Below are 57,671 nucleotides of genomic sequence, written 5' to 3'. Positions count from 1 at the left end.
TTGAAATTAAGACTCGGAGACCTAAACGTTTTTATAAATAATGTAAAAACATAGGACTGTTGCTTTCTTTTTAAATTTTTAAGTATGTTATTATATTCCACATGCGAACCATCCAGGCTTTTACTCATATGATCTATTTCTTGAATTGCAAAAACCAAATCATCAATGAATTTGAGGGCATGAGCCGACTCTTTGGTTGTTGTTATAGAGTTTTCAACAATAGCATATCTGTGGATATCTGTATCCACTTTGGAAATTCTGTTTGCTCGTAAAACCAAGCTTGTGGTGAAAATCGAATCTTCCATAAACCTGCCCTCCATAAATGTAATTTCAGTAGAGAGCAAAAAACTTCTTTCAATTAGATACAAACATGCTGAATTTCTTATTCCATGTTTGGATATGTATGTAAGACCATCTAAGATATCCGAGGATAAACCCTGAGGCCGAGATGTAGAAAAATTTGGCACTTCCGTTCCCTTCACGAATTTACTCTGAAATACTAATATTTCAAGTTTATTGATGTTACATAATTGAAGAAGACCATTTAAAACATTAGGAGCAATATAATCATCTGAATCTAGAAAATGGAGATACTTTCCTTTAGCCATTTCAATGCCTTTATTACGGGCAGCACTTACTCCTTGGTTTTGTTGACTGAATAAATGAATGTTCTCATGATTTTCGCAATAAGTTTGAACAATCGAATTACCGCTATCTGTTGAACCGTCATCAACTACAATAATTTCATATTCATTATACGGTATGTCTTGATCCAATAGGCTTTTCAGGCAACGTTCTATAAACTTTTCTTTGTTATACAATGGAACAATTATACTTAGCCTCATTATTTTTAGTTAAATTATTTGGTTCATTTTTGAGTGTTGGTTTTTTATTTTTCCTATTCCAAATAGGTCTAAAAAAAAGCGTGTTGATGATATTCTCTATTTGAAAACAATAATGTCATCATAACGGTCGAATCAAAATTATTGATATCATAGAATCGACAAATAAAATTGGTTTTGTTGCCGTTTTTATGGATAAAATACTAGGTGAAATACAATCTCTTATGGTTTTTCCTTGGTTCAAAATAAAGGTCATTTTATTTTTAATGAATGCATAAACGCAATAGAAAGTTATTAAGCCTATCCGATAGGAAATTAGTGGCCAACTAACCTCTTAATATTTAGGCATAGAAAAAGGAGATTTCTACTATTGAATACGGGTACAAAAGTCATGCTGTAAATAAAGCGGCTTTTTTTATTCCCAATTCCACCCGTTTCGAGATTTATGGGATAAACATTTAGGCCTTTGAGTTTCTTAAGTATTTTTCCAAGCTCTTTTAGGCTGAAGAAGGGATGTCTAAAAACCTTTATAAACAGCGTAAAAACAAAGGATTGCTGTTTTTTTCTAAAATCCCTCACAACTTTTTGATAATATTCGTGAGAGCTATCTAGGTTGTTAATCATACCATCAATTTCTTCAATCGCAAAAACCAAATCGTGGATGAACTTGTGAAGATGTTTAGTATTGGTGCTGGTTTGTATAGAATTTTGAACCTTTACAAATCGGTGAATGTCATAGTCTACTTTAGCTATCCTCTTAGATTTTAGAAACAGACTCGCAGTGAATATAGCGTCTTCCAATAATCTACCTTCTATGAACTTGATACCTGAATTCAATAAAAACTCTCTTTCAATCACATACCACCAAGCTTCATTTCTGTAGCTACTTTCTCCAATAAATCTAACACCATCTGCTACTTTCACTGAAAGGTTTTTAGGGTCTTCGGTAGATGATCGGGTTAAATTACCATTTTCGGTGTATGTAGTGTTGAAGCCTAAAATTTCTAGATTATTCGATTCACATATATTTAAGAGGTTCCCTAAGGTAGTTCGTGCTAGATAATCGTCTGCATCCATCAAATAAACGTATTTTCCCCGTGCTATTTCTATACCTCTATTTCTGGTGGCACTCACACCTCTATTTTCTTGTAAAAAAACATGTATATTAGAATATTGCTCAGAATAGTCTTGAGCAATGAGACCTCCACTATCCTTGGATCCATCATCTATAATTATGATTTCATATTCATTTGAAGATAAATCTTGAGCCAATAGACTTTTTAAGCAGCGATCAATATATTTTTCCTTGTTATACAAAGGAATGATTATGCTTAATTTCATTGCTTCTTATTGGTTTAGTGGTTTTTTCGATAGGGTATCGATTAAATTTTGTTTTTAGATGTTCCAAAAAAGACCCATTGATTGGTAATCCTTGCAACTGAAATTTAACTGTATCCCCACAATAGTTGAGAACAAAATTATTTGATGCCACCAAATCATCAAATAAAATAGTTTTGCTACAGTTTTTATAGATAAAGTACTACCTGCCAACCATGTATTGGAAAATCAAGGCGTTGTATTTCATAATAACAATAGTTTGGTTAACGGCCCAAATACCCTCCATCAACAGGTATTACAGTTCCGGTAACATAATCACTGGCGGAAGATGACAAAAAGACGGTCAGTCCTTTAAGATCTTCCCCTGTGCCCCATCTTTTCATTGGAACTCTATTAAATACTTCCTCTGTTCTCTTTTTATCATTGATTAAGGCAGTATTTAATTGGGTGTCCATATAACCTGGAGCAATAGCATTTACACAAATGCCCTTTGCCGCCCAATCATTTGAGAGTGCTTTTGTCAATTGTCCTACACCACCCTTTGAAGCGGCATATGCAGGTATGGTGATTCCGCCCAAAAAGCTCATCAAAGAAGCAATATTGATGATTTTTCCACCGCCATTTTCTATCATGGTATTACCAGCGTACTTGCAATAGTAAAAAGTGGCATCCAAGTTTATGGAAATGACCTTATTCCACTCTTCTTCTGGAAAATCCTCACTTGGATATCTTCTTTGAATTCCTGCGGAGTTTATCAAAATATCTACTGTACCTCCTAATATTTCCAAGGCTGTATTGTAAGAATCCTTAATTTCTGAGAGTTTACTGACATCAGTTTTTATCGGGCTTACATTCAAGCCGTTATTATTAAATTCTTCACAGATTTGGAATATTCTATTGTCTAAATCAATTACCACAGTTTGGGCCCCTGCTTGGGCAACAGCCTCCACCATAGCTTTTCCAAGATCACCTGCACCTCCAACTACAATCGCTTTTTTTCCTTCTAAACTGAATTTTTCTAAAATATGTTGCATTATGTTGTTTTTTATTGAAAAGTCTTAATCTTTTTTGGTATCAAAACTGGAACAACTTCTAAATTGGTCACAGTTGCCACACAATGGATTTTTAGGTTAATTGAATATGTAGTCTTCTGTATTCCATGGTTTTAACCATTCTATCACCATGTCGTTGCCTTCGGAGTCAAGTACCTTCAGACTATTTTTTATGTCTTGAATAGTTTCATTAATTCCAAAAATCGAATCTGCCGCAGTGTAAATCCTATATAGCACCTGTCTTTCCGTTCCTATCCATTCTTTCTGAACGGTATCTCCAACTTTGAACCGTTCAACAACGAAATTGACATTTTTATGGGATTTAATAGCTTCCAACCCTTCTATTGAGTCTATTTTTCCATCTTTTAAGAGCACCCAAACTGAACAAGCAGCCCCGCCTTTGAGCATATAATCATTTCTTTCTGCAAAGTCTTCATCCCCAAAAACACCTGTAAGCGCGTAGTTTATAAGCATTTTCCTATGGTCAAATCCGTTTATATGGGCAAGGTGAATATGTGGAGCTTCTCCTTGAAGGCGAAATCCTGGGTCATAACTATAAAAAACATTGTTTTCAACAAAAAACTGGATGTTTAGCACTCCAGTCTGTATATCCAACCCTTTGAACATTTCACATAATTTGGGATGAACTTCTTTAACGAACAAATCTGTATATGTTGATGGATATACCGTACCTATTGCAATAGGACTTGAGTCACCTTGCATTCTTGTAAGATATCTATCATAAGTAGCGGAAAGATAAGGCACACCATTTTTAAAAGTGTAGTATACAGCCATATCATCACAATTAGAATCCATATACTTTTCAACCAAAACCACTCCTTTTTTTGAGAATTTCAGTACGTTTTGTACAGTTGCGATATAGTCTTCTTGATCTCTGCAAATCTTCATTCCCACTCCGCCACCACTGTCAACGGGCTTAACCATTAGTGGAAATTCTACATTTTGAGGTTTGGCAATATCGGTATCACGAGTCAAATATATTCCTGGGATGTCCTGAACACCATATTCGGCACAATAACGTTTGTAACCATCTTTACTACAAAACGCTTCTATGGTTTTTTCATTGGCATAGCAATGTACGCCTAGCTTTTCACAAATCTCACGATAAGGTTTTACTAATATGTCTGCAACTCCAACCAAAACGCCGTCAACGTTTTTTTCCTTGGCCACAGCAACAATTTTGTCAATATCAAAGCCATCGATATCGTAAGTTTCAGCTGCATTTTTTTTGGCGGGCGCATTGGGATTAGGGTCAATGACAATGGTATAAACCCCCATGGAATTTGCAATATCTACCAAAACACCTGTTTCCGGATTGCCGCCTAAAATTATAAGTTTTTTAGTCATTTGATTAAAGGATTAGTGTATTTTAAATGAATTGTAAGCTAGGTTTGTGTTTTTAATTTAATTGGTAATTAAAATCATCATCAAAACCCAGATGGGTTAAGAGTTTGGTAATTTCTTGTTCGTCAGTATTGATTTGTACAATTTTACTTGCGTCAATACCCATCAGTCCGAGCTCAGCTTTGATGGATTCGTAAATTGATGGGTTAATTGTGGCAATAATCAAGAAATCAAACTCTTTGTTAACCACTGAACTTAGAGGTTTAACAAAGTTTCCGCCAACTTTAAGTTTATGAAAATCAACATCTATCCATCCAACAATCTTAAAAAAATTGGTTTTAGCATTGGTAGACAGGATATGTTGACCAAAAGAACCTGAACTATAGACGACTATCTTCGAATTTTGTTCAGCCCTTAGGAATGGATTAAAAAACACCTTTTCAGGGTGGTCACATACCAGACCTCCTGAACGAACCAAAATTTGTGAATACAGATAGAACATTATTTGTCTATCCAAGTTTTTCCCGTCAAGCACTTTACTAAGATTTACTTTCAAAAAGTTCATTAGCAAGCCAAGCCTGTAATATTCCATTTTCGGGTTTTCAATGGATTTTACAATGGAATCATGCCTTTGTCGGTAATAATAAAGCGGAATTTTACTTATAGTAAGTTTTTTTGAAAGCGCTAAATAGGCATAAGTTATTGCCGCATCTTCACCCATGATAATTTCGTTGGGGACATCATATAGAACTTCCTTGAGCAAGTCCCGTCTAAAAAGCTTGTTCCATACGTAGGTTGAAACCTCGTGTTCACAGAAACGTCCATTGTATATTGCTTTTGGAAGTATGGAAGATCGGATTTCATTTTCATCAAAAACCCCTGTGAATTCAGGCTTTATCGTTTCAATTTTACTATCAAATTCCCGGAAATGTCCTGTAACCACCAAATCTGAAGAATTAGCTTCAGCAAGTTTGAACAAAATGTCTAGATAATACTTGTCGACCCAATCATCGCCATCAACGTAAGAAACATACTTTGCCTTAGCAGCAGTCAAACCGGCCTTTCTTGCACTCAACAAGCCTCCATTTTCTTTGTGGATTACCTTTATTCTTGCATCTTTTTTGGCATAATCATCACAGATTTTAGGGCAGCTGTCTGGACTACCGTCATTTACCAATATCAGCTCAAAATTCTTAAACGATTGTTCTAACAGACTTTCGATGCATTTTGGTAGATATGCTTCAATTTTATATATAGGAACAATTACACTAATTTGGATAGTGTCCATAAGTTCAAATTTTATTTAGTTCAACATAAAATAAGCCTCCACCAAAGGTGTCTTTTGAGGACTCGGATTTAGCGGTAGTGACATACAAGTTATTATGATCATCAAAACAACAGGATGTTACATTTGGACATGGTAGTTTGTATTTATCCAACTGGAGTCCATTTATAGGGTTCCATTTGGAAACTTGGCTGCCTCCCCATTCTGCAATCCATAACATTCCATCATTGTCCATGCACATTCCATCTGGACTTCCTTCTCCTTTAAAAGTTATCACATAAGAATCAAATACAACTTCTCCGCTATTTATATCATAAGCGTACTTGGCTACTTTTTTTGTTGGAGTGTCAATGAAATATAGCACAGTGTCATCCTTTGAAAATGCCAAACCATTGGAAATAGTAGTGGCTTCAATAATGGTTTTGTATTGGCCATCAGCGCACGAAAAAACCTGCCCTACATTTTCCTCGACATTAGGATACCCCATGGTGCCAACAATTAACCTTCCTTTGGAATCTTGAATACCATCGTTGTATCGAACATGATCGGGAAGATCAATTTGAAAGGCAAACTCCTTTTGCATTGTACTAAAATCTATTTGGAAGAAGCCGTTTTTGGAAGCTGCCACTACTTTTTTCTTCTCCAATATAAATATACAGCCTACCGGAGAATCCAATTTTACACTTAGTATTTCTTTGGTTTCAGGATTGTAGCAATAAACCAAGCCATCTAAAATGGATACGAAATAGAGTAGTTTGTTTCCATGGTCAAACACTGGCCCTTCTAAAAGCTCAGAGTTGGAATGAAATGCCAAGGTAGTAATCATAGATAATTATATGTATTCTCCCCCTGTGATTCTTATGAGAGAACCTGTTGTCATTGCAGATTCATCTGATATAAAATGCATTACTGCAGGCACCGGATCAAGGCTATTGAGCATTCGACCCATAGGAATGTGGTTGGATACCTTAGTTTTTAGTTCTTCCTCACTAATTCCTTCTTTTGCCCGTAATTCAAGTTCTCCTTCCGTATTGGTCCAGCCCATGACCAGATAATTGGATCTAATTCCAAATTTTGCATAATGATGGGCAATATGATTGGATAATGTGTAAAGTGTTGCTTTTGTGAGCGCGTACGGAGCCCTGTTAATTTCTCCATAATCCATGTGGGCCGAGCCAAAAAAGATAATAGATCCAGTTTGGGCATCCATCATTGACTTCAACACATGTTTTAACAAAAAGTACGGGGCCTTGAGATTAACATTGAAAACGCTGTCATAAATGTCTTCCTCAGTATCTATGATAGAGGACACTGGTGTTATTCCAGCGTATAAAACCAAAGCATCTATACTTTTGAACCGTTTTATGGTTTGTTTATAAAAGTTTTCAATCTCTTGAATATTGTTTAAATCCAGTTGATGAAAATAGAGGTTATCTCCATTTTGATGGGATTGTACTATTTTATCACCCAATTCGGAATCTCGTCCACAAAAGGATACGTTGTAGCCTTTTCTTAGGCAGGATTTCAGAATTTCTTTTCCAACCCCTTTGGCACCTCCTAAAATCATTACTGTTTTCATAGATGTCTAAGCTAATCTCGTAATTGAATCAAACCGTTGATCAAATCTAGATATTATTTATTCCAATTGTATTTTTCATCTATATAGTTTGCACAAAACTCGTTTAACGAATAAACAGTTGGTAATGCATTCTATTCAGGAGTGCCTTTAAAAGCCTCCATAGTATCTTGTTCACTGGCGGACACGCCTTCACGTTGAAGCACTTTCATAACTGTTTTTATCAGAATTTTCATATCGGTTATGAAGCTAATATTATTGACATACCAAACATCCAAAACAAACTTCTCTTCCCAACTTATTGCATTTCGCCCATTCACTTGTGCCCATCCCGTTATCCCTGGCTTGACCAAATGTCGTTTGGCCTGCTCTTTATTGTATAGAGGAAGATACTTGATCAATAACGGCCTTGGCCCAACTATTGACATATCTCCTTTTACAACATTGAACAGTTGTAGGAGTTCATCCAGAGAAGCACCTCGAACAAAACCGCCAACTTTGGTTATTCGTTGCATATCCGGTAGTAGATTTCCTTCGCTATCTTTCTTGTCGTTCATTGTTTTGAACTTTATGATGGTAAAGATTTTTTCATTTTTACCTGGCCTTTTCTGAAAGAAAAATGGCTTTCCATTATTCGCGAATGCAAGAAGGCATATCAATATCAAAATGATAGGTGAGAGCAATATTATTGCTATGAGAGAAACGAAAAAATCGGCTAATCTCTTAATTACTTTTGCATACATTTTTATATCATTAAGGTTATTTTGAACAATATGTTATTTATTTAGGCCTCAACGTTTAATTAATAGGAAGAGAGGTTTTTTGTATTTATTTATACGTTCAAAGTAGCATTAATATGGGCTACCAAAAACTGATTAATAATGTTAACGTCAAATTTTTTCTCTGCCAAGTTTCTACTTTCTTGCCCCATGTTTTCAATTGAGGCAGGATTATCCAGAAAATAACGGCAAGTATCTATTAATGGGTCAAGACTTTTAGGAGGAATTAAAAAACCGTTTGTTTCGGGTATTATGGTCTCTTTACAACCCGGCGTATCTGTTGTTATAACAGGCATACCGATGGATAAGGCTTCCAAAATTGAGCGAGGGACACCTTCTCTATAAAAGGAGGGAAGTACAAAAACATGCATATCCTTTAAAAACTCAGGAACATTGTCCTTGAGTCCGTGAAAAACGATAATCTTTGCATCATGTAATTGTTTGACAATTTCCATGTTTACACCCGAAGGTGGGTCGGCCATACCACCGATAATGTGAAATTCGGCTTGTGGATAAGTCTTCTTCAATTCTTTTGCCGTATCCATGAATAGTTGAATACCTTTCTCCTTTATCAATCTGGCCACAATAACAAATTTCACATTTGACGTGGTTACCTTAACTTTTCGAAATGGATATTTTTCCAAATTGACTCCTGAGCCATTTACGACATCTGTATTTTGATTTTTTGAAACTATCCTGTTTTGTAAGAAGAGTTGGCGATCATCCTCATTCTGGAAAATAACAAGCTTGTTTTTGCGTAAAGAGTACCGATATAGCCTCTTTGTTATTTTTTGAAGGAATTTTGCTTTTTTTGAAGCACCACTAAATGTAAAACCCAAACCTGTAATTAAAGAAATTACAGGCTTTTTGGCCATATTGGCAGCAATGGAACCATATACCACAGGTTTAATTGTATATGGAAATACCAAGTCAATTTTGTACTCTTTGATTATTTTTTTTAGCTCTAATATGGATTTAAAATCTTTAATTGGGTTTAGGCCAGTTCTATCAAGTTGAAAGGAAACAGTGGTTACCCCCAATTTTTGTAAACGTTCAGAGACATCATTAGACATTTCTGGGGCAGCAGCAAAAACCTTGTATCCTTGTTTTACCAAAGCAGCCATAAAATCACCCCTGAAATGGGGCAATGAATTGGCCAGAGATGCAATAATAAGTATGTTCTTGTTCATTTGTCACTTAGATTTTAAGATAATTATGGGTATACCATTTCTGGAAACAATAGAATGCCCAGACTCGAAAGGTATTGTCTTGTTTTCTTGATAAATGGTTCTTGACCAAAGGTACTATGGTATCAATATTGAATAACTTTTGGGACTTCAAAAATTTTGTTTCAATATAAGACTCCAATTCCTTACGTAAACTGGATCGAAGCCAATCGCCTACAGGGGAACCAAATCCACTTTTACTTTTTTCTAAAAATTGATCAGGAAACTGATCCTTGAATGCTTCTTTGAGTATGTACTTTTTGTTCCATCCCTTCATCAGATAATCCTCAGGAAGCGTATTGGTCAACTCCCAAAGTTCCCTATTTAAGAATGGAGCTCTACATTCTAGAGAGTTTAACATGCTCGTACGATCTACTTTAGGTAACATGCCCCCTTCCAGACTTATTATTTTATCAATTTGTCTGAAGTCTGTAAGTGAAGTGGCTTTGTTCAAATGGAGTTTTTGCTTATACTCATCAAACAAATCCGAATGCATTACTTCTGGCAAGAGTATCTCGGAAAGTTGTTTTTCTGTATTTGCCAACGACACGATGTTCCAGAAAAACTGTCCGTCATAATCAATACTGTTAAGAAGTTTTCTGATTTGGAAGCGTCTACCTCTATTATCATCCTTTGTGGCAAAAATTGAATTAGCGAGATTACGTATTGTTTTATGCAATACTTTGGGTACTATATTGGTATACCTACTATTCATTTTTCCAACATAGTACTTGTTGTAACCTCCAAAAACCTCGTCACCGCCGTCTCCAGTAAGTGCTACAGTAACATGTTCCCTGGTCTTTTTAGACACTAGATAGGTGGGAAGTGCAGCCGTATCGGAAAAAGGCTCATCAAAGTTGACCAAAATTTCATGGATATTGTGCTTAAGATCGTCTTCATCTATTATAAACTCATGATGGTTGCTATTGATGAGTTTGGCGACTAACTGGGATTTATCCGTTTCATCAAATGAAGCTTTTTTAAACCCAATGGAAAACGTTTCTACCTTTTTGGACGATACCTGCGATAGGCATAACGAAACAATAGAAGAGTCTACCCCACCAGACAAAAAGGTTCCTAAAGGGACATCGGAAACAGAACGGCTTTCAACGCTCTTGGTTACAATGTCTTTCACTTGACGTTTGGCTTCCTCAAAGGGAATGTTCTGTGGCCTTGGTTTTGGTTCATCATTTATCGGGGCAATTTTGAAGGTGTGGCTAGACAGATCATATTCTAAAAATCGATTTGCTTCTAGCTTATGAATTCCCTCATAAATGGTATGGGGAGCAGGGACATAGGTAAGTCTGAGAAAAAGATTTAAACCTCGAGTAGAAATTCTAGGTTTTTGATCCAGTTCATTGACTATTGACTTTAACTCAGACGCCCATAAGAACCTATTGTTCAACATGGTATAATACAAAGGCTTCTCACCAAAAAAATCTCTAGCAATGAAGACTTTGTTCAATTGCTCATCATAGATAGAGAAAGCAAACATACCATCGAGTTTTGAAAAGGAAGTTGGACCTTCTTTCTCATATAGTTTAAGAATTACTTCCGTATCACTGGTGGTTTTAAAACTTATGTCTTGGGCCTCCAATTCGGCTCTTAGTTCTCTATAATTATAGATTTCTCCATTGAAAGTGATAACGATTTTTTTGTCATCCGAATAAATCGGTTGCTGCCCGGATGTTAGGTCGATAATGGAGAGTCTTCGCATGGCCATTCCCACTCCATAAACATCTTTGGCTTGGGCAAAGGTTCCGTCATCATCAGGACCTCTATGGACAATCAGATCATTCATCCTGTTGAGGGTCTTAGAGATGCCCTCGTTTGAAGTGTTTTGTTTTACTATTATGCCATTGATTCCACACATAATCTATTACTTATATGAATGAATAAAAGTTTTGAATTGGGAATAGATACTTCCCAGTTCGTATTCTTCAGCTCTCTTAAGGCTCATCTTGCTGTAATGCATTTGTATTTTTGGATTTTCATATAAATACTGCACAGCAGCAGATAAAGCAATATCGTCATCATTATTTATCAGCAAACCGTATTTGGCCTCAACAAATTTACCCTTGGCAATGGTGACCGGTTCATTTTCATTTAACATTTCTAACGGCCCAGACTTACAATTGGTTGAAATACAAGGGAGTCCATAACTCATTCCTTCTAGGAGAGCATTTGGAAACCCTTCAGTAAAGGATGAAAGAACAAAACAGTCATGGATGCTAAGGTATTTGCCAATATTTTTGACAATTCCCTCGAAAGCTACTCGATCAGTCAGTTCCAAAGTTTTGGCGCGTTCTTGCAGATTCTCCATTAAATGGCCATCTCCCAACAAGGTGAAAGAGATATTCTTATGGGGTAGATTTGCCATTGCTCGCAATATCATATCTTGGTTTTTGCGAGTGTCCACAGAGCCTACATTTATGAGTTTGAAGCTTTCTTTAGCTTTAGAAAAGGTTTCAGGGTTCCGATAATTTGAAGGAAGCTCAATTGGGTTGTAAACTACATCCATGGGAATATTAACGCCAAAATTTTCTTTCAAATCAGAATTGATATGCACAGAATTTGAAAATAAAGAATCGCATCTATTGTAAAATAGGGGATAGGCAATCTTAGAGATATAGAAAGAAAGCTTACTTGTAACATTGTCTGTGGGAAACCCCCTTTCACTTATTATCATTTTGCACTTTTTGTTAAACAAGGATACAATTCCACTTATTATATTCGGAGAGGCCAGAAAAGAAATGGAGAACTGAATGTCCCGGGCTTTAAGTAATTTTCTATATCTCCTACAACATACTACAAAATCAGTAAACTTCTGAAATACATTTCTTTGTTCTGAAGTATTGTTGCCTAATATAATAACCTCCACCTCCTCTGGAATTTCAAAATGTACTTGGTTGTGGTAAAGCACCAATGAAACGTTGTAATCCAATACCAACTTTTTTAAAAGTAGACTGATTACTTTTTGTGCGCCACCACTTCCCATGGTAACGGTAAGGATGCTTAGGTTTGGTTTACCCATTGTTTGACTGGTTCTGATTGATACGGTTTAACGATTGTTTAAGTACCAATAATTGCCAAATGAATCCTGACCGATTCCAGGACCCATCCATATGTTGTTGTATGTATTTTTGAACAGCTTCTATTTTGACCCCAGGAATTTGCTCTAAACCATTGGTGTTTAACTCATCAAGCACATAATCTTTTAGTTCATTTCGGAACCACTCTTTGAGTGGCATCGTAAACCCGGCCTTGGGGCGGTCAAAAAATTCTTTTGGAACATACTTATAAAGTACATCTTTCAATATTCTCTTTTGATTCTTCTTGTAAAACTTAAACTCTGTTGGAATGGAACGCCCGAACTCGATTACATTGTGATCTAAAAAGGGAGATCTGGTTTCCAATGAAAATGCCATTGCGGCTCTATCTACTTTGGTATTGATGTCATCATTCAAATAACTCTTAATATCAAAGTCTGAAACACGTTCGTAGATATTTTTGTTGTTATGGAATAAATAAGAATCACATTCAGAGGTTGTTGGCACTTTTCCAGAATACGTGATATCATCATCTTTTGAGCCCGATATCATGTTCATATAAGCATCGTCAATGTTTTTACTTGATAATACATCGGCCACAATTTTTGCTCGATAGTATGGGAAATTTTTGAGCGTTGCCAATATAGGAGACCTTAAAATGCCCGGAAGCCCGTAAAATCGCTCTGCAATTCGAACCCAATTGTACCTATGGTAACCTATAAAACTTTCATCACCTCCATCTCCAGAAAGGGCTACGGTCACATGCTTTCTGGTATACTTCGAGAGAAGCATGGTTGGAATGGCTGAAGAATCTGCGAATGGTTCATCATAAAAATATCCTATTTGTTTTATGAGATCAATACCTTCTGAATACTTGCACTCTATGGTGTTATGATCTGTTCCAAGATGGTTGGCTACTTTTTGGGCATATATACTTTCATCAACACTTTTAACATCGAATTTTACTGAAAACGTCTTTAGTTTTTTCGAGTAATCCTTACTTGCCAGTGCGGCAATCAACGATGAATCGACCCCACCGGACAGAAACACTCCTAAAGGAACATCAGCAATCATTCTTTTTTTAACCGCACTTTCCAAGATGCTTTCCAACGATGTTTTGGCCTCTTCATAGGAGCCTTCAAACTTGTTTTTGCCCTCAAAATCGATATCCCAATACTGTTTTTGGGTAAAGCTTTTGGTATTCAGATTAAAAACAAAGGAATGCCCCGCCTTAAGTTTTTTGACTTCGTTATAAATAGAGAATGGTTCTGGGATATACCCCCAATGCATATATTGCGAAATGGCATCTTGCGAAACTGTAAGCTTCCTGTTGAACAACTCTATGGCAGAAACTTGACTGGCAAATTCAAATTCCCCATCTTGGAGCATATAATAAAAGGGTTTCTGGCCTGTTCTATCCCGTGCTCCAAATAAGATTTGATTTTTGTGGTCATAAAGAACAAAGGCAAACATTCCATTGAAATGCTTTACGCAATCTTCGCCATATTCTAGGTAAGCAGCACAAATTACTTCGGTATCACTGGTTGTTTTAAACTGATGTCCTTTTTTGGATAAGGTTTCCTTGATTTCCAAAAAATTATATATCTCCCCATTAAAAACAACATGTATTTGGTCAGCGAAAGTAAAAGGTTGGTTTGATCGCGCATCCAAATCTAGAATTGCAAGCCTGTTATGGCCAAAAGTAAGCTGCCCAGAGCCTGTGTTATAGTTTTGAACTCCTGAAAAATCCGGCCCTCTAAAATCCGTTCGTTTTAATTTTGCCGCTACTTCTTCCTTCTTATAGCGAAGGGTTGTTCCATAAATACCACACATAACTAGTTTTCTTGATGGGAGATACAATAAAGTCTACCGATTAATCTTCCATGTTTATTAGGCGTAAAATCAAATGACCTATGATTTCTTTTCTTCTTAAATATCTATTACACCATTGTCCAATCGGACACATACCTTATTTTAATTATAGATTGGACAATAGATTCTCCCATTTTTTGCCAACATTTTCCAGTGAAAACTTGTCAAGGGATTTTACCGTATTTGCCCTTAATGATTCTCTTAACTTTTCATTATCAATCAATTCTCCTAATTTTTGAATCATCTCCTCTTTGTTTTGATCACTCACTAGAATACCGTTTTTTCCATCATCAATTATTTCCGATGGCCCCGAAACACAATCATAGGCGATGCATGCCATTCCTTGAGACATTGCTTCAATCAGAACCATTGGTAAACCTTCGTACCTTGAGGTTAATATATATATGTCCGATTTTGCCATGATTTCTTTAACGTCTTTTCTAAAGCCGGAAAATTCTACCTTATTTTCGAGGCCCAATTTTTTGGCTTTCTCTACTAATGGGGGCATACCTATTTCCCCACCACCAACTATTTTAAGGTTCCAATCTGGATGGGTTTTAAAGACTTCATGTACTATATCCAACAAATTGTCAAAACCTTTGTGTACATATCTATCCAAATTACCCGCCGCTACTATTGTTCTTTCCCTTGTTTTCGGCGCATTACTATTGATGACAAACGAACAAGGATTTTCCATTATTACGGTATTCTGATTGATTTTTTTGAAAAAAGGAAGGTCAAACTTTGTCAATACCGTTATTGCATTGGGAAGACGAAACAACACATGCCACAAAAACTTTATGGGTAAGGTTGATGGCTGGTGCAAATGGTTGAAATGCTCAGAAACGACCGATTTAATTCCATAAAGTTTGGTAGGTATGATAGTGGCATACCCGACCATTCCAATATGTGTACTCACATAATCTGGCCTATTTTTCTTTCTGAAATAAAAAGACAACAAGGAAAAAAAGCCACGAAAAGAAGCATAGTTAATGATGGCCTTTTTATGAAATCGTATTCGTTTTATATCGGGATGAAAATCGTAGGCATCGTCACCATAAAATGTAATAACCCGCACCCGATGCCCATTTTGCGCAAAATAGTTGGCCAACAGACTAACTACCCTTTCGGCACCTCCGCCGATCATGGAACCAATGATAAAATCTATTTTCATTGCATCTTGTTTTTTAAAACCAGTTTTTCACCCAGTTTTAAATCCCATTCCTTTGGTTCTATAGGTCTGTTTCCTCCGTCGTGATGAAATGTAAGTTCTCCAAAAAACAATTCACCATCAACATCGTACCAATCAACGCGAACATAAACAAAGGGTTCTGCCAAAACCTGAGATAATCTTATCATTTCTTTTAAAGTGGCCGGCTTTTCTATATCCCATGGACTGGGATCTGTACTTTTTCCGTTATCTTTTAAAGACGACCATTTGAATGGCTCTCTTTTCCAATCTGGGTCGTACCAATTTCTATAGTGGTTATCCGTTCCTCTTTCCATGTCTACTTGCACGGTAACCACCTCTCCATTAAAACAATGAAGTTTATAGTCAAAAGGTATTTTTCCAGCTTTTGTAACAAGCAATTTTTCTACTACTATTCTAGGTTTTATGTCTTTATATTGCCATTCTTTAGAATCCCAGTAGTAATTATGTTTTAATCGTCTTGCTAGTTTTTTCTGGATTTTGGCCCAATCAATTTCATTTTCATTCTTCACAAAAATACCTCCCCCGCTATCATGGTTGGTTTTTATAATATAAGGAGGCTTTGGAAGGTTGTTGGGGTTTACTTGTTTTGCATCAATTGTATGATAATATAAAGGAACTAGGTACTTTTCGCCTATTTTTTCACCAACGTATTCTCGAACGGCATATTTATCGGCACATTGGGTATGCAGTGGGGTGCGATCGTTTAGTTTTAACCAAATAATTTTTTCATTTAAGGTCTTGGGGTTTTTTAAGTTTGGGAAAACACCAAAGGTCTTTTTATACTCGTTCTTTATAAAGGTTTTTTGTGGAGTGATTCTTGTATTGACCCAATAATAAACAACTCCAATAACCTGCCCCAAATACGTATTATGGATAAATCTTTTTTTAAAATCTTTCATGGCTGAGGATAAAATGGAGCTGTTAGGAAGTTAATAACAAATGTTTTTTCATTTTAGTATTTGACGGCTATCCAAATAATATCATTTGGAAATTTTGAAAAATAGGTTGCGTTGCTTTAAATGATGGCAAGTTCTTTTTAAACAAAATGCATAGTCTTGGATTTAGGTGTTTAATGATTTTTCAGTTAAAAGATTTTTATCGTCTATGTTTTTCCTTTTAACGCTGTCCTTATTCCGGAGTAACTCGAAAAAAACGAACATGGAAAGAAATACAGTATGAAAATTAGAAAAGTAACCATGACCTGTCATCAAAGCAAGAAAGAGAACTAAACTTATATAGAAGAGTTCTGGCCTTGTTTTAAAAATGGCAAAACTTTTAGCCAGCAAATAAGAATAAATACCTAACATAAGAATAAAAGGGATTATACCAGCCTCTCCCCAAATCATTAAAAATGAATTGTGCACTCCAGGTAACCCCCTATATTTAGTTGAAAGTTTAAGGTATCCATTGCCTAATAAGGGCTTGTCCATAATCATATCAAAATATAATGCCCATGTTTTGTCCCTTGAATCTTCCTTTATGGTTTTGGTGTGTACTTGTTCGTCTCCAAAAACGCTCTTCAAAGCGGAGAAGCGCTTCGTATTTAATGTTAGATTATCTGAAAACGTAAAAACCAATATTAGTACCGATAGACCTACCAAAGGAAGAAGTATGTTCTTTTTATTTTGAAGTATGGCAAAAAAATTGATTAAAACCCATACCACAATGAATGTTCTTGAAAAGGTCAATATTCCGGCAAGTGTAAAAATGAATTGGCCAATTAGTCTTAGGTTACTTCGGGAAATTGAAAATGATATGGCAAATCCAATCAAGCAGATGCTGCCTGCTAAATTTGGATTTAAATAAAATCCGCTGAACCTGCCATAGTTTTCACCAAACGCTTCGACCTGAGCCGTGGGAAAAACGAAAGCATTAATTATAACAGTCAGTGCGCCAAAGGCAAGAATATAATAGATTTCTGTTCTTTTTGTGTTCCGTGCTACTTCTGCACCACAAGTTACTACTATCATGAATCGCAAGAGCTCTTTTACAAAGCGATTGTCTATATCTTCATGTGTATAATTTAAAGACCCTAAGCTGAAATAAAGCAACCCTAAAAAAATAAAAGGAAGCAATGGTTTATGTTTTTCTTTTATAAAGACAAAAAAAACTACTAAAAGAAGAGATGCAAAGTAACTACTCAGCGTTCCCAAGGTAGGGCTGAAATATGCAAGCATATAGCTTGGGATATTACATAATAACAGAAATACTGCTAGTAATTTTATAATCTTCATTAGCATACTTTCGAAATACCCCTTTTTATTATATTCGCACTAAATCACCTGAAAAAAAGATCAAAAATCTAACCATGCAACTACTCTCTATTCTAATTTTTTCATCCATAAGATTGTATAGGTATAGCCTTAGAATTCAACACAAAGCTAATTGGAAAAAGAAAATAAATAAACTATTAAAGACAAATGGTGTAAAAAAACTGACAAGCGATCAAAAAAAACAAGTAAAAAAATACTACAGGAAGTACGGTTTGTCAAATGTCTCCACCCAATGGCACCAATTTTATTCATTTTGTAGAGATTCATTTGATGTAGAATTTGTCCCGGAAGATTTGTTCTTTATGGATATAGAACCTACTCTTAATCGACACTTATTCGTGAAGACTTTAGCTGATAAAAACTTGTTGGAAACCTTGTTTCAAAATGTAAAGCAACCTGAAAGTCTTGTAAAGAATATTAATGGGTTTTACTATAACAATAACGAATTGATTACTGAAGATGAGGCTGTCAGAGTATGTTCGGTAGACCAAAAAATGATAATTAAGCCCACATTGGACACACAGGGGGGGGAAAATGTTGTATTGTTTAAATGTATAAATGGTATGTCCGATTACAATGACATGGGAATCAAACAACTATTTGGTTTATACGGTAAAGATTTTATTGTGCAAAAAGCTGTCAATCAGCACCCCCAAATGGCAATGTTAAACACCTCTTCCTTAAATACCTTCAGAATTATGAGTTATTTAAAAGATAATAGTGTGGATGTATTATCTATAGTGGTAAGAATGGGCAAAGAAGGATCTATCACCGATAACAACACGGGAGGTGGTTTTTGCTGTGGGGTAAAAGCGGATGGCTCTTTGAACGAAATTAGCCACCAAGGAAATACAGGAGAAAGATACGAAGCGACAGATCAAGGAATCCCATTTAAAGAATTGAAATTACCATTTGTGGATAAACTCGATGATATGGTAAGAAAGTTACATAAAAAGGCGCCCTATTTTAAGCTTATTTCTTGGGACTTGGCTATAGACTCCACAGAGGAAGTGGTTCTTATAGAGTATAATATTCATGGTCAAGATATTAATATACACCAACTTAATAATGGCGCTGTTCTAAGTCCTATTTTAAAGGAAGCTTTAAAAAACAATCGGGGATGAGGACGTACTATGCTTGTAGTGAAAGCTGATTTCGTATTTTAACAGTGAAATAGAACAGAAAGATATTTTTGATTACAACTACTATAGTTGTACAAAGTGCAATACCAAATACTCCAAAATACTTGTACAAAAAATAATCGCCAATAAAATTTAACACCACTGCGAGTAACGAAACATAGGCCATAACCGCATTTTTGTTCAAACTGGTCAGAAAACTTACGGTTACCATGCCACATATTGCAAAAGGTGTGTAAACTAGAAATATCTTTTGAATTTTAGAAACCACAACAGTGTCTTCTGCGGTAAATTCGTTTCGTTGAAAAAACAACTCTACCAAAAAATCCGAAAGAAAAATACCTGCAATCGCAAAAAAACTGGCTCCAATGAAGAGGAATTTCATTATTTTATAAAAGAACCTATAGGCGTTTTCTCTATCTTCCAACACCATTTTTGAAAATTGTGGTAGTAATACGCTGGTTAAGGCAATTACCAGCATCCCCATTAAAAATGAAGGCATTTTAAGGCCATAATTTATAGCTGCAATAGAGCCCACAACCAATTGTGCAGCAAAAAATTGGTCGACTACCCCATTCATTCCAGTTAGGAATCCCGAAGAGACCTTTGCAGGTATTTGTTTGAACATTACCTGTGCATTTTTGTTTTTGAAATCTGGCGGAGCTAATTTTATTATATTGTGTTGTAAGCATACAATCAATAAATAAGCGAACTCCAATATTGATCCGATCAGTGTACTGGTCGCTAACAACATTTCTCCCAAAGCTTCCCTGAAAAAAAGTATGGAAACAATGATTGTAAGTGCTATAAAGACCCCGCTAAAAGAGGAATAAGTAAACTCATTATTGATGTTCAAAAGAGCTCCAAGGATAGAAGAAAAACTCCAGAAATACATACATGGCAGCATTATATAAAACTGACTTTTGACCAAATCGTAAAATGCTTCTTCTTTTCCTGGGAAAAACGATTCGAGGTAAAAATCTGTTCCAAGAACGGCAACCAAGGAGAAAAGTGTAGCTGCTAAGATCGAGGTAACAAAACCAAGCCCTTGAAAAGAACCAATATTGCCATTTTCAGATTTAGTTTCGGAAATATAATTTGGGATAAAAACCGTATTGAAAGACTCTAAGAAAACATTTTGAATAAACCCTGGAATCAAAAATGCAATAAAAAAGGTGTCCAACACCACTGAAAGCCCAAAATTTGAAGCCACAAGGGTTTCTTTGTAAAACCCTAACCCCTTGATTAAAAGGGTTATAGATCCTACTATCAAAATGTTGTTGACAACGTTGTTCTTTAATAGTTCCCGAACTTTATTTAATAATATGGAATACACAATTTAATTGATGTTTAAACACTGGTTTATCTGAGTTGACCATTCCTTGGTAATATTTACTGCGTTAAAGTTCGAAACCGTTTGTTGCGCTTTTTCTCCCAAGGACATTCTTAACCCTTCGTCTTCCATTAACGTATTTAGTCTTTTAGTAAGAGCAACGATGTCATTGACCTCAACCAAATAACCATTTTTACCATTATCTATTAAATCTGATGGACCAGTTGGACAGTTTGTAGAAACACAGGCTAAACCAAAATACATTGCTTCAATTAGGGCGTTAGGAAAGCCTTCAAAGATAGAACTAAAAGCAAAGATTTTTGCTTTTTCATAAACTTCCTGCATTTTTTCAACCCTCCCTAGCAACAACACTTTTTGTTGAAGACCGTAAGAATCTATAAGGTTTTCTAAACGTTCACGTTCCTCTCCCTCTCCTACTAAATAGAGTTTCCAGCCTCCGTTTTTAGAACTTGCAAATGCCTTGATCAATACATCCTGAGCCTTTTGAGAGTTTAATCTTCCAACGGTTAGAACGATGTTTTCCTTGGATTTTTGAGTTGATGCGTTTACCACGGGAGGTGAAAAATCAGTCGAGATAGGGTTTGGGATTATCACAAGCTTTTTTTCGCCCATTTTTTTTGTATAAAAGTCTTTGATTGCTTCTGTTTGAACAACAATCAAACTAGCGAATGGAAAAAGGCCATTTCTCAACAGTTTCCACATCTTTGGGATATAATCCTTTTCAGGATTGTTTCTTTCGCTTACTATAACCTGTATGCCAGATAATTTAGCAGAAATGATGGAAAGTACATTGGCCGATGTGATAAAACTCAGAAGAATATCAATGTTACAGTTTTTAGCTATTCTAGTAATTTTTTTTACTAATAGGATGTTGTTTTTAACAGCAGTTAAAAGACCGCTACTATTGTTTTGGGTTTCTATGCAATAATGTACGCGTACTTGGTCATGAATCTTATAAAAGGGGATTGTTTTTATGAGACATATTATGTGTACTTCATAATCCTTACATAAGGAATTTGAAAGCGTGGAAACCACTCTTTCAGCACCACCTGAGCTTAATGAAGGTATTACAAAAGCGATTTTGGCTTTATTAGTCATTTGGGGATACACCAATTTTGTTGGCGCAAGATGGGAAAAAGATATTCTAAAATCCAAAAATTAATTTGAACGGCTTCGTTTTTCGGTATAATAGCCTTTTTGATTAATTTTTGGATTTCCCTGAGCAATATTTAAATAGTCCGTCTTTTGACAAATTGCAAAAAAAGAAGGGGAGCAAAATTTTGCTCCCCTTCTTTCAATAATTTTGTAAGTCATCTGATTATTACTCGTTGGCTCTGTAATGCAGATATTCCTCTAAATTGGTATAACCATCGCGGTCGTGATCCCCATTGTGATCTTGTGAACCCACTGTTCCGTTAATATTACTCTCCCAACTATCTTCAATTCCATCATTGTCCGAATCAATATAAGTATTTCCTCCTGACAAGAAAGGTAAACCTGTTGTCTGGGACTCATTGGAAACAAAACCGCCCGTGTTGCCATTGTCGTAATCATCAAGCATATGTTGGTCAAGGTCATCGACCCCACTAATACTAGCACGAGCGCCTACATTCGACATAACAGTGGATTCCACCCGAGAAGATGCAAGCAATGTATAATCGTTGTCCAAGATATGAGAGCTTGATAGATAATTTTTGAACCTTGTATGGACTGTGGCAGCTCCACCATTATAAACATTATCATTATGATACAGCAGAGTACCAGTGGCACTTGTAATGCCATTGGAGGGACAATTACCCGAATTGCAATCCTCCATTCTTATGGATTCCAAATACTGGTTTGCCCATCCATCATAGAAAAGGTTTCCGACAACATCCGCATGGTTCTGTACAACCATACGCATAGCGGCTGAATAGCCATAAACAACATTGTTCTCCATTTCAAAGGTCACGTTCTGGGCCACTGTTGATTCAATGCTCCGTTCGGCCGTATTTGCAAAGTAGTTCTGTATAACGGAAACATTGGTAATGTTCCGTCCCCAAAGAATCATATTCTTTCCGTTAAAACCTTCACTTATGATTGTATTTTGTACTGTTACATTACTTACGGACACATCTCCATTACGTCCGGTTTCGATGGATAAATTCTCATCTTTACTCCAGCTAATTGAACAATGGTCAATGATGTAGTTTTCCCAATTACCGACATTTGACTGGCTTTGAATTCTAAATGTATCGTTATCAGCAGTAAGGCTATCACCTCCTCTAAATCTTATATGCCGAATAATATAATTCTCTCCTAAAAGGTAAAAACCAGCGCCATGCAAAGCTATTCCATCTCCGGGAGCTGTTTCCCCAGCAATTGTAATGTTACTAGAGTGAACATTTATGTTGCTGTTTAGCTCGATTGTTCCCCCAACCCTAAAAATTATTGTACGGTTACCAGATGACAGACCTTCGCGAAGACTTCCGGAACCACTATCATTTAAGTTGGTCACAAAATAAATAGAACCACCTCGACCACCAGTGGCATATCTACCACCGCCCAAAGCTGAAGGGAATGCCTTGAGTTCAGTATCTGGCTCGTTGAGCTTATCCTCTTCTTCCTCTTCTGCGGAGGTATTATTGTTACTAATGGAAATGTTTATTTTGGCCGTTTCGTTGACCACTGTTCCTTCGTCAAATACTACTTCGGTAGTATAGGTAAATGAGTCATTACCTGTTTTGTTAGGATTAGGTGTGTATGTTAACGTATTATCCGTGTTGATTATTACGGTACCTAGTGTTGGGTTTGTTGTACTGGCAATGGTTACTTCTTCATTTTCAAAGTTATCATTGCTTAAAACACTCATCTGTATTGAGGTATTGACCTCAGTTTCGTAATTGTCGTCCCGGGCATCAAAGTTTGCGGCAATATCTTTACTTACGGTTTCATAAAATAAGTCCGAATCTTTATTGCACGATGAAGTGAGAAGGAATGCAATTACAAAAAATAGCATGTTTGATAGTTGTGGGGACTTTACTAACATAGCAAATTTATAGGTTTCGTTTTGGGGCATAAAAATATTCATTAAAAGGGGTAAAGCCGATGAAAAGACAATTTTTTCGATGAACTGCGCTTTTTTTTACTTTTCACATACGTTACCGATCAAATCATGGATTTACAAAAACAAATTAATCGATGAAATACATTAATTTTTAACATATTGTAAATGACCGCAGTACATTTTTTTGAAGAAGACATGAACTTTGGGATATGTCTTAGGGCCTTATGACAGATTTGTCTTCTTTAGATAAGTAAACTCCAATTTCTCTAGTAATAAGATGTTGGATTTTATCGATTCTTGAAAAACTTGCCAAAAAAATAATTTGAAAAAAAATTAAAGACACAATGGGCAATTTAATGATAGCCCAAATTAATGATGGTTATGATAATGCATGAGGCTGGTGTAAAAGATTTTTGATAACATGATGATAGGGGGGTGATAATCATCACCTTAAGGAATGTCTACAAACCTAAATTGAAGGAAAATACTTGAAGAATGGGATAAACAATTTGGAATGTCGTGTAGATATAATCGCTTTACCACTTACGCAAGAAGGATAATTATTTTAATCTTGAGTGAGTTGACCGGTAAATATGGAGATAAAAAAAGGCCAGGATTTACCTGGCCAAAAAAATTTTAAAATAAAATTTCAAATTGAAATACCTATGCTTTTTTTCCAATTTGATGATACTCGATCTCCATTTCCATCAAGCGATCATCATTATACTGGTTTCGGCCATCAAAAATGATGGGATGCTTCAATTTTGTCTTGATTTCGCCAAAATCTGGTGAACGAAACTCCTTCCACTCTGTTAGAAGCAGCATGGCATCGGCATTGTTCAATGCTTCATACTTGGAGGAAACATATTCCACATTGGCAATGTCCTTCAAATAGAATTCTTTGGCCTCATGTATTGCTTTTGGGTCATAAGCTTGGATTTTTGCTCCAAGGGAAACCAGCTTTTTGATAATGTATATTGCTGGAGCTTCGCGCATATCATCGGTTCCAGGCTTAAAGGAAAGCCCCCAGATAGCAAATGTCTTTCCTGATAAATCACTCCCAAAACGTTCAATGACCTTATTTGCGACTACCAATTTTTGTCGATCGTTTACATCTTCCACTGCGTTAAGAAGCTCTGCTTTATAGCCAGCTTTTTCGGCAGTTTTCTTTAAGGCTTTTACATCTTTAGGAAAGCAAGATCCACCATATCCACTTCCAGGGTAGATAAAACTATATCCTATACGACTGTCCGACCCTATTCCAACTCGAACTTTGTTTACGTCAGCTCCAACTAATTCACAAATGTTAGCAACTTCATTCATAAACGAAATTTTGGTTGCGAGCATGGCGTTTGCTACATACTTGGTCATTTCGGCCGAACGTATATCCATAACCAACATACGGTTCATACTGCTTCTAAAAAAAGGGGCATAGAGTTGGCGCATTTTCTCAGCTGTCTCATTATCGTCCGTACCTACGACCACTCTATCTGGTTTTAGGAAGTCGGCAATGGCATCCCCCTCCTTCAAAAACTCCGGATTGGAAACTACATGGAAAGGAATTTTTTCGTCACGCTTTTCCAGTTCCTTGGCAATTGTTTCTTTAACCTTATCGGCCGTACCCACGGGTACGGTAGATTTGTCTACCACAATCAGCGGTGAGGTCATGTGATGACCAATGGTTTCAGCAACTTTTAAAACATATTGCAAGTCAGCAGAACCATCTTCACCCATTGGAGTACCCACGGCAATGAAAGCCATATCAGTTCCTTCCAAACAGTTTTTAAGGCTTGTGCTAAAATGTAAGGTACCGTTGTTTACGTTACGCAATACCATGGATTCCAATCCTGGTTCGTAAATAGGGATTATTCCTTTTTTTAAATTTTCTATCTTTTGTTCATCAATATCCACACAAGTAACTGTGTTGCCCATTTCGGCAAAGCATGTACCAGTTACTAGACCAACATAGCCTGTTCCTACAATAGTAAGTTTCATTTATCTATATTATTTAAATTGATTTTCTATCAAGAATTATATATTTTCTTTTTTGAGCTTAATCTTCACTCTGGTTACTTTTTGGAATAGCCAAAAAAAGTAAATTAGCTGTGATAACTTTTATACCAATCAACAAAAGCCTGGATGCCATCTTGAATCGTTGTTGCCGGTTTGTATTTGTAATCTGACTCTAGGGCATTCACATTGGCCCAAGTTTTTTCCACATCACCAGGTTGTATCGCCATCATGTTTTTTTCTGCCTTTTTTCCAAGGTTTTTTTCAATTTCTTCAATAAAATCAAGCAACTTTTCGGATTTATTATTTCCAATATTGTATAGCTTACATGATTTATCCGCAGAAGTACCTGTTACTATTCGAACCACGCCTTCAACAATATCATCGATATAAGTGAAGTCACGTTCCATTTTTCCATGATTGAATACTTTTATTGGACGGTCATTGGCAATTGCATCGGTAAACAAGTAAATCGCCATATCGGGTCTTCCCCAAGGTCCATAAACTGTAAAAAATCTTAAGCCAGTCGTTTTAAAGCCGTATAAATGAGTATACGTATGTGCCATGAGTTCATTACTCTTTTTGGTGGCAGCATACAAACTGATTGGAGAATCCGTCCTGTCCGAGGTGGAAAAGGGAATTTTTGAATTTAACCCATAGACACTGGAGCTACTGGCATATACCAAATGCTTTATATTGTTATGGCGACAGCCTTCAAGGATATTTAAAAAGCCAACTACATTGCTATCTACATAAGCCTTAGGGTTTTCCAAGCTATATCGAACACCTGCTTGGGCAGCCAGATTACAAACTACATCGAATTTCTCATTTTGGAACAGATCAGATAAGTTCTTACTGTCAGCAAGATCCATTTTTATAAATTGAAATGATGGGTTTTTTGAGCTGCGCACAAGTATTCCGTCTTGTGAAGCCTCTTCTTTTCCAATTCCGAGCTCATGAAGCCGTCTATACTTCAAAGCAGGATCATAATAATCATTGATGTTGTCCAGCCCAATAATTTGATGTCCGAGATGGATTAATTTTTTAGATACATGGAATCCAATAAAACCAGCGGCACCTGTTACCAGAATTTTCATATTGTATTTTGGTATAATTGGTGATTGATTTTAACGAATGTTTCGAAAGTGTTAGATGAAGTCAACGTAGTATGATTTGTTTAATACAAAAATAGTCTCATTTTGGATGCAAAGATGTTCAAAAAAAAGAGGTAAATGCAAGGAGAAGTGTTTATCTGCCGAAAAAAATCGATTAAGTTCAAAATTGATCACTTTGAGGAAAAAGTCCACAGAAAATTTTCCCGTATAAATTACCAATGCAATTAAAAGTTTCGATAATCATGCTTTTCATTTTTTACGATTTTCAAAATTGAAGTTCCTTCATTGTGAAATTCTATAGAGATTGTTTTAAAAGACTATAGTAATTGCATTAAATATATCACTATGGTTTTATAAGAAAGCAACGATTATTCTACTTTTTTTGAGGCCAGCTTCTTGAATTTAAGGGGGTTCAGCAGCCTAATGTAAGAATTTGAAAGTTTGGTAAGAGATAGATATTTGTTCCATTATTTTTTCATTTAAACACTTAATCGATAATTCTTTCGTCTTTGGCGAATAGTAATTCAAAATCATTCGAGAGCTCAATTTTACCGTTACTTTTACCATTGAGGAACAAAATTCTCACCTGCTTTTATCAACCCAAAACTGAAATGGAAATCGCTGTATTAAAGAAAATTTGGTTATCACCTCCACATATGGGCGGGAATGAGGAGGTTTATGTAAAAGAAGCCTTCGATACCAATTGGATTGCTCCCTTGGGACCAAATGTTCAAAATTTTGAAAGGGCAATTGAAGACTACATTAAAAATGATATTCATACGGCTTGCTTGAGCTCAGGGACAGCTGCCATACATTTGGCACTTGAGCTCCTTGGGGTTAGTCAAGGTGACGAAGTAATTTGCCAAAGCTTTACGTTTGCTGCATCCGCTAACCCAATTACTTATTTGGGGGCCTCTCCCGTATTTGTTGATAGCGAAAGAGAAACATGGAATATTTCACCAGATCTTTTAGAAGAAGCTATAAAAGACAGGTTGGCAAAGGGGAAAAAACCCAAAGCCATTATAGCGGTGCATTTATATGGCATGCCGTATAAGGTAAACGAGATTAGAGCAATTTCTGAAAAATATGATATTCCTGTTATAGAAGATAGCGCAGAAGCCTTGGGAAGTATTTATAATGGTCAAAAATGTGGAAGTTTTGGAGAATTGGCAATTTTGTCCTTCAATGGAAATAAAATCATTACTACCTCTGGTGGTGGAGCTTTATTGACTAGGGATGAATCCTTGAAAGAACGGGCGATTTTTTTGGCAACCCAGGCCAGAGATAATGCGCCGCACTACCAGCACTCCAATATTGGCTATAATTATCGAATGAGTAATGTTCTTGCGGGAATAGGTAGGGGACAGATGGAAGTTCTTCCTAAGAGGGTCCTTGCACGCAGAAATAATTTTTCTTTCTACAAAGAAAATCTTGCTGGAATTTCTGAAATAGAATTTATCGATGAGCCGAAAGGCAGCTACTCCAATAGATGGCTTACTTGCATTTTGACACCATCTTTTGAATTCAGGGAAAGAATCAGAATAGCTTTGGAAGAAGAGAATATTGAGTCGAGACCATTATGGAAACCAATGCATTTACAACCAATATTTGAAGGTGGAACGCACTATGCCAATGGGGTAAGCGAAGACCTATTTAACAGAGGCTTGTGCTTGCCTAGCGGTTCTAGTATGATTCAAGAAGATTTAGAAAGAATTTGCGATATCATTAAAAACCTACATAAATGATAAAGAAGTACCTTTTTGACAACAATAGGCACTATGCTTCTAAATGGACGGTTTTACTCATTGATTTGGGTATTGTCTCTGTTTCTTTTGTTTTGGCATACTTCATTAGGTTTAACCTTAGCTTTGATTTCGATGTCCAAAGACTGTGGGTTCAACTTCCTGTTGTGACCTTATTGTTTTTAGGAGCATTTTTAGTTTCAGGGAGCTACAAAGGAGTTGTCAGGCATACTGGGATGAAGGATGTATATGCAATTTTCAATGCTGTTTGTTTGGCAAGTATTGGGGCAATTGTTCTGGTTATGTTAAACAGATACGGAGGGTATATAGATAATTTTACAATACCATTATCTATAATAATTTATAATAGCTTACTTACATTTCTAGCACTTACCGCATCTAGATACATATTTAAAATTGCATATGAAAGCTTAATAAATAGTAATGAAGCCCCAGCTAAAAACATAGTTGTTTACGGAGCGGGCGAGTCTGGAATAATTACTTATAACACATTAACCAATCATTCCAAGATGAAAGTAAAAGTGGTTGGGTTTGTTGATAATAATCTTCAAAAGGTTGGTAAACAGATTAATGGAGTTAAAGTATACGATAAAAAGGTCTTAACGGAGGAGTTTGTTAAATTCAATAACATTTCCGAGGTGATTTTTTCAATCCAGAGCATTCACCCCAAGCAGCTAAGAACCTTGGTAAATGAGATAGTGGATCTTCCGGTAAATGTAAAAATAGTACCGCCTGTTGAAGATTGGATCAATGGAGAGTTAAAGGTTTCTCAGATTAAGAGAGTACAAATCGAAGATTTGTTGGATAGGCCACCAATCCAGATAAAAAACAGCAAGATTACTAAAGACTTTGACGATAAGGTCATTATGGTAACTGGAGGCGCTGGTTCAATTGGAAGTGAATTGGTTCGTCAGATTTGTAAGTACAATTATAGATCCTTGGTAGTTATTGATCAGGCGGAATCGGCACTTTACGATTTACAACAAGAGCTAAAACAAGCTGGTTTTTACAACTTTATTCCTATTGTTGGTGATATCAGGGATAAAAATAAGATGCGAATCTTGTTTGAAGAATACAAACCCAATAGGATTTTTCACGCGGCGGCATATAAACATGTTCCACTCATGGAACAAAACCCCTATGAAGCGGTTAAAATAAATGTTGCTGGCACCAAAACCATTACTGATTTGGCTGTGGATTTCGATGTCGAAAAATTCGTGTTTGTTTCTACGGATAAGGCGGTTAACCCTACCAACATAATGGGGGCTTCCAAAAGAATTGCCGAGATGTACATTAGTTGTAGACAACAAGATGGGAGGACTAAATTTGTTACTACCCGATTTGGTAATGTATTGGGCTCAAATGGGTCGGTCATACCTTTGTTTAGAAAGCAGATTGAAAAAGGAGGACCACTTACCGTGACACACAAGGATATTACTAGGTATTTCATGACCATACCTGAAGCTTCCCAATTGGTGTTGGAAGCTGGAGCAATGGGTAAGGGAGGAGAGATATTTATTTTTGATATGGGCGAATCGGTTAAGATCATGGACCTGGCCAAGAATATGATAAGACTTTCTGGACTTCATTACCCAGATGAAATAGATATTAAGATTACAGGGCTTAGACCAGGAGAAAAGTTATATGAGGAACTATTGGCGAATGGTGAGAATACCTTGCCAACATATCATGATAAAATAATGATCAGCAAGGTTAAGGATATAGATTATACCAATACTAGAACAATGATCGATGAACTCTGTATTTCAAACCTCTTTTTAAAAGAAAATGTAGTACAATTAATGAAAAGTATTGTTCCTGAATACATCTCTAACAACTCCGATTTTTGTAAATTGGACGATAACAAAAAAGTTGGATCAAAAAGTCATTCAAAACCTGAAATACCACAACTCAACAGTTAATACACGTTTTCTTATGAAAAACAATTTGAAATTTGCATGTTTTGCAATCATAACATGCTTGATTACTTCATGCACTGCTACAAAAGATGTAGTTTATTTTCAAGACGCAAGTCAGTTTGAGACTTTAGTTAATGATAACACTGCGAACACAAAGTTCAAAGTTGATGATTTAATAAGTATTAACATATCTACTCTTGATCCCGAAGCCAGTGCACCCTTTAATCTGTATAGAGGAGCGGCTGAAGAAGGCGGAATACGTCCAGAGCAGGTAAACTATCTTGTGGATAAGAACGGAGAAATCGATTTTCCGGTAATTGGAAAAATAAAAATAGTAGGACTTTCACCTGGAGAGACACGAGAATTACTTCGGGAGAAACTAGCGGACTATTTAAAAAATCCGATAATAAACATAAGAATAAGAAATTTTACGGTCACCGTTTTAGGTGCGGTAAACCGTCCAGGAACATACCCTATTAATGGAGAGCAGATTACCATTATGGAAGCCTTGGGATTTGCGGGAGATATAAATATTAAGGGTAGAAGAGATAACGTTATGGTTATCCGTGATTTTGATGGTACCAAGGTCTATAATAGAATCAACCTAAACCACAAAGATGCTCTGAAATCCCCGGTTTATTACTTAACACAGAATGATGTGGTGTATGTAGAACCAAACAAATCAGGGAAAACAGAGTCTAGTTTGGATCAAAGAACCTCTATTGCGATATCCATTATTTCCCTTCTTGTAACATCTACTGTAGTCGTACTTACTAGGAATTAAGCATTAACCAAAATATTTATTAAACGTTTGTTCTTGATGGAAAAAAGGCAAAATTTACGAGAAATACTCGATGTTTATTTAAGGAATTGGTTATGGTTTGTGCTTGCTGCCGTTATCGCATTGGCCTTGGCATATGTTAAACTGCGCTACTCAACTCCCAAGTATCAGTTAAATGCTAAAATTCAAGTTGTTGAAGAGAAAAATTCTGTTTCAGAATTAAGTGTTTTACAAGATTTAAATGTATTCAGTGGAAAGGGAAACACAGAGATGTCAGATGAAATTGAACTTTTAAAATCACGAGACAATTTTATCAAGGTTGTACAAAAACTAAAATTGAATATTACGTACGAGGTATTGGGCAGTGTTAGAAATACCGAAATCTATCCGAATTACCCTATCGCAATAAACTTTTTGTCGGCAGACTCGATTCAAAATAAAGGACGATTCTCTTTTTACATTAAGATTCTCGATGAAAATGAATTTACCTATGCGGTCGAAGAGGATGTGGCCGAAAAGAAAATTACATTTGGAACCAATATAGATACAGATATCATTGGTGATATTATTATAACACCTGAGAAGAAATTTCTTAAGAACTATATTGGTAAAAACATTATGGTAACCATTGATCCGGTTCCTTTTGTAGCAGAAATCTACAGAAGTAATGTTGAGGTTGTGACCATAGATGAATTTTCCCGAATCATGGATATCTGGTTGAAGGATGCCATACCACAAAGAGGTATCGATGTCCTTAACTCTTTAGTAGCTCAAAACAATGATAATGAAGTGCTGGACAAGAAAACAATAGCAGATAGAACCAGTCAGTTCATAAATGAAAGAATTGCAGATATATATACCAACCTATCTTCTGTGGATGAAACAGCAGAAAGTTTTAAAGAAAGCAGAGGAATTGCCGATTTGGCAACTCAATCCAGCGTGAACTTTCAGCAGAGTGCAGCAAGCGAATCAGAACTGCAAAATGCTAATATTCAGCTTAATATAGCATCGTCTATGCAAAATATGCTGGCTGAGCAAGGCGGGTATGAGATTATCCCTAACGTAGGTCTTGCTGATGCGAGTATTGATAATGCCGCCGTCCGCTATAATGAGTTGGTGGCTCAGCGTAACAGATTGTTGGAAAGCTCAAATGAAAAAAACCCGGTTATTGTGAAATTGGACCAACAATTGGAGAGCTTAAAAAGGGGAATGCAATCTAGTTTAAACAATGTTACAAATAACTTGAATCTTAGGGTTAATAGTTTAAGTAAACAGTTGTCCCAAATAAATTCGAGAATATATGCTGCGCCGGGCGCTGAAAGAGCTTTAAGGGATATCTCAAGGAAACAACAGACAACGGAAGCGCTATATGTTTACCTGTTGCAGAAGAGAGAGGAGGCCCAAATTGCATTTGCCTCTGCGGCACCCAAGTCAAAAATTGTCGATAATGCGTATTTAGCAAGTCCTTTCCCAGTTGAACCCAAACGAAAAATAACATATCTGGCCGCATTGATACTTGGGTTGATGATTCCATTTTCCATCATTTATGTTGGTGATTTATTGGATAATAAGGTAGACAATATGGTCACCTTGCAGAAGTTAATTGGCGGGAATTTGGCAGTACTAGCCGAAATTCCAAAGGTAAAAAGCGCAAATAAACCATTATTGGTTAAAAAGGATGACAGGTCCGTGTTTGCGGAGTCTTTGAGGGTATTAAGAACTAATTTGGACTATATTCTTAAAACAGATAAAAAAAGGGGAGGGAGCAATGTTGTTATGGTTACCTCCAGCGTATCAGGTGAAGGAAAGACATTTTTGAGCTCTAATTTATCAATGATTCTGTCTTCCACTGGAAAACGTGTTCTATTACTGGGTGGTGATATAAGAAACCCTAAGGTTTTTGATTTTATTAAATCCAAAGGGATTGCGGACAAAAGTCAAATTAAATATGGACTTACCGACTATTTGTTTAAAAATGAGTTAAGAACCAAGGATTTAATTCATCGTTTTAATGTTAATGATGTTACGATGGACATTATATATTCAGGTAAAATTCCGCCAAATCCCTCTGAGCTTCTTTTAAGTGATAGATTGGAGGAATTGTTTACTGGCTTAAGGGAAAAGTATGACTACGTAATCGTGGATTCTGCCCCGCTTCTTTCTGTGACCGATTCGTTGATTTTGGAAAAGTATACGGATCATGTGATTTATGTAACCAAATCCAAGAATACGGAGCGAAAAGTTCTTGAGTTTCCTTTAAAGCTTAATAAAGAAGGAAAACTGAAAAATTTATCTTTTATAGTTAATGGTGTTAAAGAATCTAACCTAGGCTACGGAGGAAAATATGGATACGGCTATGGTAAAACCGTTAAAAAATGGTGGAGCTTTGGCTAACTAATAAAAGGTTTGGATAGTGTTTTCAATCACTTTGAGAACAGGATTCAGTAACGAGTTGGGTAACTGAACTTCCTTTATGGCTCTGAGCTGTCTAATGTTATGGACGTCAGAAGCAATAAAATCTATCATTTCTTTTTCTAAGAGCTTATAGGTGCATTTTTGTACAGATTTCCCATATACGTTAGGTGCTAGTGATAATAAATTAAGCTGAAAGTATATTCCTTGCCGTTTTAAAGATTCGTAAATACGGCTTCTGTTGTGGAAATAAGAGTATCTTTCTGGGTGGGCCAAGATAGGATAGTATTGCGCTTTGGAAATTATTTGCCGAATAGCATTTTCAAAGCTGATGGACGGTTGTAAGTAAGACATTTCCACTAACAAATATTCGGTTTTCAGGGGTATAACCTTACCATCGGATAAGATGGACTCAAAGTTCTCGTCAATCATATGTTCTGCAGAGAAGTTTACCCGCACATCATCTACATTTTGTCTTTCCAACTCAGACACCAGTTGAGCGTGCGATTCCGTTATTGTTTCGCGCGTATTTGGATAATAATTGTGCATGATATGAGGGGTGCATATAAAATTAGTAACCCCTAAATCTCTGAATTCACAAATCAATTCTAAAGACTCATCAACGGTTTTAGCTCCATCATCAATTCCGGGTAGTATATGATTATGGATATCTACCAAGCCGTGTAGATAGTCTGCAAGAAACGCTTTCTTTTGAAAAAAACTGAACATGATTAAAATTTGGAAGGCAAAGATAAGGTATTCGTGAAAGTGGCTTTAATCAAAATTGACCTTACATACATAGGAAAAGTCTTTATTTCCCGATGCAATATTTTACAATCCCCATAAATAGTGGGTTAGGGGTGTTTGAGGTGGAAAATAGGTGAAAACCTTTGTTTTCCTTTAGTAGTGTTTTGTTTTCCATGAAGCCTTTATTGCAATATAATATCGCTATCTATATTCAGTTTTTGGTGCAAAGCTTTAGCTACTTTTAAAGTGATTTCACGCTTTCCGTTTAAGTAATCACTAATTCTGGACGCGCTGGTATTTAAAAGTGCAGCTAAGTCCTTTCTTTTTAAACCCATTTCAAACATACGAAGTTCAATCATTTCCTGTAGGGTAGGTAATCCCATGGGGAAATGGATTTCTTCATATTGTTCGATAATATCACTGACTTCGATGAGTTCTATTGATAAAGGAGAATCTTCAGGAGTATTGTTATCAACCTCCTTAAGAAGTTCTTCCAAGCGAAGATTAGCTTCTACATATTGTTTGTGAGAAATTGTGTTCATAGCTTTTACAATTTATCGATGTTCTTTAATCTACTATAATCTTTGTGGTTACCCACCCACCGTATATACACTCTTTTAATTTTGAACAGCACGATGGCAACTATCCTGTAATGGTTCCCTTTAATATTGAATACATATCTGTTGTTCCCAACATTGTCTGCCGAATTGAAGGTGTTTTTTAAATCCGCAAAACTATCCCATTCCGCTTTTTTGGTTCTCTTGTACCAATCTTGCAAGGCAACTTTGGCATTCGTTTCCTTTGAGAAATAATCTCCTAGCTTTTTAAATGAAATAATATGCACCTAACAAAGATAAATAAAAATTACATATTTGGTTATTTTTTTACATAAATTAAAATATTTTGAATTTTTTACTTAAAATTTTGGATTGTTAAATAATTAAGAATAATCTTATAACCTTAAATGCTAAGGGGGCATAATCTAAATTACTGAACCAATAATTATGGGGGAACTTTCTAAAAAAATAGGAGAAAGAGGAGAGGAAATAGTTGAAACTTTGTTCAAGCAATATTTTGGTTTTCCAAATTACAGAGACGGACTTTCTATCGAATGTTTCGATTCTAAAAACCATGGAGAACTAAGAGGTAATAAATCTCAGACTCATGGAATCGATGGGCTGGTACACTACAAATCTCCTTTGGATGAGGAAACCTTAGAAATAGGGTATATTTCTGTAAAACACATGAAAAATCCCTATCCGAAGTATCCCCGTTCTAAATTTAAGGAACACTTCATTGATTTAGCAACTGGTTTAGAATGTTTCAAATTTTCAAACCATAAATCTGATATTGAAGCAAAAGCTCGGAATGTAAAAAAGACAAGGACTATTGGAGTATTATTTTGGTTATCAAATAGCAATGATTCTAAAGAAAAGAACATTCTAGAAATCTTATCGAAATCTCAATTAGAATCTTTACAAATCCAGTTTGATAAAATCATTGTTGTCGATAATGCTAGACTGCAGTTTATTGTTCAAACACTAGAAACGGTTAAAACTCTTGGCGACGGTGAATTTGATTATGTATATCCTTCTACGGGACTGAACTTAAAAGCTAATCACAATGAAAATATTGGTAAGATATTACCAATGGAGTTTTTAGCTTATGATATTTTACCATTGCGATATAAAGTCGGTAATTCGGTAATTTTTCATTTAGCTTGTAGAGAGGGCATTTCTGAAGAGTCTTTGGTTCAGGTGATGAGCTTATCTAAAACTTTTGATAAGGTTCAGGCAGCAAGAAAAATTGTGATTTCCTTTCCAGATTATAATTCCCAAAATCATGATGATATGGTTTCGACTGTCAAATCTTATTTTGAGGATCAGCAGTTTACCGAGCAAATATCAATTGAAGGACAATCGGTAGATTTTAGAAATATTTGATGATATGGATTTAGAAATAAATAATGAGGAAAAGGATTTTGATTTTCTCCTACCTAATGGAGAAATTCTTAGAACAATCTTGGTTAGACCTGAACTAACTGACGGTAATTTAAAGACTATTGTAAAGTCTAAAGGTATATTTCTATCGAAATATGAAAAGGAAGATACTGTGCCAGTATTGATGCGTACTTTACTAAGTCCTGAGGAATATGATACTATCCGTGAGATGCAAAAGTTCAAAATTGAGCGATTAAAGTATCGTACAACACAGCTACCCTGGCAAGGAAGTGATGATCTATTATCTCATATCCCAAATGAATTTAGTTTGCACAATATTTTAGAAGAGAAGTATACCTATGAACCTGGCTTTAAGCTTATCGGGGTACCTTCGTTTACTCCTGTGGATAACAGAAAAGACAAAATAGAGTTAAAGTTTACCGTTGAAGAACAATCAGATATTAAATCGATTCATAACAGAAAGAAAGAGTACGAGGGAAGTCTTATTATTGAGTTGAAATCAGATGGACATTTACATTTGCACAGCACAAAGAGCTATACATCACAAGGTACTCAGGATTTGGTTGATAGTGTTGCCAATAAACTGGAAAAGCACTTCAAAGCTGAAGGTTCTGTCAAAAAGGAAGATTCATATGAACGAATAATGTTTCAACATTTTGGCAATGTCAACCGTTTTACTTTTTTCATGAAGTTTTTAGACGACATAGGATTTTTAAAATTCAAGAAAATCGTGGACATATCAGTTTCTCCAGATCCTGATAAAGAAATACCAGAGGATGCAAAAGCGTTTATGAAAGACATTGAGAACTTGAATATTAGAGGTAAATCATTAAGGCGACATATTTTGATATCCGAACAGAAATATCGTGATTCCATATTGTTATTATACATAACTGCTCAATACGAGTTCGCACATAGCGAAGGAAAAGGTATATGTGAAGTTGAATATGCTTTTCCGGATTATAGGGTTGGCCAAAATGACAATCCAGAATTTCAGTTTTATTTAGGTAAAATTTTGGTGGATAGAAATTATAGAGCTTTTGCCAAGAAAAACAAAATTGAGAAATCAATATACGAAGACATTGATTCCCATAAAATGTATCATTATAACTCATTGAAACTATAATTGATTTTCAAATAAATCAGTCCCAAATCCTTACTAAAACCTTTGCGCGTGGTTCCTGTGGAATTTCTTTCGCGTTCGGGAAGATAAGCGAGAAGCCCGCAGGAGGAGGGTAAAAAGAAATTCCGTAGGGCGCAAACTACTTTTTGTCTTTGGGGTTGCGCCATTCTTCATAAAGGGCACCTGCCTCCGGGTTTTCCTCCATAAATTGTTCGAAGTGCCTAACTGCGTTATTTTCACCTCGCGAAAAAGCAGTTTGCTCCTTTTTTGTGATGCTCGAAATCTGGAATATGGCATATCCTAAAATTAGCAATACAATCACCAAAAACCCCAAAAACAACTTTACCGCCCATTTTGGAAAGGCAATGGACTTCTTGGTATGGTAGATAACCTTGGCCAAAAGTTTGTTCTGTTCTTCAACCACTTTCTTCTGGGTATCATTGTACCCTTTTAGAAGGTAGTCAATATCAGCGGTGTCCGCTGAAACCTTGTACCCCATAAGAAACTCTTTCAATTTTTCCATTCGATTGACGGAGTGTTCAAAATTCTTCAGTTCTTCTGTCAACAATTCCGCTATTTCATCCAGTTTTGCCATAATTCATTTCTTTTAAATCCCCATCCCAAGATCTATGCTCTTTTTGATGGTGTATTTAATCACTTTATTTGCAATTTTAGCTACGAGGTTAGGGGAGAGGTTAACCGTTTTACCCATCAGTTTCATTGCATTATCAACTTTAGCTTTCTCCACCACTTTTCTATTGAAACCAATTTGTTCGGCTATTTTGTTCATGGACATGGAACGGTGTACCTCGCTCCCTTTTAAATTCTGTCCCGCGAACTCAAACCGAAAGCCCTGCAATTGGTTCTGTTTGTTAATGGATGGGATGATCTTTACTGGATAGGCTTCCATTGCTTTGATGTATTGGTCAAAGTCCTTGGGCCTGACCTCCTTGATTACCTTCTCATGGATTCTTTTCAAAACCATTCGCATATCATTTGCCTTATCCAGTTTTTGTTGCTGGATATCCCGTACTGTGGTCAGTCCCATTTCCCTTGCCACCCGTTCCGCAGCTTGTTGGCTCCGTTTTCCTATGAAATTATCCTTATAGGCCTGTCCTTGAAAATTGATTCGGTTCACATAGAGATGGATGTGGACATGCTTTCTATTTCTGTGTACAAAGGCAATCGCCTGGTTCTCTTGTAGCTTCATTTGTTTTAAAAAGCGTTCTGTGATTTCTTGTAGCTGTTTGTTTTTCATTTCTTGCCCATCCTTGATGGTCGGACTCAGTACGAAACTCAAGGTATTCTTTTGGCATTGATGATTCTGTTGCTGAATAGTCCTGAACTCTTGGGTAACCTCTTTTGGCGTATACCCGGCCAAATATTGGCTATGGACGATCTCCGGTTTTTTTTCCTCCCGAAGTCCATAGGCCATGGATGCCGAAGTATGTGATATGGATTTTCCCATTCCGATCATACCTTAAAATTTAAAAGGTGTTCCCTGATTTCTTTTGCCAATTGCATGACCTCATCCGCCAGTTTAGGATTTCGCTTTCGGAACATATTACCAATCCGTTTAAAATTGTTCTGGTACTGCACTAATAGTTTATAGGCTTCAATCTGGTCTTCGGACAATCGTTCAATAATCCTATCATCAAAAGCTGAACGCCGGCAATATTCACTGATGGAAAGACCTGACTTCTTTGCCTTTATCTTAAGCAGTTTCTTCTCATATACCGAACACCTAAACTGGACAAATTCGCGTTTCATAATCCTTTTTTTCTTTTGCGACCTTCGGGAGCAAAAGCAAGATTTGTCATGACAATGACACATCTTGAAATTCTCACTCAATCATCAATTTCAAGCTGATTTCGTTCACCTGTTCCTCTCCCTATCCATTATCAATTCTTCTTATTTCTAAGACTAAATCTCAGTGCCTCTGCTTCAATCTCAGCTTTTGATTTTCTCTTGTTTTGTAATAGCCAAAGGTTGAGTTTCCTCTTTTCGAAGAATATCATTTTACCATTGGGCTTTGAGTGGGGTATTTGTCTTCTTGAAGTAAGTTTGTAGAGAAAACTTCGGGACACACCCATATATTCACAGGCTTCTTCGAATGTCAATACTTCTTTGTTACTGGACAATAAACGTTCTATTCGTTCAAGACGTTCCTCTAGTTTTAAATAATCCATTATTCTAGATTTTTTAGTGTGAAACAATGACAAAGGCCTTTGTACTTTTTAATCGAATTCTTTCCGAAAACTAGTATTTGAAACAAAAGGAAAGGCTTGCATTGCATGTGATGCAAGCAAAAAAGGGATCAGTGCAAGCGGATTTCTATGAAAATGGGGCAAATATGGATTCCAATTCGTCACTTCTCTTGGAGACCCCGTTTCTGGTCAGGGCATTTCTTACGGTATCATACTTATAGGGTTGCCCGTCCTCACGTCGAAGTACATCAGAATTTTTAATGAAATCAACGAGCTGTAGGTTGTTTTTGGGAAAATTCGTCTTGAACAGTTCGTAAAACTCCTTACAAGCTGGATTTTTTAGTTTCAGATGGATTTTGGAATCATGTGATTTCCAATCTTCTAAAAAGCAACGTACAAAATCATCTTTAGAAGTTTTATCAATGATGACCATATCGTAACGAATCATATTATCGTAAAGTTTCGCCAGTTGGGATTCGCTAATTGAAATGTTGAAATTTTTAGAAGATTTTAATCTTTCCTTGATTTTGGGAATGAACACTCTTTTGAACCTTTTTGTCCAAGTCAGTTGGGTCATGAAAATTCCACTAAGAAAAAGAAAACAGCCAGTTAAAAAGAAGAAGCCAACGAAATTATTGGAATAGTCCAGGACCTCATAATATCCTGTATGCATCAATAGTAACCCAATTCCGTAAAAGACCAATCTGGGCTTTTCCACATACTTGTCCCATTTGAAGGGTTCATTGAACATAAATCTCGCAAATAGGACGATGTAGGGCACCATCAATCTGATAATGACAAAGCAAAAACAAGCGAGCATGAAATACTTTAGAATGAGTACCATCTTATCAAGTTACTATTTTCTTGATATACATTTGTTCATTTTGGTTGTAAGTAAACCTTTTATGAAAGTTTTCTCTGGATGTTTTTGTGGCTTGTGATTGCAAGGTCAAGCAATTTTTTAACGCAAAGCATAGACTTGGATTTTGTGGTAGATGAAAATCTAGGTAATTCATTTTCATTTTAGTATGAATTAACATAATTAGCCTAATACAAGTAGGAATAGTATTATTAAAATTTATAACTTAGAGATAACAACATAGTTCCGAATAATATTTTTTCTAAGCTAAGATAGATTCGCATTCTATTTAGAGTAAAAAGTGAAAAAGTGAAAAAACTTAAAATTTCATTTTGTACGGTTTGTATGAACAGACTAGAATATCTTCGAAAGACTTTACCCAAAAATATTGAGGATAATCTTGGCTATAGAAACATAGAATTTTTACTCCTCAATTACAATTCAAAAGATAATCTTGATGATTGGGTGAATAGTGAAATGAAGGAATATCTTGATAGTGGAATTCTCAAGTATTATAAAACCGTTAAACCAAAATATTTTTTGATGAGCCATTCAAAAAATGTGATTGCTAAAAAAGCAAATGGAGATATTATTTGCAACGTCGATGCGGATAATTTTATTGGAGATGGATTTGCTTTTCACATTAACAAAGCTTTCCAAAACAATCCAAATATTGTTTTGGTTGTAGATAAAGAAAAAGGTTCCAAGGATTGTTTTGGAAGGATTTGTATCTGGCGTGACGATTTTTTGAAAATTAAGGGTTATGATGAATCAATGAAAGGATATGGTTTTGAAGATTTTGACTTAAGAAATCGATTGTCTTTTTTGGGGAGAAAAGAGGTGTTTATAAGGAATAAAAGGTTTTTAAATGCACTGGAACATGACGACTTTTCTAGATTAGAAAATGAACCAAACTTTGACTTAGTTAGGGGAATCTATTACCAACATATTAATCATTATAGTTCATACTTGTTATATCTATTTCAAGATTTTACATTTTACTTCGGGAAATTGGTAGCTTATGAATTGAAAAACACCCAATCTGTAGATAATATTTTTCAGGAATATTATAAAAATCATCAAAATAGTCTTTTAGAAAACCCAATATGGAATGTTGAAAAATCTAAGTGGGAAACAGGGGAATACATTTTTTTTTCGAATGGTATAAAGTTAATTTTCGAAGATAGGGAAGAACATTTATATCGTTTGAAAAATGATAAACTGACCTCACAAAAAAACAAAAATTCAAATTTTATTAAATGCAATGATTCTGGTGATTGGAATAAATTAATAATGTTTTTTTCTCAAATTAATAACTGTATTAAAATGATCAAAAATAAGAATGAAAATAAAATCATTGTAAACGATTCCTATGGTGAGGTTGAATTAGTTACATGATTAATGCAGAAAAACCAGTAAAATTTTGAACAAGAAGCTGTATATCAATATTTCAATTTTCCATCATGATTTTGGATGGCATGAGTTAATTTTAAAATCAATCGAACAATTTGTCAAAATTACTGGGATTTTCGATTCTTTTTTCATTATACTTTCAAGGACTAGAGGTGATCATGTTGTCCTTTTTATTGAAACTGATAAAAAAGAGGCCAAGGAACTTGCTCAGGAAGCTAATCATTATTTTAAAACATATTTGAGAAAATGGACAGAAAAAGATGAATTAAACTTTCCTAGACTCGAAAATAGAATTTTTAGGGATTTTGAAGATAATACTATACATTTTGGCATTCACAACGATTTTTTCGGTATTAAAGATGAGTTTACTCTGCGACTTTGCAAAGATATATCTCAACTAGTCATTTTAAGTTTCAAAAAATACGGAAGTAATCTAAAAGAAAATTTGCTGGATATGTTTCTAGAGTTGTATGCCTTGTTGGTACAATTCTCATATAAAAGTAAAGAGGAAATATTGCAAATATTTGAGTTTTTATTAAATCAAGAATATCAAAAATACAGTAACTCTACTGTGGATGATTTAAAAGTTGAATACGAAAAATGTTTCATCGAAAACCAACAAATAATAGCTTCTTTTTTTAACATAAAAAAGACCGAATCAATCAATCCAATCAAAACAATGTGGAAGAAAATGATTAACAAGTATTGGTCGAAACCTAAGTCCACGCATTTGAAGGATTTTGAAATTCTCATTATTTCTATCACAAATGATTCCTTTGCCTTTTCAAATAAGATTTTAGGGTATTATTTGTTTGCAAGAGGTTTAGAAGAGCACATGAAGGGCTTTTAAATTTTACTTTTTCAGAGAGTTTATCTTGTAAGTAAAACTAAACATAAGATATCTTTGAAGTATTAACGATTGGCGATCCTCAACATATATTTCTGAGGATGTTCGTTGAACATTGTTGTTTTGCTTGAGCAAATCGTAAGCCGTAATTTTAAAAGAACCTTTTTCTTTAAATAAACCAAATCTTAAGCTCATATTCCAAAAAATGGATGATTTATCAAAACCTGTTTGCACATTGTTATTGTAAATGTAGTTAAAATCGTTTCCAAAAATCACTTTGTTTGGCCAGTAGAGTGTTCCTCTGACCTTCAATGAATGTCGAGTAAAGTCTACATTATTTAAATTTTCGAGATTATATGAAGTCTTGTTTATAGTCATACTGTAGGATGGTTCGAAATCCAACAAGTCTCGATAATTTACTTGTAAACCCAATCTGGGAACAATTCGAAAAGTCTTACTTATAAAACTGGAATTGTTGTTAACACTAGCGTCTCTCCTTAGCACAAAACCACTTCCCGTAGAAAGTTTAACCCTAATAATACTATCACTTACAACTTGCTTGTTTATTCCAAAAGCCCCAAAAGTGTTGTAGTTTCCATTAAAATTTATAGGTGTAGTATTTCTTACAAAATTTTCATTGACCTGTACTGAATTCACTATTTTCTCATTGAATATGTTTGACTGTAGGAAAGTAAAAACACTGGTTTTTGATTTTGCATTGTAGCTAGAATAGTTTAATCTGGTCGTATGTTTGGTTTCTGGAATTATATCTGGATTTCCAGTATAAATTGCCTGCGGATTTGAAACATCTGATATTGATTGTCTTTGAAATGTCAGGGGCAGTCCATTGCTCACATTGTAATCAATAAATATCCTAGAACTTTTATTGAATTTGTATCTCATTCTAGCACCATAAAAAATAAAATTAAATCCATCATCCCTCCTTATATTTTGAATCTCATCACTGGTATTCAATTTTATTCTTTTATAACTTGAGTTAAAATTGAACATTAATTTATCACCTTCATAACTCAATCCTATTTGAGGTTTTAGTTCCTTAGTTTTGTAATCAAAATCTGAACTTAAATCAGGATTGAAATCGATATAGTCATTCTGTTCCTCATTAAAACTGTTAATAATTCTCTCATTTTTATTGTCTGATGATATATACTGCAAGTCATAATCAACAAAAAACTTCTTATTGGTAATAGGCATTCGATAAGAAAATGCTAAATCGAATACCTTTTCTACAGTTTCATCATCAGCTAACTGATTAATTCGAGAGGGTTCTGGACTTAAAAAGGAATTAAACTCAGAAATATAGTTTTCGGTGCCCTTAATATCTTTTATCGAACTTTCTAACTTAACACTTATAAAACCTCCTTTTGCTCCATACTTTCTAGTCAATTCTAATGTATTTCCGTAGTTCTTTTGACTTTTCTCTGAATTTTTAAAAATGATACTATTGTTGGATAAATCCTCGGTAGCTGAAAATGTTGATTCCTCAATACGGGCGATGGATTCTATGTTGTTAGTATTGAAGATAGGTTGAAAACTAACTCTAGTTTTAGAATCAAGGTTAAAATTGTATAGGGTATTCCACCTATGCGAGTTAGACGTACTTTGTAGGTTTGATGAATTGTTTGAGAAAAAGCGGTTGTCAGGTATAAAATTTTCACGAAATACGGTATTTTGCCTCAATGACTCTGAAAAGCCATAAAAGTAATCGGTTGAAATATCGGATTTGTTCAATAATTGGTTTGCATAACTAGCTCCAATATTGGAAGATTCCGTGATACCATCATTAAATCCAAACGAAATATTATCGAGCTCAAAAACCCCGCCGGAGCCCCTACTTTGGTTATTATTGTTCTTATTACCGACCATGTCATAAACTTCATCAAAAGAAAACCCTGAATTATTTATGTTGTTAGCTCCAGCAAGAAAACTAAATCTTTCTTTATCCAAAAAATAATTGGCTATTCCGTTTAATTGGTATCTATCATCTGTACCATAACCAACAGCAAATCTTGATATTAGACCTTTGTTTTTATCTCTTTTGATAGTAACATTGATGGTTTTTTCATCAGATTTCGCAGCCTTTCCCGTAAACCTTTCTTTTTCCGTTTTTGTGGAGGTTATCTGAACCTTATCAATTATTTCTTTGGGTATATTTTTAGTGGCAATTTTAAGGTCTTTACCAAAAAAACGTGTTCCGTTTATTAATATTTGGGAGATAGGTCTCCCATTATTTGAGATACTGCCATCCTGGCCGACTTCGATACCTGGTAATTGTTTAAGTAAATCTTCTAGATTGGCATCTGGTCGGGTCTTAAATGAATCTGCATTAAACTCCAATGTATCTTTTTTAATAATTATAGGAATTCTCTCGGCAATCAAATCAATACCTTTAAGTTGTTCCACTTCGGGTGTCATTCCAACATTTCCTAGGTCTATATCAAATTCATTTAACTCAATCTTTTTTGTGAACTTTTTGAAACCTATATAAGAAATAAATAGCACTATATTTTCGTTTGACGGTTTTAAATCCAAGAGAAACGAGCCATCAATTCCAGTAATAGTGTAGGAAAGTAAAGTTTTATCTAAAGCTTCGGCATAGACGGTAGCTGCTTCGAGAGGTTCCATAGTAGTGCTGTCAACAATCTTGCCTGTAATTTCATATGTTTGTGCACAAATTTCAAAAATGGAAAAATATACAACCAAAAGGGAAATCGAATAAGCAACTTTCCCCGAGTTTTTAATTTTATTAATAGAGAATAAACTAATCATACAGAAGTTCAATTATTTTGGTTTTCAATGAAATTCACTGACTAACTATAAACTAACTCTTAAAAGAATAAAATGATTGGATGATATTAAGTCTAATTCCATTTTGAATCCTCTACTTTTCATCTAAAATCTTTTAAGGGTTGCAATACTTTCTAAAAATTGAATTGTTACTCTCAAAATCTAAATTTATAGCTGTTAGACTTTCATCTTGAAAACACTAAAATCAATAAGAGTTGAGAATAGAACATCTATTTTTTTTTCCATATAAAACCCTGGCTCCATGTCAGGTAAAATTGAGATTATCCTATAGGACTCTTCTTCGAGTATCCTACTAGAACCACGTACTTTTATGTTTTTAACCATCCCATTTTTGTCAATTGTACATAGAACCCTAACGATACTTTGTCCAATAACACTTTTGTCATTTGTTAAAGCATAATTTACATTCCTTTCAATATGTTCATTCATTTTCATATTGAAGCACTCGACCGGATTCGACGAATTTTTACAACCAGGAAAAATCGGAACTTGATTTGCCAACAGAAATGGAATTTCTTTCGTTTGATTCTTTTGATTACTTAGATTGGTTTTTATAAAAGCCTCATCAAAATCTGTTGAGGTATAGGATAACATTCCAAACATTAAGGGAATTACAACGAGATAAATCAATTTTTTACTTTTGGAAGATTTGGTTTTAGACAACATCAGAAGCCTTTTTTTGATTATTGAATCCTTAGAAAAGTGATTAATAAGTGATAAATTATCAGTATGAAACGCCTGAGATAGAAGAAATAATAAATGTTCCTTTTTATTGGTCCGTCCTAATTTGGAATCTACTATAAATTCATGTACTTCAAGAATCTTAGATTGGTATACATAGGTTAATGGGCTTAAACAAAACACAATTTTCATCAATTCAAAAAACAATAAATCGAATGTGTGTTTTTGGTTTATGTGAATCAATTCATGCTCAACTATTTTTTTTCGTACTTCTCTTGGAATTTTATCGCCAATATAGATTGAATTTAAAAAAGAGAAAGCTGTTGTTGACTCGGGGAGAATATATAGGGTATAATCATCAAAAACTTCTGGTTTACATTTTTTTCTAATGTTTGATATTCGTTTAAGTTTTAGTAACAGTAAAATAGAAGTGAAAGATATTCCGCCGATTATTACAAAATGCTCAAACCTAATTAATGTATAAGAATCTTTCGGTAAGATTAGTATTTCATTTGAAACACTAGTTAGTTCTATAAAAATATTGGAGTATGGGAAGTTGGATTTTGAAATGGATAGATTAAATATTTCAAACTCAAATAGTGGTAATATAATCGAAAAAATGTACGTTAAAAGCAAATAAAACCTATTAAGATTAAAAAAAGTTTCTTTTTTAAAAAAAAGGAAATATGGTATAAGAAAAAGGAATTGAAAGAATATCACTTCAATAAAATAATGTATCATAATTCCTTAATTTTTTTAATTATTTCCTCCAGTTCATTGATATCGATGTCATTGTTTTTCATAAAAAAAGATATCATACTGCTAAAAGAGCCTTGAAAGTACCCTTTAACAAATTTTTTGATTGTGAGTTGGCTATAATCTGATTTCAATATAACGGGATAATATTGATGATTTCTTCCTTTTTTATAATGACTTACAAATCCTTTACTCTCTAATATTCTTACAATAGTTGATACTGTATTATAAGCTGGTTTTGGATCTGGAAAAAAATCAATAATCTCAGCAACGTTGCACTTATTTTCTTTCCAAAGTATTTGCATTATTCTTTCTTCTGCAGTAGTTAAAGTTTTCATATTTAATATGATAATATTGATATAAAATTACAACTAAATAATTAGTTTAACTAATTATTTAGTTGTAATTAGCAAATCTCCTAAGGTTTGCTTTTAAACATTACAAATCTCAAGTACTCAATTAAGCTCTTTTTTGGTGTTTGATACGAGCTAGTTTAGATGAATAAAACCTATATAGAAAATCGTAACAGACCATTTCATGTTGCCTATTTTTCGAATGGAATACTCGATTCATAGTCATGTGCAAGTAACTTTCTACCACCTGATCCTGATTATCTTTACCGTTGGCAAAAAGACCTTTTTCAATCAATTTTTTTATTTGTGATTTGTTTTCAATGAACAACCCATTTATAAGCTGTACCTCTTTTTTATTATTAGCAATTAAAAAGGACTCTATTTTTTTGTAATTCTCCCTGTATTTTTTGTCCAATTGTTTTTTTAAGGATCTTGACATATTAAATTCAAACCCATAATTTGTTTTTAATCTATTGAATAGTTTTATTTTTCTTTTCAAATCAAATCCAAAACTATTGATATAAAAATCTAACAATTTCAACGAAAAAAGCCATCTTAGTTCATCAGGATTTTCCAAATTTCGCCAACTAAGAAAGGTTAAAATCAACTTGCTGTCCAAAAAGAATAACTCTTCACTCAGTTCAATGCTCTTTTGACCATATCGATTTAATTCTCTAGCATAGGTATCTGTTTGAATACCCCAAATAAGCTCGTTTTCAAAATATCCTTTCAATTCATGATGCAACAGATCTATTACAGTTCCCAAATTTTCCGTTTTTGCAATTTCAAATCGAATTCTAATATGGAATTCAGGAGTTCCGTATCTAACAAAAAACCATTTTTTGATTAAGGCTTGATTAATCATTTTTTGAGCAAGGGGTCCAAACAGATTTACAAGAATATCATCAGCAGTTTTCCTACCAGTAAAAATTTTGTAATACAGCCATTTATCGCCAAGAATAAAAGTCCTTTGCATTATTCTAATCTATCTTTGATTTTCATCGTTTTTGTAAAATGAAACTATAATTTCATTGGGGAAGTCCACTATATTTGGATTTGTTTTACCTAGTTCCATATCGTTAAATAAAAATTCTTTGAATGTAAATTTGTCTCGATTTTTTACGGTTTCCAAAAGCATAATTATGGAGTCAATGTTTTTTAAGTTAATAAGCAATCTGTTATCTCCATCAGCCAATAAAATTAAATCGGGAATCTGCCACTTGGACTGTAAACTTTTTACTTTATTCAACAAAACGTCGCCTTTTTTTATTCCATACAAATTAGCAACCTTAGCAAAATCGAAATTCCAGGTAGCTTCATGGAAAATTAAATCTTTGTATTCGATTCTTGGGATGAAGGTATATTCTTCGGATATAGGCCCAAAATCTAGCCCGATTCCTCTTCTTTCACTCTTGGTTTGAATATCGCATAGAAATTGATATATAGGAAGTTGGGCTGCAGAATAGTTGTGTGCCGTAGTATTTCTTGGTAATATTTCCTTGTTGAGTCTTTTTGATTTAAGAATAACTTTTTCTTGCTTAATAGAAATAAACAAATCGTTTAAAGGAATTTGTTTATTTTTTCTCAAAATCGACTTTCCTAAATAGGGTATTTCATATTCTCTTAATACTGGTCTGGATAGGATATTGCCAACTCTTGATTCTGGCAAATGAACAATTTCAGCTAAAACTTGTTTTGAAGTAGCTTCATTTTCCTTTGAAATTATATGATTAACAAATTCTTTTATTTCGTTATTACCATGACAAAATCTACCCATTAAATTTGCACCGCTTGAACCGGCGAAACCACCAAATTTAATTTTGTTAGTGCCATTAATATTCAAAACCTGAATCATTGCGGAAATTGTTTCTGGCAAATCTGACCAATCTTCATCTTGAAAGTCAAAATCTTTGTCTTTTATTTCTATCTTATATTTCTTTTCGAAAAGAGCGTCGACAATTAGTCTATGGAAAATTCTATTTACTGAAGTCCAGATTTTCGTTTGGCCTGACTCATCTTCAAGAAACACAATGTCATCTATCAAAGGGCTTATGGTACCTTTATTCAAACCCTGCTTATAGCCAATGCCTAATTCAACATCCAATGCTTTGGATAAGGCAATTTCCTCGTTTTCGTATCTATGTCTAAACGCTTCGCGGAATTTTTCAATGTTTGAATTTTGAGGTTTCAAAGTGATCCTATTTAGAAAGACTAGTCCTTTTTTTATGGATTGCACAATTTTTTCATCTAATGTGTTCTTGAATGGTTTTAAAAACAGCTCACTTTGAAACAAAAACTTTTTATCAAAATCAATGTTTAAATCTTTCAAAAGATTAATTATTTCTGAATACCTTTCAATAGGCTGACCCAATGAAGTATCTAAAGAACTAATCTTTTCCCTTATATTCATTAGAATTTGCAAAGTAGGCTCAATACCACTCATTTTACCTAGGGTTTCTATGATTTGCTCTAAAAACTCAGGGCCAGAAACGGAAGGTTCGAGTTCGCTTACTAATATTTGAGAATCAATCATTTCGTTTATAAAATTTTCAGCTTCTTTAAACTCAATATCTTCATTGACAAGAAGCAATGTCAATTCTTTTATTGTTTTCCCGTTCTTTGCTGAACATAGAATTTGTTTTGTATAATCCATATTATCTACAGCCATAATATGATGGAATCTTTTGCCTCCTCTATAGAAATATTCTACATATCTTAACTTATTCCCTATTTCATAAATAGTGGTGTTGGGAAAAAACATGATTTGTTTTCGGATTTCCGGATTTTTAACCAGAGCATGAGATAAAGCGACTAGATAGGTCATGTCCAGTCTAGTGTGTCTTTTGTTAAAAATAGGCTCTCTCATATGGATTCTATTTTTGTTGGTAAAACTACCGAGGCTACATCCGGCAAATAGCCCAAATGGTGTACTTCTAGTTGACATCCTGGTGAGATATTTTAAAAAGGAAGTCTTCAATTTATCTACCTTCTTGGAATCCAGTAATTCCTGATTTCTCCACTGCTTCAAGCTATTATAAAGTGCTGGGGATGCTAAATAAATAGCCTCTGCTATAAGAGGATTCTCAAAGCACTCTAGGTACTGATGGTCAGTCACCTGTGATTTGGAGGTCAATTTTTTGTAAAAATCAAAAGGTAATATAGGTTTTCTTAGAATATAAGTTTTAAAATTCTGATAAGGGTTTTTTTTATTCATTTCAATGTCCAAACTGAAAATTTCAACTAATCATTAACGAGGAATCCCAAGTTGGTTCTAGATTATCCAAGCGGCTAATTATTGTGAGACCTATTCCAGATGTACCGTTCAAGACAAATCTTGAACCGACCCATTTTTTTTCAGTCCCTTTCCATTCTCTATATCCAGCAAACTCTTGACCATGACAACCGTAGTTTACACCCTCTTGAAACCAGAAATTTGAAGCTTTAAGAAATATGTTTTTTGGTTGATCTAAGAATTTCGAGATTTCATAATGCATTCTATAATAAATGTGAGAAATTCCAAATGCTCCATGACATAATCCGGCATCATAAACTGATGTTTCACTAAACTTTTGACGTTTAGTGGAGTATTCAAGTATGTTCAAAGCGAATCGCCCCAATTCTTTGTCTTCTATACATTTATGTGCATTCCATATTGATATTGCTATTCCTAAATCACCATAGCACCATCCTAGACGGCATGGTGTCTCATAAGGATGCCCATTTTCATTTACCCAATCCGGAAAAATAGATGATTCGTTTGGAGAATTATCTTTATTGGACCTTAAATAATCTATTGAACTGATGAGTAAATTTTTGGATGATTCCTCAAAATATTCGTATCTGCAAAGTCGAGATAATAGACTAATTATACTAGAAATACCGTGGGAAAGACTTAGATTGTATCCAATAAGATTACCACTATGGTCTAGCTTGGATTTCCAACAAGTTTTTGAACCTTTAATTTCAGCCTGACTTGTTAGGATTTCTAAGAAATTTAAGAGAATATTTTTATATGTTAACCTTAAGCTGTCTGAGTGTGTATTCCTATACCTCGACAAAAAATAATATGCGTAACCTACAGAGCCATGGAGGAAATCATAATTCCCTGTTTTGATGTCTGAAAGCATTTTTTTCTGGAGAAATTTATCAAAGTTCGAAAGGAGCGAGTCATTATCATTTTCAATAAAGCCATGCTCAACTAAGTGATCTAACGCCCACCCCATGCCCGCGATTCCGGCACAGTAAGTGGGATAGTTAAAACCAGCATTGATTAAATTTACACAAGAAGAAAGAATTTGAAATCCTATCTGACGGTGTGAATCGTCTTGTGTTAGGCGTCCATAATAGAACTTAAATAAAGCCAAGCCTGAGAGACCAGATAAGCAACCTACATGTTTGTATTCTTTGAATGTATTAACGATATCTCTATTAATTTCTTCAAGCTTATTCAATAAGAATGTGTTGTCAGGAAAATTCATTCTAGAAGAAAAAAGGAAGCACCTAGTAGTATCTAATTAAAATAAACAGTAAAGCCAATCCCTGACTTTACTGTTTACCCTTGAACAAAAAAAGGAAGATTAACAGGAACAGGAGTAGTTGCAACAAGTACAAGTGTCCTTTTCATAGGTATCAAAACCTAATCCGCCCTTTACACTTTCCAAATTAGCCAAATTGGAAATGGCTTCTTTGTTTAAGCTCAACGATTTTAATGAATTTTCTTTCATAATATTACGTTTTAATATTAATATTACTAAATTATAAAGAAAAATCTTACAGCCTAAATAATTAACATTTATTGCACTAAACAAGAAAATATGTTCTAATGAAATAGAAAAAAATGAAACTACGATTTAGAAATTTTCCTTTTTTTAAGCAGCGTGACAGAATGGATTGCGGTCCTACTTGCATAAAAATGATTGCAATGTTCTATGGAAAATCATTTACTCTTGAGGATCTAAAAAAGAAGTCATGGCTTACAAGTGAAGGAGCAACATTTGGAGGATTATCCGAGGCTGCTGAAAACATTGGTTTTAACTCAATTGCTGCAAGCATAGATTTAGTATCATTAAAAAAAGAAGTTAGACTTCCTTGCATCGTTCATTGGAGGCAAAGGCATTTTGTTGTTCTCTATAAAATTAGAAAAAAAGTCTTTCACCTTGCTGACCCCGCTTATGGCCTAATTAAATACTCTGAAAAAGAGTTTTTGGAAAGTTGGATTGGAAAATATGAAAAACGAGACAATGATTGTGGAAACATTTTAATGTTGGAGCCAACTCCAAAGTTTTTCGAAAATGAACGTAAATCAAGAAACAAATCCGTTTTCAATTTTTTATTGCTTTACTTCAAACCGTACTACATCTATATTATTCAATTATTTTTTGGACTAATCATAGGATCGTTAATTCAATTAATTTTTCCATTTCTAACTCAGGTTATTGTTGATTACGGAATAAGCAATCAAAATTTAAACTTTGTTTACATAATACTATTGGCTCAATTAGTGCTTTATACTTCAAAGTCTGCAGTTGAATTAATTAGAAGTTGGATTTTATTGCACATAACCTCAAGAGTAAATATCAATTTGATATCTGATTTTTTGGTGAAACTAATGAGATTACCAATTTCATTCTTCGATTCTAGAAGAGTAGGGGATATTATTCAACGTATATATGACCATAACAGAATTAGACATTTTTTATCTACGAGCACACTTGACACCCTTTTTTCTATAATCAGCATTGTAATATTTGGGGCTGTTTTAGCTTTTTATGACTTAAGAATATTTTTGGTTTTTTTAGTTGGATCAGTAATTTATGTTGGATGGACATTGTTATTTATGAAGAAAAGAGCCGAATTAGATTATAAGCGTTTTGATGAATCTTCCGATAATCAAAGTCATCTATTTCAATTGATTTCTGCAATGCCGGAAATAAAATTAAACGGCTCGGAAAGGAAGCGCCGCTGGGAGTGGGAAGAAATCCAGGTGAAATTATTTAAGAACTCCATAAAGGGACTTGGTTTATCACAACTACAGAATACCGGTGGTCAATTTTTAAATGAATCAAAGAATATTCTTATCACATTTATTTCCGCAAAACTGGTAATTGAGGGTGAATTAACACTTGGAATGATGTTATCTATTCAATATATTATAGGACAACTCAATTTCCCAATAAACAATTTCATAACATTTATTCAAAGTGGTCAGGATGCAAAACTGAGTCTCGAAAGACTTTCTGAAATTCATCTTAGAAATGATGAAGAAGATTTAAATAAAAACACAATTGATGTTCTTCCAAACGAAAAAACCGTTTACTTCAAAAACGTAAGTTTCCAATATGGAAGTAAATCATCTTCATACATCTTAAAAGATTTAAACTTTTCCATTCCAGAAGGTAAAATAACAGCCATTGTAGGGGCAAGCGGAAGTGGAAAAACAACCTTATTAAAGTTGCTTCTAAAATTCTACGAACCGACTGATGGATGTATTTATGTGGGAAAGGTCAACTTACGTAATATAAGAGCCAAAATTTGGAGAAATATATGTGGTGTGGTCATGCAGAAGGGCTTTTTATTTGATGATACAATTGTAGGTAACATAACAGAGTCAAATTCTGAAATTGCATTTAACAAAGAGAGCTTCGATAGTGCTGTGCATATTGCAAATTTGAAGGAGTTCATTTGTCAACAGCCTCAAGGACTTGATGAATTGATTGGTTCGCGAGGTGTAAATGTTAGTGGAGGGGAGAAACAACGTATTTTAATTGCCCGCGCTGTTTACAAAAATCCTTCTTATATCTTTTTTGATGAAGCTACAAGTGCTCTCGACACTAATAATGAAAGAGTGATCATGAATAATTTAAATGAATTTTATAAAGGGAAAACTGTTCTTGTGATTGCTCATAGATTAAGTACAGTTAAAAAAGCAGACCAAATAATTGTGTTGGAGAAAGGAAGAATAGTTGAAATAGGAACGCACGATGAATTAGTGAAAAACAAGAAGAAATATCACGATTTAGTTAAAAATCAACTTGAGCTCGAAAATTTGTAGTGGCAAACAAAATAGGATCTGACAATTTGTTAAAAGATAGGAAAAATGATGAGTGTAAAATTTGAAAGAGGGAATGATGGTTTTATTAACGAAGCATCCCAAAAAGTCAAAGAAGTCATGGGCAAGCCTCCAAACTGGATTATTAAGTGGGGTACAACAATAATATTTATAATCATCCTCGTAGTAGTAACTGGAGGTTCACTGATAAAACTTGAGGACTCTATTAAGGTTAAAGTTTTATTGTATAACAATATACCACTAACTAACAGAGGGGTGAAAAAAGGAAAAAAGATTGAGAAATTATATGTAAAGCCTGGAGAGTCAGTGAAAAAGGGGGATATTTTGATAGAACTAGAAAATAACGCTAATCTATCAGATATTTCAAGGTTGAAGAAGCAACTGCTATATCTGAAAAATAACGGAATTGAATTGGATACGATAAATATAAACTATCCTTTTAACTTGAAATTGGGAAGGTTGAATGATTCATTTATTGATTTCCATCTGGAATATAGAAATTCGATGGATTCTAGTTTAAAAATAAATTTAGATCAAAACAAACTTTCTTTAAGTAAAAAACTTCAAAAGTTAAATGATGAAATTATCCAATGGGAAAAGGACTTTATTATTACTAGTCCAATCGATGGTACTTTTGAAATGATTTTTAATATTAATGAATCTGAAAATAGGTTGGAAAATAATTTTTTGATTTTTCCCAAAAATGAAAAAGTAATTGTCGGCCATTCTTTTGTTCATTCCAAAATTGCATCCGAAATGAGATATGGGCAATCTGTTGAAATTAACTTGAACAATTATCCATTTCACGAATGGGGCAGTCTTCGAGGCACTATTAATGAAATCTCTGCTGTTACAGAAAACGACAATACATTTTATGATGTTACCTTTTCTATAGAAGATGTGAAAACTTCTTTTGGAAAGAGGATTGAGGTAAAAAATGGTATGCAAGGTTATATTATAGTCTCAAGCAAAAAAGTTAACATTCTGAAGCGGATATTTTTTGAACTTTCAAAAAAAGATGTGTAAAAGACATTAGTTCATGTCTTCCTTCTAATTTAACAATCTTCTGATTAGTTCATTTGAATAATTCAAAAAAAATTTAAATGAATAAATCTGAAATTTTTTAATTTATAATAAATAGCTTTTGGGCACTAAACTTTTTTTATTAAAAAATAACCTTACTTGTTATAAGATAATTCTTACATTTAAATTATGTAATTAATTTAATTATAGAAGCTACATTAATTAAATAAAAAATGGACAATATTAAAAAGAAGCTTCTTGACTTAATGATAGATAAATTCGATGATGTTTTTGAATTGATATATCTCGATGTAGGATCGGCAGGTGGATTGAATGAGGTTTGGGATTATTTGATAAAAACTAATTTCATGAAGGCTGTTCTTATTGATATTCAGGATGATGGTTTGGGGCAATTATATCCTAAAGAACGGGTTAAGCGAGTGCAAGTGGCCCTGGGAGGTCATACAACGCAACAAAAGGTTTATCTAACCAAAGGAAGATGGTGCAGCTCTTGTTTGATTCCTGATATGGAGGTTCTTAACGAATACCCTGTGAAAGAATGGTTTGAAGTTAATGAGGAGAAAACCATAAACATGACAAGGTATGATCATGTTTCTATGGAAAAAGGTTTACCTCATCCACATTTTGTGAAAATAGATGTTAAGGGCTATGAAATTCAAGTGCTTGAAGGTATGGGGAAAGTTTTGGACAGTGTATTATGTCTGGAACATGAAACACACTTACGACCTATTTACAAAGGGCAAGCTGATTTTAATAAAATATATAAATTTTTATTCGATAAAGGCTTCAGATTATATGATTTAAAACCTACGGGAGTTTTTGAAGGTGAAGCACTTGAGTTTGATGCATTCTGGATTAGAAAAACTGATGACCCTCAAGAAATAGCATTAATTGAAATTTGGAAAGTTGCCAATGATATATGGACAGGTATGTACTTCAACGATTTATCATTCTTGAAAACATCTTGATAACTAGGTATGGGTAAAAAGTTTATTATCATTACTTCAATATTTTTGCCGACAAAAGCAGTAAGAACATTTGCACAAAAAAAAGATTGTGAATTAATCGTGGTCGGAGACAAAAGAACGCCCAAACATTGGAATGTGGATGAGGCCATATTTTTATCTATTAGAAGTCAGAACAAAATGGCTCCTACGTTAGATAAACTTTTACCATATAACCACTATTCTAGAAAAAACATGGGATACCTTTATGCAATTCAGCAGGGAGCGATAAGTATTATTGATACAGATGATGACAATATACCTTATGAAGATTGGTCATTTCCCAATTTCACAGGCACTTTTCCACTATTAAAACAAAGGAATGGTTTTGTAAATATATATTCTTACTACTCTGATCAAAAGATATGGCCTCGCGGTTTGCCATTGCATTTGATTAATTCTAAAGATTCTAAAATATCTTGTGATGAACCGTCCGTTGCGGAGGTAGAAGTTGGAGTTTGGCAAGGTTTGGCAGACCAAGATCCGGACGTAGATGCTATCTATCGTTTGGTTGATAATTCTCCTTGCATTTTTAACAAAAAAGGTAATTTGGTGCTACCTAAAGGTACAATATCTCCATTTAATTCTCAAAATACAGCATTTCGCAAGGAACTATTCCCACTACTCTATGTCCCATCAACCGTAACGATGCGTTTCTGTGATATTTTACGAGGATTAGTTGCTCAACCCATATTGTGGAACCATGGATATCATTTGGGCGTAACGCAGGCAACGGTATTTCAAGAACGAAATGAACATGATTTTATGAAAGATTTTGAACAGGAAATTCCTTGTTATCTGAATGGTGAAAAAGTGGTGGAAATCGTCTCAAAGACTATTTGTCAAAATGATAGCATTATCTCCAACCTCTTTAATACTTATGATGCACTGGAAAAAAATAAAATAGTTTTACCCAAAGAACTTCGAATCTTAGAGGCTTGGATTGACTCATCATTTTGAAATTATGGCGAAGGTAGCGTTAGTAATTATATATAATCATCGTTATGATGACAATATTAAAATTCTGGAAAGAATTTATAAAGGTCGTTTCTCTCATATTTATCATTTAATTCCGTTTTACGATGGTGACAAATCGAATGTAATACCTGTTTATGAAAACTCTTATTACTTTCAAGGATACTTGTCTCAAGGTTTGAAAGCATATTTAAAAGAAGATTATGATCATTATTTTTTTGTTGCTGATGATATGATGATTAACCCTATAATCAATGAAGAAAACTACAAAGAACATCTAAATTTAGAATTAGATAGTAACTTTTTTCCAGAATTGATTTCTTTCCATAAACGAAAAGAGTGCTGGCATTGGGCTAGAGATGCATTTAGATATAATGTTAAGCAAAAAGGAAT

Annotated in this window: 49 protein-coding genes (2 of these 49 only partly in view); 14 read left to right on the top strand and 35 right to left on the bottom strand. The window is 34.6% G+C overall.

What is annotated here, in order from left to right; translation table 11 throughout:
• From E4661_RS03605 to E4661_RS03535, 15 genes are all read right to left on the bottom strand, one after another.
• On the bottom strand, window positions 1-845 hold the 5' portion of the coding sequence (locus E4661_RS03605; RefSeq protein ID WP_136465450.1) for a glycosyltransferase. It extends 184 nt beyond the left edge of the window; the window shows 845 of its 1,029 coding nt (coding positions 1-845); it begins with the start codon at window positions 843-845; its stop codon lies off the left edge, out of view.
• Between the two features lie 312 nt (window positions 846-1,157).
• Complete coding sequence (locus tag E4661_RS03600) at window positions 1,158-2,183, bottom strand: glycosyltransferase (protein ID WP_136465449.1); 1,026 nt, start codon at window positions 2,181-2,183, stop codon at window positions 1,158-1,160.
• A 260-nt stretch (window positions 2,184-2,443) separates the two neighbouring features.
• Window positions 2,444-3,214 (bottom strand): SDR family oxidoreductase, encoded by a 771-nt coding sequence (locus tag E4661_RS03595; RefSeq protein WP_136465448.1) that lies wholly within the window; start codon window positions 3,212-3,214, stop codon window positions 2,444-2,446.
• A gap of 96 nt (window positions 3,215-3,310) precedes the next feature.
• Entirely contained in the window at window positions 3,311-4,600 is a 1,290-nt protein-coding gene (locus E4661_RS03590) for an ATP-grasp domain-containing protein (RefSeq protein ID WP_136465447.1), read from the bottom strand.
• 52 nt (window positions 4,601-4,652) lie between these two features.
• A complete protein-coding gene (locus E4661_RS03585) occupies window positions 4,653-5,885 on the bottom strand; it encodes a glycosyltransferase family 2 protein (protein WP_136465446.1) in 1,233 nt (410 codons plus the stop codon).
• 4 nt (window positions 5,886-5,889) lie between these two features.
• Complete coding sequence (locus E4661_RS03580) at window positions 5,890-6,708, bottom strand: SMP-30/gluconolactonase/LRE family protein (protein ID WP_136465445.1); 819 nt, start codon at window positions 6,706-6,708, stop codon at window positions 5,890-5,892.
• Window positions 6,709-6,714: 6 nt separating this feature from the next.
• Window positions 6,715-7,461, bottom strand: coding sequence for an SDR family NAD(P)-dependent oxidoreductase (locus E4661_RS03575; RefSeq protein ID WP_136465444.1), 747 nt, complete (start codon window positions 7,459-7,461; stop codon window positions 6,715-6,717).
• Between the two features lie 131 nt (window positions 7,462-7,592).
• Window positions 7,593-8,201 (bottom strand): sugar transferase, encoded by a 609-nt coding sequence (locus E4661_RS03570; RefSeq protein ID WP_136465443.1) that lies wholly within the window; start codon window positions 8,199-8,201, stop codon window positions 7,593-7,595.
• Between the two features lie 89 nt (window positions 8,202-8,290).
• Window positions 8,291-9,427, bottom strand: coding sequence for a glycosyltransferase family 4 protein (locus E4661_RS03565; protein ID WP_136465442.1), 1,137 nt, complete (start codon window positions 9,425-9,427; stop codon window positions 8,291-8,293).
• A gap of 7 nt (window positions 9,428-9,434) precedes the next feature.
• The gene (asnB, locus tag E4661_RS03560; protein ID WP_136465441.1) at window positions 9,435-11,336 is read right to left on the bottom strand and encodes an asparagine synthase (glutamine-hydrolyzing); all 1,902 of its coding nucleotides are present in this window, start codon (window positions 11,334-11,336) and stop codon (window positions 9,435-9,437) included.
• Window positions 11,337-11,342: 6 nt separating this feature from the next.
• Window positions 11,343-12,497 (bottom strand): glycosyltransferase, encoded by a 1,155-nt coding sequence (locus E4661_RS03555; protein ID WP_136465440.1) that lies wholly within the window; start codon window positions 12,495-12,497, stop codon window positions 11,343-11,345.
• A complete protein-coding gene (asnB, locus tag E4661_RS03550; RefSeq protein WP_136465439.1) occupies window positions 12,490-14,346 on the bottom strand; it encodes an asparagine synthase (glutamine-hydrolyzing) in 1,857 nt (618 codons plus the stop codon). The genes E4661_RS03555 and asnB (E4661_RS03550) overlap by 8 nt, the downstream gene beginning before the upstream one ends.
• 145 nt (window positions 14,347-14,491) lie before the next feature.
• Window positions 14,492-15,559, bottom strand: a complete 1,068-nt coding sequence (locus tag E4661_RS03545) for a glycosyltransferase family 4 protein (protein WP_136465438.1) — start codon at window positions 15,557-15,559, stop codon at window positions 14,492-14,494.
• Window positions 15,556-16,497: an ATP-grasp fold amidoligase family protein gene (locus E4661_RS03540; RefSeq protein WP_136465437.1), complete on the bottom strand. Its 942-nt coding sequence runs from the start codon at window positions 16,495-16,497 to the stop codon at window positions 15,556-15,558. The genes E4661_RS03545 and E4661_RS03540 overlap by 4 nt, the downstream gene beginning before the upstream one ends.
• Window positions 16,498-16,659: 162 nt before the next feature.
• Window positions 16,660-17,568: an O-antigen ligase family protein gene (locus E4661_RS03535; RefSeq protein WP_168796321.1), complete on the bottom strand. Its 909-nt coding sequence runs from the start codon at window positions 17,566-17,568 to the stop codon at window positions 16,660-16,662.
• 338 nt (window positions 17,569-17,906) lie between these two features.
• On the opposite strand from E4661_RS03535, the gene E4661_RS03530 reads away from it, so the two are divergent.
• Entirely contained in the window at window positions 17,907-18,995 is a 1,089-nt protein-coding gene (locus E4661_RS03530) for a sugar-transfer associated ATP-grasp domain-containing protein (protein WP_136465435.1), read from the top strand.
• A 7-nt stretch (window positions 18,996-19,002) separates the two neighbouring features.
• On the opposite strand, the gene murJ is transcribed toward E4661_RS03530, so the two are convergent.
• From murJ to E4661_RS03505, 5 genes are all read right to left on the bottom strand, one after another.
• Window positions 19,003-20,346 (bottom strand): murein biosynthesis integral membrane protein MurJ, encoded by a 1,344-nt coding sequence (gene murJ / locus E4661_RS03525; protein WP_136465434.1) that lies wholly within the window; start codon window positions 20,344-20,346, stop codon window positions 19,003-19,005.
• 3 nt (window positions 20,347-20,349) lie between these two features.
• The gene (locus E4661_RS03520; RefSeq protein WP_136465433.1) at window positions 20,350-21,462 is read right to left on the bottom strand and encodes a glycosyltransferase family 4 protein; all 1,113 of its coding nucleotides are present in this window, start codon (window positions 21,460-21,462) and stop codon (window positions 20,350-20,352) included.
• Window positions 21,463-21,685: 223 nt separating this feature from the next.
• On the bottom strand, window positions 21,686-23,362 hold the full coding sequence (locus E4661_RS03515) for an Ig-like domain-containing protein (RefSeq protein ID WP_136465432.1): 1,677 nt from the start codon (window positions 23,360-23,362) through the stop codon (window positions 21,686-21,688).
• 711 nt (window positions 23,363-24,073) lie between these two features.
• A complete protein-coding gene (locus E4661_RS03510; protein WP_136465431.1) occupies window positions 24,074-25,405 on the bottom strand; it encodes a UDP-glucose dehydrogenase family protein in 1,332 nt (443 codons plus the stop codon).
• Window positions 25,406-25,509: 104 nt separating this feature from the next.
• Complete coding sequence (locus tag E4661_RS03505) at window positions 25,510-26,517, bottom strand: NAD-dependent epimerase (protein ID WP_136465430.1); 1,008 nt, start codon at window positions 26,515-26,517, stop codon at window positions 25,510-25,512.
• 629 nt (window positions 26,518-27,146) lie between these two features.
• Between E4661_RS03505 and E4661_RS03500 the strand changes: the two genes are divergently transcribed.
• Genes E4661_RS03500 through E4661_RS03485 form a run of 4 tightly spaced genes read left to right on the top strand, consistent with a single transcriptional unit; the run spans window position 27,147 to window position 33,392 of the window.
• Window positions 27,147-28,280 carry a DegT/DnrJ/EryC1/StrS family aminotransferase gene (locus E4661_RS03500; protein ID WP_136465429.1) on the top strand — a complete coding sequence of 378 codons (1,134 nt, stop codon included), beginning with the start codon at window positions 27,147-27,149 and terminating at the stop codon, window positions 28,278-28,280.
• Window positions 28,277-30,220 (top strand): polysaccharide biosynthesis protein, encoded by a 1,944-nt coding sequence (locus E4661_RS03495; RefSeq protein ID WP_136465428.1) that lies wholly within the window; start codon window positions 28,277-28,279, stop codon window positions 30,218-30,220. Before E4661_RS03500 ends, E4661_RS03495 begins: the two co-directional genes overlap by 4 nt.
• A 13-nt stretch (window positions 30,221-30,233) precedes the next feature.
• Window positions 30,234-31,001 (top strand): polysaccharide biosynthesis/export family protein, encoded by a 768-nt coding sequence (locus E4661_RS03490; RefSeq protein ID WP_136465427.1) that lies wholly within the window; start codon window positions 30,234-30,236, stop codon window positions 30,999-31,001.
• A 36-nt stretch (window positions 31,002-31,037) separates the two neighbouring features.
• Window positions 31,038-33,392 (top strand): GumC family protein, encoded by a 2,355-nt coding sequence (locus tag E4661_RS03485; protein ID WP_136465426.1) that lies wholly within the window; start codon window positions 31,038-31,040, stop codon window positions 33,390-33,392.
• Here E4661_RS03485 and E4661_RS03480 read toward each other — a convergent pair whose 3' ends face one another.
• The 3 genes from E4661_RS03480 to E4661_RS03470 all read right to left on the bottom strand — a co-directional run bounded on the left by E4661_RS03480 (window position 33,393) and on the right by E4661_RS03470 (window position 35,001).
• The gene (locus E4661_RS03480) at window positions 33,393-34,139 is read right to left on the bottom strand and encodes a tyrosine-protein phosphatase (protein ID WP_136465425.1); all 747 of its coding nucleotides are present in this window, start codon (window positions 34,137-34,139) and stop codon (window positions 33,393-33,395) included. It abuts the gene before it with no gap.
• A 200-nt stretch (window positions 34,140-34,339) separates the two neighbouring features.
• Window positions 34,340-34,699: a helix-turn-helix domain-containing protein gene (locus E4661_RS03475; RefSeq protein WP_136465424.1), complete on the bottom strand. Its 360-nt coding sequence runs from the start codon at window positions 34,697-34,699 to the stop codon at window positions 34,340-34,342.
• Window positions 34,700-34,704: 5 nt separating this feature from the next.
• Complete coding sequence (locus E4661_RS03470; protein ID WP_136465423.1) at window positions 34,705-35,001, bottom strand: type II toxin-antitoxin system HigB family toxin; 297 nt, start codon at window positions 34,999-35,001, stop codon at window positions 34,705-34,707.
• 160 nt (window positions 35,002-35,161) lie between these two features.
• On the opposite strand from E4661_RS03470, the gene gapS4a reads away from it, so the two are divergent.
• Together gapS4a and gapS4b are read left to right on the top strand one after the other, a co-directional pair.
• Window positions 35,162-36,100, top strand: coding sequence for a GapS4a family protein (gapS4a, locus tag E4661_RS03465; RefSeq protein ID WP_136465422.1), 939 nt, complete (start codon window positions 35,162-35,164; stop codon window positions 36,098-36,100).
• A 4-nt stretch (window positions 36,101-36,104) separates the two neighbouring features.
• Window positions 36,105-37,244 carry a GapS4b family protein gene (gene gapS4b, locus E4661_RS03460; RefSeq protein ID WP_136465421.1) on the top strand — a complete coding sequence of 380 codons (1,140 nt, stop codon included), beginning with the start codon at window positions 36,105-36,107 and terminating at the stop codon, window positions 37,242-37,244.
• Window positions 37,245-37,380: 136 nt separating this feature from the next.
• Here the strand turns inward: gapS4b and E4661_RS03455 are convergent, their stop codons facing one another.
• From E4661_RS03455 to E4661_RS03435, 5 genes are all read right to left on the bottom strand, one after another.
• On the bottom strand, window positions 37,381-37,836 hold the full coding sequence (locus E4661_RS03455; protein ID WP_136465420.1) for a DUF6730 family protein: 456 nt from the start codon (window positions 37,834-37,836) through the stop codon (window positions 37,381-37,383).
• 12 nt (window positions 37,837-37,848) lie between these two features.
• Window positions 37,849-38,709: a relaxase/mobilization nuclease domain-containing protein gene (locus E4661_RS03450; protein WP_240751401.1), complete on the bottom strand. Its 861-nt coding sequence runs from the start codon at window positions 38,707-38,709 to the stop codon at window positions 37,849-37,851.
• Window positions 38,710-38,714: 5 nt separating this feature from the next.
• Window positions 38,715-39,011, bottom strand: a complete 297-nt coding sequence (gene mbpA / locus E4661_RS03445) for a mobilization protein MbpA (protein WP_136465418.1) — start codon at window positions 39,009-39,011, stop codon at window positions 38,715-38,717.
• A 131-nt stretch (window positions 39,012-39,142) separates the two neighbouring features.
• Window positions 39,143-39,430 carry a helix-turn-helix domain-containing protein gene (locus E4661_RS03440; RefSeq protein WP_136465417.1) on the bottom strand — a complete coding sequence of 96 codons (288 nt, stop codon included), beginning with the start codon at window positions 39,428-39,430 and terminating at the stop codon, window positions 39,143-39,145.
• Window positions 39,431-39,575: 145 nt separating this feature from the next.
• A complete protein-coding gene (locus E4661_RS03435; RefSeq protein ID WP_136465416.1) occupies window positions 39,576-40,199 on the bottom strand; it encodes a hypothetical protein in 624 nt (207 codons plus the stop codon).
• Between the two features lie 417 nt (window positions 40,200-40,616).
• On the opposite strand from E4661_RS03435, the gene E4661_RS03430 reads away from it, so the two are divergent.
• Together E4661_RS03430 and E4661_RS03425 are read left to right on the top strand one after the other, a co-directional pair.
• Complete coding sequence (locus E4661_RS03430; RefSeq protein WP_136465415.1) at window positions 40,617-41,705, top strand: glycosyltransferase family A protein; 1,089 nt, start codon at window positions 40,617-40,619, stop codon at window positions 41,703-41,705.
• A 25-nt stretch (window positions 41,706-41,730) separates the two neighbouring features.
• Window positions 41,731-42,570, top strand: a complete 840-nt coding sequence (locus E4661_RS03425; protein ID WP_136465414.1) for a hypothetical protein — start codon at window positions 41,731-41,733, stop codon at window positions 42,568-42,570.
• Between the two features lie 3 nt (window positions 42,571-42,573).
• Here the strand turns inward: E4661_RS03425 and E4661_RS03420 are convergent, their stop codons facing one another.
• From E4661_RS03420 to E4661_RS19015, 7 genes are all read right to left on the bottom strand, one after another.
• Window positions 42,574-45,357, bottom strand: a complete 2,784-nt coding sequence (locus E4661_RS03420) for an outer membrane beta-barrel protein (RefSeq protein ID WP_136465413.1) — start codon at window positions 45,355-45,357, stop codon at window positions 42,574-42,576.
• 195 nt (window positions 45,358-45,552) lie between these two features.
• Window positions 45,553-46,818 carry a M56 family metallopeptidase gene (locus E4661_RS03415; protein WP_136465412.1) on the bottom strand — a complete coding sequence of 422 codons (1,266 nt, stop codon included), beginning with the start codon at window positions 46,816-46,818 and terminating at the stop codon, window positions 45,553-45,555.
• Window positions 46,815-47,171: a BlaI/MecI/CopY family transcriptional regulator gene (locus tag E4661_RS03410; RefSeq protein WP_136465411.1), complete on the bottom strand. Its 357-nt coding sequence runs from the start codon at window positions 47,169-47,171 to the stop codon at window positions 46,815-46,817. Before E4661_RS03410 ends, E4661_RS03415 begins: the two co-directional genes overlap by 4 nt.
• A gap of 121 nt (window positions 47,172-47,292) precedes the next feature.
• Window positions 47,293-48,162, bottom strand: a complete 870-nt coding sequence (locus E4661_RS03405; RefSeq protein ID WP_136465410.1) for a thiopeptide-type bacteriocin biosynthesis protein — start codon at window positions 48,160-48,162, stop codon at window positions 47,293-47,295.
• 9 nt (window positions 48,163-48,171) lie between these two features.
• Entirely contained in the window at window positions 48,172-50,412 is a 2,241-nt protein-coding gene (locus E4661_RS03400; protein ID WP_136465409.1) for a lantibiotic dehydratase family protein, read from the bottom strand.
• 10 nt (window positions 50,413-50,422) lie between these two features.
• Window positions 50,423-51,637, bottom strand: coding sequence for a lanthionine synthetase C family protein (locus E4661_RS03395; RefSeq protein ID WP_168796320.1), 1,215 nt, complete (start codon window positions 51,635-51,637; stop codon window positions 50,423-50,425).
• 126 nt (window positions 51,638-51,763) lie between these two features.
• The gene (locus tag E4661_RS19015; protein ID WP_168796319.1) at window positions 51,764-51,910 is read right to left on the bottom strand and encodes a hypothetical protein; all 147 of its coding nucleotides are present in this window, start codon (window positions 51,908-51,910) and stop codon (window positions 51,764-51,766) included.
• A 113-nt stretch (window positions 51,911-52,023) separates the two neighbouring features.
• On the opposite strand from E4661_RS19015, the gene E4661_RS03390 reads away from it, so the two are divergent.
• From E4661_RS03390 to E4661_RS03370, 5 genes are all read left to right on the top strand, one after another.
• The gene (locus E4661_RS03390) at window positions 52,024-54,237 is read left to right on the top strand and encodes a peptidase domain-containing ABC transporter (RefSeq protein ID WP_136465407.1); all 2,214 of its coding nucleotides are present in this window, start codon (window positions 52,024-52,026) and stop codon (window positions 54,235-54,237) included.
• 45 nt (window positions 54,238-54,282) lie between these two features.
• Window positions 54,283-55,281, top strand: coding sequence for an HlyD family secretion protein (locus tag E4661_RS03385; protein WP_136465406.1), 999 nt, complete (start codon window positions 54,283-54,285; stop codon window positions 55,279-55,281).
• A 230-nt stretch (window positions 55,282-55,511) separates the two neighbouring features.
• Window positions 55,512-56,267 (top strand): FkbM family methyltransferase, encoded by a 756-nt coding sequence (locus tag E4661_RS03380; protein ID WP_136465405.1) that lies wholly within the window; start codon window positions 55,512-55,514, stop codon window positions 56,265-56,267.
• A 9-nt stretch (window positions 56,268-56,276) separates the two neighbouring features.
• A complete protein-coding gene (locus E4661_RS03375) occupies window positions 56,277-57,263 on the top strand; it encodes an STELLO glycosyltransferase family protein (RefSeq protein ID WP_136465404.1) in 987 nt (328 codons plus the stop codon).
• A protein-coding gene (locus tag E4661_RS03370; RefSeq protein ID WP_136465403.1) for a hypothetical protein crosses the window boundary here: on the top strand, window positions 57,247-57,671 show its 5' portion. The gene runs 487 nt beyond the window's last position; 425 of the gene's 912 nt are visible here — the first part of the coding sequence; the start codon lies at window positions 57,247-57,249; the stop codon falls past the right edge of the window. The genes E4661_RS03375 and E4661_RS03370 overlap by 17 nt, the downstream gene beginning before the upstream one ends.

This window comes from Flagellimonas onchidii, from assembly GCF_004804315.1.
GTDB classification, from domain to species: Bacteria; Bacteroidota; Bacteroidia; order Flavobacteriales; family Flavobacteriaceae; genus Flagellimonas; species Flagellimonas onchidii.
The sequence above is the reverse complement of the archived record's forward strand: the minus strand, read 5'-3'. Positions and strand labels throughout refer to the sequence as shown.

Coding starts and splice junctions, on each gene's coding strand:
- asnB (WP_136465439.1), bottom strand. CDS start 14,346: ATGTGTGGTATTTATGGAACAACCCTTCGCTATAAGAAGGAAGAAGTA.
- gapS4a (WP_136465422.1), top strand. CDS start 35,162: ATGGGGGAACTTTCTAAAAAAATAGGAGAAAGAGGAGAGGAAATAGTT.
- E4661_RS03585 (WP_136465446.1), bottom strand. CDS start 5,885: ATGGACACTATCCAAATTAGTGTAATTGTTCCTATATATAAAATTGAA.
- E4661_RS03375 (WP_136465404.1), top strand. CDS start 56,277: ATGGGTAAAAAGTTTATTATCATTACTTCAATATTTTTGCCGACAAAA.
- E4661_RS03580 (WP_136465445.1), bottom strand. CDS start 6,708: ATGATTACTACCTTGGCATTTCATTCCAACTCTGAGCTTTTAGAAGGG.
- E4661_RS03510 (WP_136465431.1), bottom strand. CDS start 25,405: ATGAAACTTACTATTGTAGGAACAGGCTATGTTGGTCTAGTAACTGGT.
- E4661_RS03405 (WP_136465410.1), bottom strand. CDS start 48,162: ATGCAAAGGACTTTTATTCTTGGCGATAAATGGCTGTATTACAAAATT.
- E4661_RS03520 (WP_136465433.1), bottom strand. CDS start 21,462: ATGACTAATAAAGCCAAAATCGCTTTTGTAATACCTTCATTAAGCTCA.
- E4661_RS03590 (WP_136465447.1), bottom strand. CDS start 4,600: ATGACTAAAAAACTTATAATTTTAGGCGGCAATCCGGAAACAGGTGTT.
- E4661_RS03450 (WP_240751401.1), bottom strand. CDS start 38,709: ATGGGAAAATCCATATCACATACTTCGGCATCCATGGCCTATGGACTT.
- E4661_RS03565 (WP_136465442.1), bottom strand. CDS start 9,427: ATGAACAAGAACATACTTATTATTGCATCTCTGGCCAATTCATTGCCC.
- E4661_RS03435 (WP_136465416.1), bottom strand. CDS start 40,199: ATGTTCAATGAACCCTTCAAATGGGACAAGTATGTGGAAAAGCCCAGA.
- E4661_RS03495 (WP_136465428.1), top strand. CDS start 28,277: ATGATAAAGAAGTACCTTTTTGACAACAATAGGCACTATGCTTCTAAA.
- E4661_RS03540 (WP_136465437.1), bottom strand. CDS start 16,497: ATGAAAGATTTTAAAAAAAGATTTATCCATAATACGTATTTGGGGCAG.
- E4661_RS03575 (WP_136465444.1), bottom strand. CDS start 7,461: ATGAAAACAGTAATGATTTTAGGAGGTGCCAAAGGGGTTGGAAAAGAA.
- E4661_RS03385 (WP_136465406.1), top strand. CDS start 54,283: ATGATGAGTGTAAAATTTGAAAGAGGGAATGATGGTTTTATTAACGAA.
- E4661_RS03600 (WP_136465449.1), bottom strand. CDS start 2,183: ATGAAATTAAGCATAATCATTCCTTTGTATAACAAGGAAAAATATATT.
- E4661_RS03380 (WP_136465405.1), top strand. CDS start 55,512: ATGGACAATATTAAAAAGAAGCTTCTTGACTTAATGATAGATAAATTC.
- E4661_RS03455 (WP_136465420.1), bottom strand. CDS start 37,836: ATGGCAAAACTGGATGAAATAGCGGAATTGTTGACAGAAGAACTGAAG.
- E4661_RS03420 (WP_136465413.1), bottom strand. CDS start 45,357: ATGATTAGTTTATTCTCTATTAATAAAATTAAAAACTCGGGGAAAGTT.
- E4661_RS03390 (WP_136465407.1), top strand. CDS start 52,024: ATGAAACTACGATTTAGAAATTTTCCTTTTTTTAAGCAGCGTGACAGA.
- E4661_RS03515 (WP_136465432.1), bottom strand. CDS start 23,362: ATGCTATTTTTTGTAATTGCATTCCTTCTCACTTCATCGTGCAATAAA.
- E4661_RS03555 (WP_136465440.1), bottom strand. CDS start 12,497: ATGGGTAAACCAAACCTAAGCATCCTTACCGTTACCATGGGAAGTGGT.
- E4661_RS03490 (WP_136465427.1), top strand. CDS start 30,234: ATGAAAAACAATTTGAAATTTGCATGTTTTGCAATCATAACATGCTTG.
- E4661_RS03410 (WP_136465411.1), bottom strand. CDS start 47,171: ATGAAAACTTTAACTACTGCAGAAGAAAGAATAATGCAAATACTTTGG.
- E4661_RS03545 (WP_136465438.1), bottom strand. CDS start 15,559: ATGAAAATAGATTTTATCATTGGTTCCATGATCGGCGGAGGTGCCGAA.
- E4661_RS19015 (WP_168796319.1), bottom strand. CDS start 51,910: ATGAAAGAAAATTCATTAAAATCGTTGAGCTTAAACAAAGAAGCCATT.
- E4661_RS03415 (WP_136465412.1), bottom strand. CDS start 46,818: ATGATACATTATTTTATTGAAGTGATATTCTTTCAATTCCTTTTTCTT.
- gapS4b (WP_136465421.1), top strand. CDS start 36,105: ATGGATTTAGAAATAAATAATGAGGAAAAGGATTTTGATTTTCTCCTA.
- E4661_RS03535 (WP_168796321.1), bottom strand. CDS start 17,568: ATGATAGTAGTAACTTGTGGTGCAGAAGTAGCACGGAACACAAAAAGA.
- E4661_RS03485 (WP_136465426.1), top strand. CDS start 31,038: ATGGAAAAAAGGCAAAATTTACGAGAAATACTCGATGTTTATTTAAGG.
- asnB (WP_136465441.1), bottom strand. CDS start 11,336: ATGTGTGGAATCAATGGCATAATAGTAAAACAAAACACTTCAAACGAG.
- E4661_RS03480 (WP_136465425.1), bottom strand. CDS start 34,139: ATGTTCAGTTTTTTTCAAAAGAAAGCGTTTCTTGCAGACTATCTACAC.
- E4661_RS03440 (WP_136465417.1), bottom strand. CDS start 39,430: ATGGATTATTTAAAACTAGAGGAACGTCTTGAACGAATAGAACGTTTA.
- mbpA (WP_136465418.1), bottom strand. CDS start 39,011: ATGAAACGCGAATTTGTCCAGTTTAGGTGTTCGGTATATGAGAAGAAA.
- E4661_RS03500 (WP_136465429.1), top strand. CDS start 27,147: ATGGAAATCGCTGTATTAAAGAAAATTTGGTTATCACCTCCACATATG.
- E4661_RS03595 (WP_136465448.1), bottom strand. CDS start 3,214: ATGCAACATATTTTAGAAAAATTCAGTTTAGAAGGAAAAAAAGCGATT.
- E4661_RS03530 (WP_136465435.1), top strand. CDS start 17,907: ATGCAACTACTCTCTATTCTAATTTTTTCATCCATAAGATTGTATAGG.
- E4661_RS03570 (WP_136465443.1), bottom strand. CDS start 8,201: ATGTATGCAAAAGTAATTAAGAGATTAGCCGATTTTTTCGTTTCTCTC.
- E4661_RS03475 (WP_136465424.1), bottom strand. CDS start 34,699: ATGAACACAATTTCTCACAAACAATATGTAGAAGCTAATCTTCGCTTG.
- E4661_RS03505 (WP_136465430.1), bottom strand. CDS start 26,517: ATGAAAATTCTGGTAACAGGTGCCGCTGGTTTTATTGGATTCCATGTA.